The sequence below is a fragment of the Leptolyngbya sp. 7M genome (genome assembly GCF_018128485.1).
In genome coordinates, this window is the sequence record NZ_CP070897.1 from 5,136,397 (window position 1) to 5,191,836 (window position 55,440).

60 protein-coding genes, 6 pseudogenes and 1 riboswitch (2 of these 67 cut by a window edge) are annotated in these 55,440 nt (G+C 50.4%); of the genes and pseudogenes, 31 read left to right on the top strand and 35 right to left on the bottom strand.

Annotation, left to right across the window (positions count from 1 at the left end; translation table 11 throughout):
* Window positions 1-513 carry the 5' portion of a WD40 repeat domain-containing protein gene (locus JVX88_RS26760; RefSeq protein WP_211621636.1) on the bottom strand. The gene continues 1,185 nt to the left of window position 1, outside the view, so only the first 513 of its 1,698 coding nucleotides appear in the window; it begins with the start codon at window positions 511-513; its stop codon lies off the left edge, out of view.
* Between JVX88_RS26760 and JVX88_RS26765 the strand changes: the two genes are divergently transcribed.
* From JVX88_RS26765 to pstA, 4 genes are all read left to right on the top strand, one after another.
* Window positions 500-2,197, top strand: coding sequence for an FAD-dependent oxidoreductase (locus JVX88_RS26765; protein WP_225931186.1), 1,698 nt, complete (start codon window positions 500-502; stop codon window positions 2,195-2,197). The two genes, JVX88_RS26760 and JVX88_RS26765, sit on opposite strands and share 14 nt — an antisense overlap.
* 13 nt (window positions 2,198-2,210) lie before the next feature.
* Window positions 2,211-3,593, top strand: a complete 1,383-nt coding sequence (locus JVX88_RS26770) for an esterase-like activity of phytase family protein (protein ID WP_211621637.1) — start codon at window positions 2,211-2,213, stop codon at window positions 3,591-3,593.
* A 334-nt stretch (window positions 3,594-3,927) separates the two neighbouring features.
* On the top strand, window positions 3,928-4,710 hold the full coding sequence (gene pstC / locus JVX88_RS26775; protein ID WP_211628880.1) for a phosphate ABC transporter permease subunit PstC: 783 nt from the start codon (window positions 3,928-3,930) through the stop codon (window positions 4,708-4,710).
* The gene (pstA, locus tag JVX88_RS26780) at window positions 4,707-5,693 is read left to right on the top strand and encodes a phosphate ABC transporter permease PstA (RefSeq protein ID WP_211621638.1); all 987 of its coding nucleotides are present in this window, start codon (window positions 4,707-4,709) and stop codon (window positions 5,691-5,693) included. Before pstC ends, pstA begins: the two co-directional genes overlap by 4 nt.
* A 160-nt stretch (window positions 5,694-5,853) precedes the next feature.
* Here pstA and JVX88_RS26785 read toward each other — a convergent pair whose 3' ends face one another.
* A complete protein-coding gene (locus JVX88_RS26785; protein ID WP_211621639.1) occupies window positions 5,854-6,789 on the bottom strand; it encodes a threonine/serine dehydratase in 936 nt (311 codons plus the stop codon).
* 68 nt (window positions 6,790-6,857) lie between these two features.
* Here JVX88_RS26785 and JVX88_RS26790 point away from each other — a divergent pair, with 68 nt between their 5' ends.
* Together JVX88_RS26790 and ppk1 are read left to right on the top strand one after the other, a co-directional pair.
* Window positions 6,858-7,346, top strand: coding sequence for an NAD(P)-binding domain-containing protein (locus tag JVX88_RS26790; protein WP_211621640.1), 489 nt, complete (start codon window positions 6,858-6,860; stop codon window positions 7,344-7,346).
* A 41-nt stretch (window positions 7,347-7,387) separates the two neighbouring features.
* Window positions 7,388-9,160, top strand: coding sequence for a polyphosphate kinase 1 (ppk1, locus tag JVX88_RS26795; protein ID WP_211621641.1), 1,773 nt, complete (start codon window positions 7,388-7,390; stop codon window positions 9,158-9,160).
* A gap of 12 nt (window positions 9,161-9,172) precedes the next feature.
* Here the strand turns inward: ppk1 and JVX88_RS39150 are convergent.
* Window positions 9,173-9,796 (bottom strand): annotated as a pseudogene (locus JVX88_RS39150) (hypothetical protein); the annotation flags it as partial.
* A gap of 6 nt (window positions 9,797-9,802) precedes the next feature.
* Window positions 9,803-10,351 carry a hypothetical protein gene (locus tag JVX88_RS26800; RefSeq protein ID WP_211621642.1) on the bottom strand — a complete coding sequence of 183 codons (549 nt, stop codon included), beginning with the start codon at window positions 10,349-10,351 and terminating at the stop codon, window positions 9,803-9,805.
* A gap of 963 nt (window positions 10,352-11,314) precedes the next feature.
* Here JVX88_RS26800 and JVX88_RS26805 point away from each other — a divergent pair.
* Window positions 11,315-11,518 (top strand): hypothetical protein, encoded by a 204-nt coding sequence (locus JVX88_RS26805; protein ID WP_036011314.1) that lies wholly within the window; start codon window positions 11,315-11,317, stop codon window positions 11,516-11,518.
* Between the two features lie 532 nt (window positions 11,519-12,050).
* On the opposite strand, the gene JVX88_RS26810 is transcribed toward JVX88_RS26805, so the two are convergent.
* Window positions 12,051-12,419, bottom strand: a complete 369-nt coding sequence (locus JVX88_RS26810) for a DUF1622 domain-containing protein (RefSeq protein ID WP_211628881.1) — start codon at window positions 12,417-12,419, stop codon at window positions 12,051-12,053.
* A gap of 113 nt (window positions 12,420-12,532) precedes the next feature.
* Between JVX88_RS26810 and JVX88_RS26815 the strand changes: the two genes are divergently transcribed.
* Complete coding sequence (locus JVX88_RS26815; RefSeq protein ID WP_211621643.1) at window positions 12,533-12,946, top strand: helix-turn-helix domain-containing protein; 414 nt, start codon at window positions 12,533-12,535, stop codon at window positions 12,944-12,946.
* On the top strand, window positions 12,943-13,650 hold the full coding sequence (locus JVX88_RS26820) for an ImmA/IrrE family metallo-endopeptidase (protein ID WP_211621644.1): 708 nt from the start codon (window positions 12,943-12,945) through the stop codon (window positions 13,648-13,650). The genes JVX88_RS26815 and JVX88_RS26820 overlap by 4 nt, the downstream gene beginning before the upstream one ends.
* Before the next feature lie 236 nt (window positions 13,651-13,886).
* Here the strand turns inward: JVX88_RS26820 and JVX88_RS26825 are convergent, their stop codons facing one another.
* The 3 genes from JVX88_RS26825 to JVX88_RS26835 form a co-directional block, all read right to left on the bottom strand.
* Window positions 13,887-14,429 (bottom strand): aminotransferase class V-fold PLP-dependent enzyme, encoded by a 543-nt coding sequence (locus JVX88_RS26825; RefSeq protein ID WP_211621645.1) that lies wholly within the window; start codon window positions 14,427-14,429, stop codon window positions 13,887-13,889.
* Window positions 14,430-14,463: 34 nt separating this feature from the next.
* Window positions 14,464-15,618, bottom strand: coding sequence for a glycine cleavage system aminomethyltransferase GcvT (gene gcvT, locus JVX88_RS26830; RefSeq protein ID WP_211621646.1), 1,155 nt, complete (start codon window positions 15,616-15,618; stop codon window positions 14,464-14,466).
* 453 nt (window positions 15,619-16,071) lie between these two features.
* Window positions 16,072-16,293 carry a hypothetical protein gene (locus JVX88_RS26835; protein ID WP_211621647.1) on the bottom strand — a complete coding sequence of 74 codons (222 nt, stop codon included), beginning with the start codon at window positions 16,291-16,293 and terminating at the stop codon, window positions 16,072-16,074.
* Between the two features lie 147 nt (window positions 16,294-16,440).
* Between JVX88_RS26835 and JVX88_RS26840 the strand changes: the two genes are divergently transcribed.
* Together JVX88_RS26840 and JVX88_RS26845 are read left to right on the top strand one after the other, a co-directional pair.
* Window positions 16,441-17,427 carry a DEAD/DEAH box helicase family protein gene (locus JVX88_RS26840; RefSeq protein ID WP_211621648.1) on the top strand — a complete coding sequence of 329 codons (987 nt, stop codon included), beginning with the start codon at window positions 16,441-16,443 and terminating at the stop codon, window positions 17,425-17,427.
* Window positions 17,428-17,540: 113 nt separating this feature from the next.
* Entirely contained in the window at window positions 17,541-17,987 is a 447-nt protein-coding gene (locus tag JVX88_RS26845; RefSeq protein WP_211621649.1) for a DUF420 domain-containing protein, read from the top strand.
* A 51-nt stretch (window positions 17,988-18,038) separates the two neighbouring features.
* A riboswitch (cyclic di-AMP (ydaO/yuaA leader) is annotated at window positions 18,039-18,199 on the top strand.
* Window positions 18,200-18,347: 148 nt separating this feature from the next.
* Here JVX88_RS26845 and JVX88_RS41135 read toward each other — a convergent pair.
* The 3 genes and pseudogenes from JVX88_RS41135 to JVX88_RS26855 form a co-directional block, all read right to left on the bottom strand.
* Window positions 18,348-19,043 (bottom strand): annotated as a pseudogene (locus JVX88_RS41135) (M1 family metallopeptidase); the annotation flags it as partial.
* A gap of 12 nt (window positions 19,044-19,055) precedes the next feature.
* Window positions 19,056-19,277, bottom strand: a pseudogene (locus tag JVX88_RS44435) (hypothetical protein); the annotation flags it as partial.
* Window positions 19,278-20,675: 1,398 nt separating this feature from the next.
* Complete coding sequence (locus tag JVX88_RS26855; protein ID WP_211621651.1) at window positions 20,676-21,329, bottom strand: AAA-like domain-containing protein; 654 nt, start codon at window positions 21,327-21,329, stop codon at window positions 20,676-20,678.
* Window positions 21,330-21,773: 444 nt separating this feature from the next.
* Here JVX88_RS26855 and JVX88_RS26860 point away from each other — a divergent pair, with 444 nt between their 5' ends.
* Window positions 21,774-21,992, top strand: a complete 219-nt coding sequence (locus JVX88_RS26860; RefSeq protein ID WP_211621652.1) for a DUF4278 domain-containing protein — start codon at window positions 21,774-21,776, stop codon at window positions 21,990-21,992.
* A gap of 358 nt (window positions 21,993-22,350) precedes the next feature.
* On the opposite strand, the gene JVX88_RS26865 is transcribed toward JVX88_RS26860, so the two are convergent.
* The 3 genes from JVX88_RS26865 to JVX88_RS26875 all read right to left on the bottom strand — a co-directional run bounded on the left by JVX88_RS26865 (window position 22,351) and on the right by JVX88_RS26875 (window position 24,098).
* On the bottom strand, window positions 22,351-22,599 hold the full coding sequence (locus JVX88_RS26865) for a glycosyltransferase family 2 protein (RefSeq protein WP_211621653.1): 249 nt from the start codon (window positions 22,597-22,599) through the stop codon (window positions 22,351-22,353).
* Between the two features lie 96 nt (window positions 22,600-22,695).
* Window positions 22,696-23,235, bottom strand: a complete 540-nt coding sequence (gene rfbC / locus JVX88_RS26870; protein WP_211621654.1) for a dTDP-4-dehydrorhamnose 3,5-epimerase — start codon at window positions 23,233-23,235, stop codon at window positions 22,696-22,698.
* Window positions 23,235-24,098: an SDR family oxidoreductase gene (locus tag JVX88_RS26875; RefSeq protein WP_211621655.1), complete on the bottom strand. Its 864-nt coding sequence runs from the start codon at window positions 24,096-24,098 to the stop codon at window positions 23,235-23,237. The genes rfbC and JVX88_RS26875 overlap by 1 nt, the downstream gene beginning before the upstream one ends.
* A gap of 1,371 nt (window positions 24,099-25,469) precedes the next feature.
* Here JVX88_RS26875 and JVX88_RS26880 point away from each other — a divergent pair.
* Entirely contained in the window at window positions 25,470-25,769 is a 300-nt protein-coding gene (locus tag JVX88_RS26880) for a hypothetical protein (protein ID WP_211621656.1), read from the top strand.
* Here the strand turns inward: JVX88_RS26880 and JVX88_RS26885 are convergent.
* Window positions 25,723-26,424, bottom strand: a complete 702-nt coding sequence (locus JVX88_RS26885) for a circadian clock KaiB family protein (protein ID WP_211621657.1) — start codon at window positions 26,422-26,424, stop codon at window positions 25,723-25,725. The genes JVX88_RS26880 and JVX88_RS26885 overlap by 47 nt on opposite strands.
* A gap of 421 nt (window positions 26,425-26,845) precedes the next feature.
* Here JVX88_RS26885 and JVX88_RS26890 point away from each other — a divergent pair, with 421 nt between their 5' ends.
* Complete coding sequence (locus JVX88_RS26890) at window positions 26,846-27,457, top strand: glycosyltransferase family 4 protein (RefSeq protein ID WP_211628882.1); 612 nt, start codon at window positions 26,846-26,848, stop codon at window positions 27,455-27,457.
* Between the two features lie 3 nt (window positions 27,458-27,460).
* On the opposite strand, the pseudogene JVX88_RS26895 reads toward JVX88_RS26890, so the two are convergent.
* Window positions 27,461-27,856: pseudogene (locus JVX88_RS26895) on the bottom strand (response regulator); the annotation flags it as partial.
* A 154-nt stretch (window positions 27,857-28,010) separates the two neighbouring features.
* Here JVX88_RS26895 and JVX88_RS26900 point away from each other — a divergent pair.
* Window positions 28,011-28,748 (top strand): M15 family metallopeptidase, encoded by a 738-nt coding sequence (locus JVX88_RS26900; RefSeq protein ID WP_211621658.1) that lies wholly within the window; start codon window positions 28,011-28,013, stop codon window positions 28,746-28,748.
* Window positions 28,749-28,759: 11 nt separating this feature from the next.
* Here JVX88_RS26900 and JVX88_RS26905 read toward each other — a convergent pair whose 3' ends face one another.
* The 5 genes from JVX88_RS26905 to JVX88_RS26925 all read right to left on the bottom strand — a co-directional run bounded on the left by JVX88_RS26905 (window position 28,760) and on the right by JVX88_RS26925 (window position 33,174).
* The gene (locus JVX88_RS26905) at window positions 28,760-29,083 is read right to left on the bottom strand and encodes a hypothetical protein (RefSeq protein WP_211621659.1); all 324 of its coding nucleotides are present in this window, start codon (window positions 29,081-29,083) and stop codon (window positions 28,760-28,762) included.
* Window positions 29,080-30,786: an amylo-alpha-1,6-glucosidase gene (locus JVX88_RS26910; RefSeq protein WP_211621660.1), complete on the bottom strand. Its 1,707-nt coding sequence runs from the start codon at window positions 30,784-30,786 to the stop codon at window positions 29,080-29,082. Before JVX88_RS26910 ends, JVX88_RS26905 begins: the two co-directional genes overlap by 4 nt.
* A gap of 69 nt (window positions 30,787-30,855) precedes the next feature.
* Window positions 30,856-31,071: a hypothetical protein gene (locus JVX88_RS26915; RefSeq protein ID WP_081914685.1), complete on the bottom strand. Its 216-nt coding sequence runs from the start codon at window positions 31,069-31,071 to the stop codon at window positions 30,856-30,858.
* A gap of 121 nt (window positions 31,072-31,192) precedes the next feature.
* On the bottom strand, window positions 31,193-32,284 hold the full coding sequence (locus JVX88_RS26920) for a PEP-utilizing enzyme (protein WP_211621661.1): 1,092 nt from the start codon (window positions 32,282-32,284) through the stop codon (window positions 31,193-31,195).
* 71 nt (window positions 32,285-32,355) lie between these two features.
* Window positions 32,356-33,174, bottom strand: coding sequence for a hypothetical protein (locus tag JVX88_RS26925; protein WP_211621662.1), 819 nt, complete (start codon window positions 33,172-33,174; stop codon window positions 32,356-32,358).
* A gap of 175 nt (window positions 33,175-33,349) precedes the next feature.
* On the opposite strand from JVX88_RS26925, the gene cobU reads away from it, so the two are divergent.
* Together cobU and JVX88_RS26935 are read left to right on the top strand one after the other, a co-directional pair.
* Window positions 33,350-33,943 (top strand): bifunctional adenosylcobinamide kinase/adenosylcobinamide-phosphate guanylyltransferase, encoded by a 594-nt coding sequence (cobU, locus tag JVX88_RS26930; RefSeq protein WP_211621663.1) that lies wholly within the window; start codon window positions 33,350-33,352, stop codon window positions 33,941-33,943.
* Between the two features lie 123 nt (window positions 33,944-34,066).
* On the top strand, window positions 34,067-34,912 hold the full coding sequence (locus tag JVX88_RS26935; RefSeq protein WP_211621664.1) for an MOSC domain-containing protein: 846 nt from the start codon (window positions 34,067-34,069) through the stop codon (window positions 34,910-34,912).
* Here the strand turns inward: JVX88_RS26935 and JVX88_RS26940 are convergent.
* The 8 genes from JVX88_RS26940 to JVX88_RS26975 form a co-directional block, all read right to left on the bottom strand.
* On the bottom strand, window positions 34,893-35,390 hold the full coding sequence (locus JVX88_RS26940) for a carboxypeptidase regulatory-like domain-containing protein (RefSeq protein ID WP_211621665.1): 498 nt from the start codon (window positions 35,388-35,390) through the stop codon (window positions 34,893-34,895). The genes JVX88_RS26935 and JVX88_RS26940 overlap by 20 nt on opposite strands.
* 60 nt (window positions 35,391-35,450) lie before the next feature.
* Entirely contained in the window at window positions 35,451-36,326 is an 876-nt protein-coding gene (locus tag JVX88_RS39155; RefSeq protein ID WP_225931188.1) for a hypothetical protein, read from the bottom strand.
* A gap of 421 nt (window positions 36,327-36,747) precedes the next feature.
* Window positions 36,748-37,353, bottom strand: coding sequence for an alpha/beta fold hydrolase (locus JVX88_RS26950; RefSeq protein ID WP_211621666.1), 606 nt, complete (start codon window positions 37,351-37,353; stop codon window positions 36,748-36,750).
* Window positions 37,354-37,489: 136 nt separating this feature from the next.
* The gene (locus tag JVX88_RS26955) at window positions 37,490-38,017 is read right to left on the bottom strand and encodes a DinB family protein (RefSeq protein ID WP_263975263.1); all 528 of its coding nucleotides are present in this window, start codon (window positions 38,015-38,017) and stop codon (window positions 37,490-37,492) included.
* Window positions 38,018-38,073: 56 nt separating this feature from the next.
* Window positions 38,074-38,604, bottom strand: a complete 531-nt coding sequence (locus JVX88_RS26960; RefSeq protein WP_211621668.1) for a GNAT family N-acetyltransferase — start codon at window positions 38,602-38,604, stop codon at window positions 38,074-38,076.
* Window positions 38,605-38,817: 213 nt separating this feature from the next.
* Window positions 38,818-38,958 (bottom strand): hypothetical protein, encoded by a 141-nt coding sequence (locus JVX88_RS26965; protein WP_211621669.1) that lies wholly within the window; start codon window positions 38,956-38,958, stop codon window positions 38,818-38,820.
* A gap of 134 nt (window positions 38,959-39,092) precedes the next feature.
* Window positions 39,093-39,485, bottom strand: coding sequence for a hypothetical protein (locus tag JVX88_RS26970; RefSeq protein WP_211621670.1), 393 nt, complete (start codon window positions 39,483-39,485; stop codon window positions 39,093-39,095).
* Between the two features lie 92 nt (window positions 39,486-39,577).
* A complete protein-coding gene (locus JVX88_RS26975; RefSeq protein WP_211621671.1) occupies window positions 39,578-39,784 on the bottom strand; it encodes a hypothetical protein in 207 nt (68 codons plus the stop codon).
* A gap of 499 nt (window positions 39,785-40,283) precedes the next feature.
* Here JVX88_RS26975 and JVX88_RS26980 point away from each other — a divergent pair, with 499 nt between their 5' ends.
* Both JVX88_RS26980 and JVX88_RS26985 read left to right on the top strand, forming a co-directional pair.
* The gene (locus JVX88_RS26980; RefSeq protein ID WP_211621672.1) at window positions 40,284-40,781 is read left to right on the top strand and encodes an aldo/keto reductase; all 498 of its coding nucleotides are present in this window, start codon (window positions 40,284-40,286) and stop codon (window positions 40,779-40,781) included.
* The gene (locus JVX88_RS26985; protein WP_211621673.1) at window positions 40,781-41,131 is read left to right on the top strand and encodes a hypothetical protein; all 351 of its coding nucleotides are present in this window, start codon (window positions 40,781-40,783) and stop codon (window positions 41,129-41,131) included. Before JVX88_RS26980 ends, JVX88_RS26985 begins: the two co-directional genes overlap by 1 nt.
* A 50-nt stretch (window positions 41,132-41,181) precedes the next feature.
* Here the strand turns inward: JVX88_RS26985 and JVX88_RS26990 are convergent, their stop codons facing one another.
* Window positions 41,182-42,426 carry an FAD-dependent oxidoreductase gene (locus tag JVX88_RS26990; protein WP_410503733.1) on the bottom strand — a complete coding sequence of 415 codons (1,245 nt, stop codon included), beginning with the start codon at window positions 42,424-42,426 and terminating at the stop codon, window positions 41,182-41,184.
* Between the two features lie 207 nt (window positions 42,427-42,633).
* Between JVX88_RS26990 and JVX88_RS26995 the strand changes: the two genes are divergently transcribed.
* The 7 genes and pseudogenes from JVX88_RS26995 (at window position 42,634) to JVX88_RS27020 (ending at window position 48,393) form a co-directional block, all read left to right on the top strand.
* Window positions 42,634-43,515: an SRPBCC family protein gene (locus tag JVX88_RS26995; protein ID WP_211621674.1), complete on the top strand. Its 882-nt coding sequence runs from the start codon at window positions 42,634-42,636 to the stop codon at window positions 43,513-43,515.
* Between the two features lie 205 nt (window positions 43,516-43,720).
* A pseudogene (locus JVX88_RS44440) lies at window positions 43,721-44,116 on the top strand (PCRF domain-containing protein); the annotation flags it as partial.
* A gap of 31 nt (window positions 44,117-44,147) precedes the next feature.
* Complete coding sequence (locus JVX88_RS39160) at window positions 44,148-44,444, top strand: hypothetical protein (protein ID WP_263975265.1); 297 nt, start codon at window positions 44,148-44,150, stop codon at window positions 44,442-44,444.
* A complete protein-coding gene (locus JVX88_RS27005) occupies window positions 44,383-44,916 on the top strand; it encodes a methylated-DNA--[protein]-cysteine S-methyltransferase (protein ID WP_211621675.1) in 534 nt (177 codons plus the stop codon). The genes JVX88_RS39160 and JVX88_RS27005 overlap by 62 nt, the downstream gene beginning before the upstream one ends.
* Before the next feature lie 139 nt (window positions 44,917-45,055).
* On the top strand, window positions 45,056-45,847 hold the full coding sequence (locus JVX88_RS27010) for a DMT family transporter (protein WP_211621676.1): 792 nt from the start codon (window positions 45,056-45,058) through the stop codon (window positions 45,845-45,847).
* Between the two features lie 114 nt (window positions 45,848-45,961).
* A complete protein-coding gene (locus JVX88_RS27015; protein WP_211621677.1) occupies window positions 45,962-47,497 on the top strand; it encodes a S8 family serine peptidase in 1,536 nt (511 codons plus the stop codon).
* Between the two features lie 317 nt (window positions 47,498-47,814).
* Window positions 47,815-48,393: a DedA family protein gene (locus JVX88_RS27020; protein WP_211621678.1), complete on the top strand. Its 579-nt coding sequence runs from the start codon at window positions 47,815-47,817 to the stop codon at window positions 48,391-48,393.
* Window positions 48,394-48,454: 61 nt separating this feature from the next.
* Here the strand turns inward: JVX88_RS27020 and JVX88_RS44445 are convergent.
* Window positions 48,455-48,568: pseudogene (locus JVX88_RS44445) on the bottom strand (IS982 family transposase); the annotation flags it as partial.
* Between the two features lie 85 nt (window positions 48,569-48,653).
* Between JVX88_RS44445 and JVX88_RS27025 the strand changes: the two are divergent.
* Window positions 48,654-48,851 (top strand): hypothetical protein, encoded by a 198-nt coding sequence (locus JVX88_RS27025; RefSeq protein ID WP_211621679.1) that lies wholly within the window; start codon window positions 48,654-48,656, stop codon window positions 48,849-48,851.
* Between the two features lie 374 nt (window positions 48,852-49,225).
* On the opposite strand, the gene JVX88_RS27030 is transcribed toward JVX88_RS27025, so the two are convergent.
* Both JVX88_RS27030 and JVX88_RS41145 read right to left on the bottom strand, forming a co-directional pair.
* The gene (locus JVX88_RS27030; RefSeq protein ID WP_211621680.1) at window positions 49,226-50,257 is read right to left on the bottom strand and encodes a tetratricopeptide repeat protein; all 1,032 of its coding nucleotides are present in this window, start codon (window positions 50,255-50,257) and stop codon (window positions 49,226-49,228) included.
* A gap of 395 nt (window positions 50,258-50,652) precedes the next feature.
* Window positions 50,653-50,787: a hypothetical protein gene (locus JVX88_RS41145; RefSeq protein WP_263975266.1), complete on the bottom strand. Its 135-nt coding sequence runs from the start codon at window positions 50,785-50,787 to the stop codon at window positions 50,653-50,655.
* A gap of 25 nt (window positions 50,788-50,812) precedes the next feature.
* On the opposite strand from JVX88_RS41145, the gene JVX88_RS27035 reads away from it, so the two are divergent.
* The 4 genes from JVX88_RS27035 (at window position 50,813) to JVX88_RS27050 (ending at window position 54,093) form a co-directional block, all read left to right on the top strand.
* Window positions 50,813-51,277 (top strand): PPC domain-containing protein, encoded by a 465-nt coding sequence (locus JVX88_RS27035; protein ID WP_211621681.1) that lies wholly within the window; start codon window positions 50,813-50,815, stop codon window positions 51,275-51,277.
* A 991-nt stretch (window positions 51,278-52,268) separates the two neighbouring features.
* Window positions 52,269-52,469: a hypothetical protein gene (locus JVX88_RS27040; protein ID WP_211621682.1), complete on the top strand. Its 201-nt coding sequence runs from the start codon at window positions 52,269-52,271 to the stop codon at window positions 52,467-52,469.
* Window positions 52,466-53,629 (top strand): CRISPR-associated RAMP protein Csx10, encoded by a 1,164-nt coding sequence (csx10, locus tag JVX88_RS27045; protein ID WP_211621683.1) that lies wholly within the window; start codon window positions 52,466-52,468, stop codon window positions 53,627-53,629. Before JVX88_RS27040 ends, csx10 begins: the two co-directional genes overlap by 4 nt.
* On the top strand, window positions 53,626-54,093 hold the full coding sequence (locus JVX88_RS27050; protein WP_211621684.1) for a hypothetical protein: 468 nt from the start codon (window positions 53,626-53,628) through the stop codon (window positions 54,091-54,093). The genes csx10 and JVX88_RS27050 overlap by 4 nt, the downstream gene beginning before the upstream one ends.
* Here the strand turns inward: JVX88_RS27050 and JVX88_RS27055 are convergent.
* Both JVX88_RS27055 and JVX88_RS27060 read right to left on the bottom strand, forming a co-directional pair.
* The gene (locus JVX88_RS27055) at window positions 54,082-54,750 is read right to left on the bottom strand and encodes a peptidylprolyl isomerase (protein ID WP_211621685.1); all 669 of its coding nucleotides are present in this window, start codon (window positions 54,748-54,750) and stop codon (window positions 54,082-54,084) included. The genes JVX88_RS27050 and JVX88_RS27055 overlap by 12 nt on opposite strands.
* A 148-nt stretch (window positions 54,751-54,898) precedes the next feature.
* Window positions 54,899-55,440, bottom strand: partial view of a calcium-binding protein gene (locus JVX88_RS27060; RefSeq protein ID WP_211621686.1) — the 3' portion only. The gene runs 337 nt beyond the window's last position; the window shows 542 of its 879 coding nt (coding positions 338-879); its start codon lies off the right edge, out of view — the gene reads right to left on this strand; it ends in the stop codon at window positions 54,899-54,901.

Consider the following 55,440-nt stretch of genomic DNA (forward strand, 5'->3'; position numbering starts at 1 on the left):
CCGGATCGTTTGGTCATCGCTACAGGTTGCCAGCCACTTGCCGTTTGGACTAAAGGCCAAGGAACGAACCGTATCCGTGTGGTCTTCTAGTATTTGCTGACAGAGGCCGGTTTGAGTTTGCCAGAGGCGCACGGTTTGGTCGCTGCTGCCACTCGCCAGCCATTTCCCATCGGGACTAAAGGCAATCGTCCGCACGCCGCCCCGATGGCCGGTCAAGGTGGCTAAACAGTCGCCGCTGGCACTATCCCAGAGTTTGATGGTTTGGTCTTCGCTGCTGCTGGCAATCAGGTAGGAGTCTACGCTATCAATTTGGGGCGAAAAAGCAACAGCAAACACCCAGTTGGTATGTCCGGCTAATTCCTGCAAACATTCACCCGTGTTAACATCCCAGAGTCGAATCAGTTTGTCTTCGCTGCTGCTGGCAAGCAGGCGACTATCGGGACTAAAGGCCACCGACCAAACCCAATGATTTTGTTCTTCTTTGCAGGTGAACAACTGTTTGCCATCGGCCACCTGCCAGAGGCAAATCTCGCCGTCCGCATCGCTAGACGCTAAAAGCTGCCCGCAAACTTGTTTAATTGAACTGGCTCCTTGGTTGGGGGGACAGATCAGCTCCCAAGGCGTGTCGGCAATTGATGAATCTGCGGCGATGCAGGCGGCACAAAACTTTGGCCAGACTTGGAAAGACTTTAAACAATTAATTCGAGATCAGAAGGTCACCCTACCCGCTTGGACCGGCATCCAGAGTTCGCAATCGGTAAGTAGCCTGAATAGCTGCTGGGTGGGTGCGCTCTGTTTTTTGCCGGAAGCAGGTGCAACCGCATCGGAGCAGCTTCTAGAAATGTCTGCCCAGCGTTCTCCCAACAGCCGTTGGCAGGCTTCTACCGCCTTCAAGGGAGCCGAATTTGACCCAACCGGACGACAGATTACCGCTGTTTATGCCGTGCAGCGTATTCCCAAGCAGACTGATTATGTGCCGCTGGGGCGACCTTCTCAAGAATTTCCCAGCTGGTATTCCTGGTCAAGCGATGATCAGTTTGAGAAAGTACCGATTCGCCTACAAGCGCCGCCGGGTAAATCGATGCTAGTGATTGATGCCACCGATACTGGCGAATTAATTGGTTGGGCTGGGATTCCCTATCGGCTCGGTTCTGAAGCGCGCACTACCACCAGCGAGTCGTTTGCCTCCAAGCAGGATAATCCAGACTGTACGCAGGCTTTCACCTATCCGTTTGCGATGGCCATTCTGGATGACCAGGGCAGCAGCTTGGCCGACTTAAAACAACTCCAGCCGGACTACTCACGGGCCGAGCATCGCCAGGATTATGACCTGCAAGGATTCCCGATGTTTAAGGGAGCGAGCGTTTTCAACTACCGTCGCATTGTTAGCACCAAATCTAGCGATCCCCGCGAAGATACCCCCGCCTTTGGCGACATCACCATGATCAACTGGAATCGCGGCAACGACTGGACAGTAATGAACCCACCGCTGGTGCTGAACGAAAAGCAAATTACCGCCTCCGGTCAGCACGCCAACTGGATGGGTGGATTATCGCTGAGTGCATTGCGCCATGCCGAAGAACATGCCCTGCTGTTTGCCGAATGGCTGATGGAAACCCAGTCCAGTCCGCAGTTACCCCTAGCCTACCTGTCGGGCAAATATATGCCAATGGCCACCAATTCTGGTCTTAGCATGATGCCCTACATTCGGGAGGGACGGCGAATCATCGGACGTAGTGCCTATGGACAGCACGAGTTTATGATGCGGGAAGCTGATTTGCGGCGTGATATGCGGGGTAGTCGCGACTTTACTCCTACAGTCGTTGCCCTAACCCACTACAGCATTGACATGCATGGTTGCCGCTACCGCAACTGGGAAGAATCCTGGGAAGCCAGCAGTGCGCCAGTGCGGGACGAAAGTTTGATTAAACCGATCTACATTCCGCTGGAAGCGTTGATTCCTCAAGGGGTGGACAATTTGCTAATTGGCGGTAAAAGTATTGCGGCTAGCCACATCGTCAATGGCTCTACTCGTGTCCACTATGGCGAGTGGGTAATTGGCGGAGCAGCCGGAGCAACGGCAGGATGGTTGGTGAGTCAACAGCCCGGACGCTTACCAATAGACATTAAACAACAGCAACTCGTTCCCCAACTCCAAAGCCACCTGCGTCAACAGGGGTTGCGTTTGGAATGGTAGTTTTGCGGAACCTTTGGCAGGAATTCTCGGTCATAAGTTCAAGCTGGGTTCCGGCATTTATCCCGAAACTAAGCATCCCACCTATCATGACTCCATCGGTCTGTCGTTGGAAGAACCGCTGGTGGAAATTCTCAAGCAGAATGGCCTAGACAAAGAAGATTCTCCGGTTTTTATTCAGTCGTTTGAAGTCGCTAACCTGAAGGAACTGAACCAAAAAATTGATGTGCCCTTGGTTCAGCTTTTTGATGCGGCTGACATTGCCCTCGACGGTACGCTGATCGAAAACCAGCCCTATGATTTTGTGGTCAGTGGCGATAAGCGCACCTATGGCGATCTACGCACACCCGAAGGACTCAAAGAAGTTGCCACCTATGCCGACGGAATTGGCCCTTGGAAGCGGATGATTGTGTCTGTCAAAGGCACGGATGCTGATGGCGATGGGAAAGCCGATGATGTGAATGGGGATGGGGCAGTGAATGATGCTGACAAAACCACAACTGCGCCTACCATGCTGGTTCAAGATGCTCATGATGCTGGGTTGCTGGTTCACCCCTACACGTTTCGCAACGAGGGTTTGTATTTGGCGAGGGACTACAATGGTGATCCAGAGCTGGAATATCGGCAGTTTATCCAGTTGGGTGTTGATGGCTACTTCACGGATTTTCCTGCCACAGGTGATAAAGTACGCGATCAGGCGGCGCAGGGCGAGGTGAAATCCCCGGATCATCCTGATGTTTTGGCAGGCACAGCCCTGGCTAATCTGGGACGCTCCAGGGGTTTGGAGGGAATGGCCATCAACCCAGACGGCACAAAGATCTATCCGTTGTTAGAAGGAGCTGTAATTGGCGATCCTAGCAATGCGCTTCGCATCTACGAGTATGATTTGCAAACGCAAACCTATGCTGATGAACTGATTGGCTACTATCGTTTGGAAAATCCTAGTCACGCGATTGGGGACTTTACCGTTGTTAATAACAATGAGTATCTGGTGATTGAACGGGATAACAACCAAGGTAGTGCTGCTAAATTCAAAAAGATCTACAAAGTAGATTTCTCTCAGAAAGATGAGAGTGGATATGTCGCCAAACAGGAAGTGGCCGATCTGCTGAATATTCAAGACCCAGACGATCTCAACCAAGATGGCAGCACCACCTACACAATGCCGTTCCAAACCATCGAAGACGTACTGGTCATCGACCCAAACACCATCCTGGTTGCCAACGACAACAACTATCCCTTTTCCGTTGGGCGTCCGCCTGCAATTGACAACAATGAAATCGTGGTGTTGCAGTTAAGCCAACCGCTCAACCTCGATCCAAACGTCGGATTGGCAGGGCTGGGCGGTGGTTCAATGGCTGGACTGTCAACCGACCTCGGAATGGGTTCTCTCGCCTAACTCTCTTAAACATTGAGTTAACCCAGACTGGTTAACTTCACTGAGGCTGGAGGATCACAGTATTCTCCAGTTTTTTGTTGGTCGAGCTGAATTTGTTGGTCAAGCTGAATCAGATCTTGGCAGCAGCCGGTTGCAGAACTGAACAAATGTTTGCCCTCAGAAACAGTTGCCAAAGCTAGGATTGTAACGAGGATATTCTTCAGGCTTGCATGACCAGCAATTCTCTACCCTTGATCCAAACGATTACACCAGAGCGCTGGGCCGGATTCAGCATGAGCTTCATCGGTGCAGGGTACGTGGGGCTATTGGTTAAAAACGGTCAGCTTGTGCGGAAATTGGAACCGTTCCCATCTGGCAATTCCTGACCGACACCGAATGGACACCGCTGTTCGCCAATCCGCAGTACGGCATTTTGGTCCTGATTAGTGCCACGCTGCTAACTGCCGCGATCGCTCTCTCGGTCGCCATTCCGCTAGGATTGATGGCTGCCATTTATTTGAGTGAATATGCACCGACCCGTTTACGTCGTTGGCTAAAGCCCGCCCTGGAAATTCTGGCTGGTGTTCCCACTGTCGTATATGGTTATTTTGCGCTCTTATTCATCACGCCTATATTGCAAACTTTCATTCCAGGCTTGGAAACCTTTAACGCCCTCAGCGCCGGACTGATTATGGGCATTGCCATTTTGCCCACCATTGCTTCCCTGAGTGAAGACGCCATCTATGCCGTGCCCCAGAGTTTGCGACAGGGGTCCTACGCCTTGGGAGCCATGAAGCGAGAAACGGTGCAAAACGTTATCCTTCCGGCTGCTTTGTCAGGCATTGTGGCCTCCTGCATTTTGGCCGTGGCCCGTGCTGTCGGAGAAACCATGATTGTAACGATTGCCGCCGGACAAAACCCCCGCCCAATCACACCCGATCTGAGTTTTCTCGACCCCCGCTTGGCTGTCCAAACCATGACTGCCTTTATTGTGCAAGTCAGTTTGGGAGATGCCCCAGTCAATTCGATTGAGTACCAAACCATCTTTGCTGTGGGAATGACCTTGTTCTTGATCACGCTAGGTTTGAATATTCTCAGTTTCTGGTTCGTCAACCGCTTTCGGGAGAAATACGAATGACGCAGAATCGCCTACCTACTGTGTTGCCCCTCTCATCGGATTCAAACAACTTCCAATCCGATCTATCGGGCCGGTATCGACTGGATCGCCTGTTTGCGACAGCGGCACTGATTGCTACGGTGACAGCCTTGCTGGCGCTGCTACTGCTGCTGGTCGATGTGCTAGTCGATGGTTTACCTCGGCTCGACTGGCAGTTTCTCACCAGCTATCCTTCCCGGCGTCCGGCCCAAGCCGGCATCCTGTCGCCCCTCGTCGGTACGATCTGGTTACTGGTATTAACGGCCCTAATTGCGGTTCCCATCGGCGTCGGTGCAGGCATCTTTCTGGAAGAGTTTGCGGCCGAAACGCGACTCGCCAAGCTAATTGAAATCAACATTGGCAACCTGGCCGCTGTACCGTCAATTATCTACGGCCTGCTGGCGCTGCAAGTGTTTGTGCGACTAATGGAACCGATCACCGGCGGACGCAGTGTTTTGTCTGGTGGTCTAACTCTGTCTCTGCTGGTCTTACCAATTATTATTATCGCCACTCGTGAAGCCCTGCGAGCCGTACCCAGCAGCATTCGAGAAGCAGGTTACGCCTTGGGAACCACCCGCTGGCAGGTCGTGCGCGATCACGTCTTACCAATGGCATTTCCCGGCATTCTCACCGGCACGATTCTGGCCCTCTCCCGCGCCATCGGCGAAACCGCTTCCTTGATCACCATCGGTGCATTCACCTTCATTGCCTTTTTACCACCACTAATCCCAATCACTGAAGGACTCCGCTCCCCCTTCACCGCCCTACCGATTCAGACCTACAACTGGATTTCCCGGCCCCAACCCGAATTTCACCAAAATGCGGCGGCTGCCATTATTGTTCTACTGGTCGTGCTGATGCTGATGAACACCACCGCTGTTTATTTGCGTAGACTGAATATTCAGATGGTGATGACGAGTATGATTGCAAGGCAACAATGCGGCTGGTCGGCAGCTTTCTCGTAGTTAAGGACAATAACCGCTGCGGTGGTGCTAACGTAACATTCTCGGGAGTGTATAGACGCAAGACTAGCAAATGAAGGATATCTCGATAACATCTATAGGCATAAGGAAATATTCGGTTGTCGTGGAAATCGTTACTATGATTAAGACTCCTTAAATTTTATTAGCGAACTTCCGTGTTGAGTAGAGGCTTTATTATCAGTTTGGCGTAAACTTCAGCATCGACATTCCCACCGCTTACCACGACACATATCTTTTTGCCCTCAAATAGCTCTTTGTTTTCGAGAACTGCACCAAGTGAAACCGCGCCGGTTGGCTCACATTTCAGGTTTGCAAGATCATAGTACATCCGCAGCGCCGCGGCGATCGTTTCATCCGGCACCTCCAACATATCCTTTACACCTTTACTAATTATCGGCCAATTCAGGTTTCCGAGCGAGATCGTTCTTGCTCCGTCTGCGATGGTCATTGGTTCAATCTCGTTTGGTATTAGGCGTCCAGCTCGAAAAGACCTTGTCGCATCATTGCCCAAAAGAGGTTCCGCGCCGTAAACCGCTGCATTATCTTTGTTATGGTTAAGTCCGTTAATGATACCGGATATTAATCCGCCGCCGCCCACTGGAACAATGACAACGTCAAATTCCCGTCCCGCTAGCTCATAGCCCAGTGTCGAATTTCCGTCGATCACAAACTGATCATCATATGCGGATGCATGGTAGGCATGGGGCATTTGGGCCGCAAGCTCTGCCACCCTCTCATTGCGTCCAACAGTTTTGGTATCAATGAGATCTACGGTTGCCCCGAATCCGCGCACAGCATTGATCTTGACCTGAGCCGAAGTATCCGGCATCACGACGGTGCATCGTTTGCCAACCAACCGGCAGGCATATGCTAAAGCCTGGCCAAAATTGCCGCTAGAGGCTGTCAATATCTCTTCGTTGGGGACATTTAGTGCCAGATTATACGCGGCCCGGAACTTGAAGCTTCCCGTATGCTGGAAGGTTTCGCTTGCGATCGTAAGGTCCAGTCCGATAACTTCGTTCAATTTCGAAGAAACGATGAGCGTTGTCGGGCGAACTATGTCTTTTAATTTATGCATCGGTGAAAAATTTATCACAACCGGCTTGCCAAAGGCAGACAAGCGACAGGATATGGTAAAAGATAGTTATGACTTCACAATTTGGAATGATCGGCCTCGGGACGATGGGGCGCAATCTTCTCATTAACATTTCTGAAAAAGATTTTAGGGTTGCCGGCTATGACATCGATCCGGCTAAACGCCAATTGCTCATTGCGGGGGCCGAAGGACGTTCGGTTGTTGCGGCTGAAAGCCTTGCTGACCTCGTCGCTGTCCTTCAACGACCTCGTATCATTATGCTCTTGGTTCCGGCTGGGCCGATAGTCGATTCCGTCATTAACGATCTGCTGCCACATCTTCAGCCCGGAGATATTATTATCGACGGAGGAAACTCCCATTTTCGTGATTCTGAGCGACGAGAGACCTTTCTTAACGAACGAGGTCTTGAATTTATTGGAATTGGAGTGTCAGGCGGTGAAGAGGGGGCACGACACGGTGCAAGCATAATGATCGGCGGGAAGCGTGAACTTTTCGCCTGCCTGGTCTGTCCAAGTAACATTGTTGTAACACTAAATTAACATCGGTGATCCGCTCGGTTCGATATACTTTTCTAGCCAGTATGGATCAACCTCTTTTGCCGCCCTTGAAGCGTCCACCAAAGAAAACCGCTGTACGAAAACTCGAACCAGATGTGGTCGAGGATGACACAAGACTCTTCAATAGGGAATTAAGCTGGCTGGAATTCAACCGCCGCGTCCTGGAAGTTTCAATGGGTCCGGGGCTTCCGATTCTTGAACGACTTAAGTTTCTTGCAATATTTGCGACGAATCTTGACGAATTCTTCATGATCCGTGTTTCGGGCATAAAGGAGCAGATAGAGGAGGGGGTAAGCGAGCTATCCCCGGATGGCCTGACCGCCGCAGAGCAACTCCGAGAGATCGGCAAGCGTCTGAAACCGATGCTGCGGAAGCACAGCGCTTTCCTTGAACAAACCGTATTGCCTGAGCTTGCAAAGTCAGGGATAACCATAGAATCGTATCGAACTTTACCGTTAAAAGAGCGAAAGAAGCTAGATAAGTATTTTCTGGATAATCTATTTCCGATACTAACGCCGCAATCCGTTGATTCGAGCCATCCGTTTCCGTACATATCGAACCTGAGTTTGAACCTCGGTCTTTTCATTGAACCCGATCGGCAGCAGACGCAGAAGAATCTGAAATATCTCTTCCGCCAGCGACGTTTTACCCGGATAAAGCTGCCGCCATCGGTCCCGCGACTTATAGCGATAAATGAACGAAAAGGACGGTTCACGCTTCTTGAAGAGGTGATCTCGGCTAATGCCCATCACCTCTTCCCGCACATGAAAACCGGCGAGGCCTTCCTCTTTCGGGTTACTCGCGATGCTGATATCGAGCTTCGTGAAGATGAGGCCGGCGACCTTATGAGAACGCTTGAGCGCGAGCTTCAGCGACGACGTTTTCGTTTTCCGGTCAGGCTTGAGGTCTCGGCCGAAATGCCGGACAAGATGCTGAAAGTCCTCACAGAGGGCATCGGGTTGACCGAGCAGGATGTATATCGCATCGATGGTTTTATCGATGTTCCGGATCTGATGCAGCTTTATTCGCTTGACCGTCCGCGTTTGAAAGAGCGACCGATCCACTTTGTTCATCCGGCGGCATTCCAGGACAAAAAGAGCTACTTTGATGTTCTAAAAAAGCGGGACGTGCTGCTTCATCATCCTTACACCTCATTCTCGGCCGTAACAGACTTCATCACCGAGGCCGCGGAGGATCCGGATGTACAGGCAATAAAAATATGTCTTTATCGTACCGGGAAAGATTCGCCTATCATACGTTCGCTTATCAGGGCAAGTCAGCGCGGGAAACAAGTAACTGCCGTCGTTGAGCTAAAAGCAAGATTCGATGAAGAGATGAATATCGAATGGGCCCGAACATTGGAAAACGAGGGCGTCCACGTTGTTTACGGCATCCATACACTTAAGACTCACTCTAAAGTGCTGCTTGTTGTCCGGCGTGAAAAGGAAAAGCTAAATCGCTACGTACATATCGCGACGGGAAACTATAATCCTGTGACGGGGCGACTTTATACCGATATCGGACTGCTAACGGCAAATAGCGAGATCGGGGCAGACGCGACAAGTCTTTTTAATTTCCTTACCGGTTATTCGCAGCAACATGAATACAAACAAATGCTTGTAATGGTTGACCGATTAGACATAAATCCATCCCTGTGCAGAAGTCCAAATCCAGGACCCAAGCGTGCGCTCTACATCCCGCATATCAACTCCTTCGGTCACAATGCTGTCACCGCCCTGTTCAACCCAAGCGGATTGCAACAGTTCTGCAGTGACATAGGCAGACTCTCCAGTTAATGAGTCGTTGTAAAAGAAACCTTTGATTTCACCCGATTGGGAATCTCGCGCCACACCAGTCGGAACAATCATGTGATCTGTGCCTTCCCATCCGGCATAGCCGTAAAGACTCGCGCTATTTACCGCCAGAGCAACAGCACGTCCATTCTCGATATCGTCTGCCAATGACTCCAAGGTTCCGTTATGGTCGGTATGACATGGAACCCCATAGTCATGCAAAATCCCTACCTGATCGGCCAGACTGACATATCCCTGTCCTGGGATATCACAATACCCTTGAGTGATCGCATAATCGAGTAATTGTGATTCTGTTACATCTACACCAAAGCGTCTAAGAATCTGTTCGCAACTAACCACACCACAGGTGTTGAGGTAGCCCTGACTGTTGTCACCCTGACGGTGAACCACTCCTTCCCAGCTAGCCGGATCACCACTAACCATTGCTTGACTGCCGTCAGAAAGCATCTCTTGTCTAGGGGCAGGCAAATCTAACGTTGCATTGATCATTTCTCCGGTTTCTTTGCTTTGATCCGATGAGTCGAAACGTTCAAATGATTGCATAAAACCTCCATATGAATTGAAATTTGATTGTGGCTGGTATAAACCTGCGATAAGGACATGGTCAATTATGCTCATGCATAACTAACTCTCTAGCCACTGGAAAAAATCTGGAGCCAATGCTTGATATTGGGGCAGAAGTTGATTCGCTGACAGGGTTTGCAGTAACTCCAACATCCAACGCCGTTCCTGCATCTCAGCCATCCGTCCCTCGAAGAAGTCTGAGCTGAGACGATCCATCTGATCTAGCGTTTGCTCACTCAGCCGATAGGCTTCATTTTGCAGTGGGGAGGGAACAATCGTTACCGTATTCCACGTGGAAGTATCTCCAAACGGAAAGACAGTTGTGAGAGCATACACGAGCAGATGGCCTGTAATGGCATCGATTGCAAACCAACGGTCAGGAACCTGTTGCTGGAGCGGTTGTCCAGGATGACGCGAGACGGCGCTAGCGAAAAATGCATAGGCCGGTCGGCCACATCGGTGGGTCGGCAGAGGTAAAGACAAGAGATAGCCGTTTGGAATGTCGGTTCTCCGTAGAGCATCCAGACTATGATGTCGTCCTAGTTCTCGACTCTTGATCCACTGTTTTGCCGGAGTCATATTTGTCGGAGTCATATTTGTTGAATTCATATCAGTTGTTTTCTCCTTGTTGTGATCATTGTGAGTGAATTTTTTTAGGGAACCTTCTAATATCAATTCTCTGAATAGTATCTAGACATCAGACATCATTAACCTAGGCAGTGTCTAGATTTAGCAATTACGATTTTTCTAACTCAGATCACTGACTCACATCAGTATTACGAATTGGAATACTCTCAGTATTACGAATTGGAATATCCCAGACATTCATTGGTTTCCCCTGAGGAAAAACTGTAGGCAAAAGGCTTATTTTCCAGTGCTCTATTTCTTTAGAACCTGTATTGGCAAAATCATTACAAGTTTTCTGTACACCACAACTCGGTTGAAACAACTAGACAGACAAGTCAGAAAATAAATCTCAGAAAATAAATCAAAGAGGCAAACTTAAAGATATAAAAAGTTAAGCTAAGTTTTGAAAGGATTAAAAACTTATAAATTTACAGTAGCTACCTTCAGGCAATCCGTCTTCTACCAACCGATAGATCTCCATCTTATTGACCAAAGGCAGATAGTGTGTTGCTTCACCTTGTAAGCATGCAAACAGTCTCCTGTTGTCTAAGGCGGTGTAATAGACACTATGCAGATTTCGGCTTGGCAACCGTTCCTGAAACACTGCAAGAACATGCAAACGTAATGTCATATGAATTAATGAAAATTGACCTAATGCTATAGGAGTTTTACCAGCTGCAATAATTAGTTTCTGGATTGATTCTGGTTGACTTGGTTTAAATAGATAGGCGCATGCGCTTGACTGAACTTTAGGAAAATACCTCAGCAACGTTGCTCATGGCAACTTAATATATGGCCATAGCCGATTATACTATCAAGATCTGTAGCTCTAGTCAGAGGCTAAAAACAATACCTTCTCACCTGTGATGGAGATGCAGAACTGCGACGACGGCGTATAACTGTACTCAGGCACGAATTATTCGATGTAACAGAGGAGATGTAAGAATGCTTGCTACCTTGGCAGAACCGCGATTCCGACAAGCACAAAAAGTATCTTTCCTAGGTGGAGAGGGAGTGATTCAGAGCTATCGACCGAGTAACGGAACCTGGACTTATCTAGTTGAAATGTTCAAGGGGCCAGAACCAGCCTTCGGTCGTCTAGGCCAAGAAACAATGGTGTTGCTATATGAAACGGAACTGAATGGTTAAGTATAGCGCTAAGTATGGTTTGGGCAGTAGAATTTGGGCAGTATAGCTTGTCCTATATCACTCGCCTGTAACTCGTACATTGGTTTCTGCTCAAGGAGTTCATGCTCGATGGCTTGAGCTAGACGTTTAGGGACAGTGAATATCTAGGGACGGTGAATATGAACGATCTATCAGGCTTAGTTGTTTACACGTTGTTATCTCAGCTCTTGTTGGCGGGTTTAATTGGCTCCCTATTTCAAATTCGCAACGCGATGGAAAACGCAGACATAGCTGATTTTTCCTTCTGGACTCTGGTTGCCAGCATTATTAGCATCATTCCCTTTACTCTTCACAGAACTCTCTATAGTGCGATTCTAATCCATTAGTTGACATGAGTGCTTCACTAGTGCTGTAGCCATTGGAACACTAGTATCTCTTAGGACTTCAATCTATTTGGGGTTAAATTTCCCGACCCTTAGAGTGTTTGTATTCGGTCATGCGAACCGAAATACCCCGTCGCTTGCGGCGGGGTGAGTTTATTTAGCTACATTGCTTAGCTAGATTGATCGGTCATTCGCTTCTGCTGTGCTCGTTCCTGTAACTCCATTTGCTTCTCGAGTTCTTTGTTCAAAAAGTAGTTGAGGAATGTCCGAATCAGAGCAATCGAACCGAGCTGGATCAAGGTGTTTTCGGACGGAGCAATGGTTGTGGCTAGAATGTCTGCTCCGAGCTGAAATTCCAGCGCTAACGCCAACCAAGTCCCGAAACCAGTGCGCAGTTGAATAAACGGAAAGTCAACATAGTGATGACGGTTGAGTTTGATTGCTAGCTGAATGGTTTTAACGACTCCAAGTGGAGAGCGGGGTGGTGGCGACGACCGTGCAGACCACTGCGGGCTCGAGGCCCACCAAGGAGACGCCAGGCTTGATGTCGGTCAGCTTCATGCTTTGTCTACTCGGTGATCGCCACGCTCGTCGGTCCGCACGTGCCACGGGTCCGTCGGGATCGTGACGCGGGCGGTTTGACCCGCCGGTTATGTCCATGTACAGTAAACAGGGAACGAGCGAGCGTCAAACCGTCATGACCGCCCAGAAACCCAAGTTCGGCACCTTCATCCGCGAGCGCCGCACCGCCAAAGGGTACAGCCTGCGCCGCTTCGCCGAGCTGGTCGGCATCAGCCCGACGTACCTGTCGCACGTCGAGCAGGACAAGGTCGTGACGCCGCCCACCGCCGACCGAATCCAGAAGATGGCAGACCTCCTCGGCGAGAGCCCCGACGAGCTCTTCGCGATGGCTGGCCGTGTGCCCGAAGACCTCCCAAAGATCATCCAGAGCCAGCCGGAAGCGATGCCGGCTCTCCTCCGTGCGGTGAAGGGCTTGACGCCCGAGCAGCTCAAGAAGCTGCAGGATCAAGCGTCCAAGATGCGGAGGGAGGGCGATCCGTCGTGAGTGGTCGCGGGGCCATTTCGGATGTGCCGTTCCTGCCGGAAGTCCGTATCGAGCGTGACGCCGATGCGCTCATCGCTGAATATGCACAGCGGTGTGGTGCGCCCGTCGTTGCGCCGGTGCCCGTCGAGGACATCCTCGAGCTGCACCTGGGCCTGACGTTTGCCATCGAGGACCTGGCGGCGCTGTTCGGGACCGACGGCGTGCTCGGGGCGATCTGGTTCAATGAGAAGCTGGTTCGGATCGACACCCGGCTCGATCCTTCCGAGAACCCGTTGCGGCTTGGACGCTACCGGTTCACGCTGGCGCACGAGATCGGGCACTGGTGGCTTCACCGCACGTACTACCGTGAGGACCCGTCGCAGGCGGCGCTCTTCGACGGGCGTGGCCAGCCTGCGGTCGTGTGCCGCGCCGGAGAGAAGAAGATCCCCGTCGAATGGCAGGCCGACACGTTCTCCAGCTACCTGCTCATGCCCAAGTCGCTCGTGGTCGCGGCATGGACCGAATGGCGCGGCAACCTGGACCCAGTGGTTCTCGCTGATCTTGCTCCCGTGTCCGCCGCCGACGGCCGCGACCCGGCCGACACCACGCTCGATCGTTTCTCGAAGCCGCTCGCTGAGCGGTTTGAAGTGTCCGCCGAGGCGATGCGCATCCGCCTCGAGAAGCTCGGCCTCCTACTGCGCGAACGACCCAACACGCTGTTCTGACCCTGCACGCCACGACACCGGCACGGCACTGTCACGTCCCGAGTGTCAACCATTTAGCAAACGACAGACAAGGAACCTCAGTCATGGCCAAGCCGTTTGATCCCCGCAAAGTCCTCAAGCAGATCGCCAACTCGCTGCTCCGCGAGTTCTTCACGCGCCGCGGCGAACTCGCCGACGTCCCGTGGGACCAGCTCAGCGAGCACCGCATCGAACCGGTGTTCGCTGGCTGGCTCGCGCTACCGGACGCCAAGCAGCGCGAAGTGCAGATGATCATCCGCGACGTCAACGAACTCGCCGACCACCGCGGCGTTGCCGTGCTCGCGGAGGGCATCCTCGCTCGCCACCCTGATCGGGCCGAGGACTTCTCCGCGCAGCGCCGCGGCGTTCAGGCATGTCCAGGAGAACGTCGGTCCGAGCTGCTCGCGGAGAGCGTGGAGCGGCCGGAGAATGGAGTTGTGATCGAGTTCGGTGGTGACGACGTGGATGGGCTCGCCCGGTCGGCGGATCGCGGCGTCGATGACCACCCCCTTGATGGCGAGGTTGAGCGCATCGGTGGTGTTGAGGGTGAAGATAACGTGATCGGGCGAGGCCGCACCCACGAAGTCGGCGATGCGCTGGCGGCACTGGTTGATGACGCGCGCACCCTCGCGTGCCTCGGCGTAGTTCCCCCGGCCGGCGGTGCCCCCCACCTGCGTCGCGTAGCGGATCATCGCCTGGTGGACGGCCTCGGGCTTGGGGAAGCTGGTGGCGGCGTTGTCGAGATAGATTCGAGCGCTCACGCGAGAGGATAGGGGCCGCCAGGCCCGGCAAGGGTCACTTCGCGGCCTTGTAGAAGGGCAGGGCGGCGATCTGGCCTTCGATCAGCCCGCGGGTGGTGTCGATCTGGACGGCAACGCCGGGCTTGGCGTGATCACGGTCCACGAAGGCCATCGCGATCGGGCAGCCGACGGTCGGCCCCAGGCATCCGGAGGTGACGACGCCCGCGTCGCGATCGCCGATCTTGACGGCCATGCCCTGCCTCGGGGTTCGCTTGCCTTCGCAGCGGATGCCGACGAGCTTTCGGGCTGGTCCGCCCGCGGCGGCGGTGGCGCGGAGCGCTTGCTGGCCCACGAAGGGCTCGCCGCGGTCCTGGGTGTCCTTGTCGAGGGTGATGGCGAAGTCGACCCCGCAGGCAAGGGCGTTGATGTCCTCGCCCAGTTCGTGCCCGTAGAGCGGCATGCCCGCTTCCATGCGGAGGGTGTCGCGGGCGCCCAGGCCGGCGGGCTTGATGAGGGCGGCCTCCGCCTTCATGTTGACATCGCGAAGGAGCAGGCCCATTGCCATGGTGACCATGTTGGCCGGGAGGATGACCTCAACGCCATCCTCACCGGTGTAGCCCGTGCGGCTGACGATCAGCTTCATGATCATCAGGTTCTTGACGGCGAAGCGGTACTTCTTGAGCGTGGGGATCTCTGAGGAGAACTTGCTGATCAGCTCGATGACCTTGGGGCCCTGCACCGCGACCATCGCGGTTTTCTCGGTCTGGTCCTCGATCTTGACGGCCAGATCCTCGGCCGCGGCGCCGGCGGGGCAGATCGCGCCGGAGCGGACGGCCTCGAAGTGCGGCAGGAGTTTCTGGCGGTTCGAGGCGTTGACCACGAGCAGGTACTCGTCCTCCTCGAACCTGTAGACGATGATGTCGTCCTTCACGCCGCCCTGCTCGTTGCACACCAGCGAGTAGCGGCACTGGCGGTCCTGCATGTCGCTGATGCGACGCGTGCAGAGGCGCTCGAGGAATCGGCGGGCGTGTCGGCCCGTGACCTTCACCCGACCCATGTGCGAGACGTCGAACAGTCCGCCCGAAGTTCGGACCTGGTTGTGCTCCTCGATGATGCCGGCGTAGCGGATGGGCATGTCCCAACCGGCAAAGTCGACCATCTGGCCGCCGTTGTCGATGTGCCACTGGTACAGAGGGGTGCGCAGGCCCATTCTGGAGGTGCTCCCGAGAGGATGTGGCGGAGGGTAGACGCGTGCCCGCGCCCCGGGAGCCCCGGCGACTACGCACCGAGCATGGCGTTTCCTAACTTTGCTCCATTGTTAGATAAATTTTGTATCTGTTTAGAACAGATGTCCTGAACGATCTTCCGCTAACGCATCTTTTCCTGATCACTTACCCGATTTTCCACAGATGCGGAAATTTTTCCGGTCTGTCATGCCCGTGTGTTAAACACCTTACGCTTTTTCTGCCGATCCCTTACGACTTCATCATCAATAAGCCCTTCAGCCGTGCGATGCTATTCGCGGATCATATCGCTTTCGCGATCCACCCCGCGTCAAACCGTCTGTGGAGACCTATCGCAGGGCTTCACCCTACGCTATTTTCTCCGTCTCCTTCGGAAACAAAACCGACAGCCCACTGTAAACAGTCGCTGCTAGCTTCAGCTAGTTGATATGGATCGAAAAAATGATCCCGGAATTGCTACCAGCTTTAGTTAGTAGATAAGGCATCAAAGACCAACCGGGCTTCAGCCCAAGATCACGCCCTTCAGCAATGCCCGCATCGCCCGCAACGATGCGCTCTACGCCGAAGGCACAGGCCTGGTGGACCTCGCCCTCCTCGTCAAAAAATACGTCAAATCCCTCTACGGCACCGACTCGCCCCAATACAAACAGATCTCCGCGGCCTCCAATTCACCCGCTACAAGATCTAAGAGCGGCATTTCCGCAGCTCCCCTCTTTTTTGAGGGGAGCTGCTATCGATTGCAAGCGTCTCAAAATTACAGATTCTTTATCTCGTGTTATTATTCCGAAATGTCCCAAAACGAAGCTTCCGCAAGGTTAAAAATTAACAGCCTTCTTCAAGAGTCTGCTTGGCGTCTTACCGACACCGATTTGGGACGGGCAAATGTCGCCGTCGAAACCTATGTTTCGATCTCGGAACGCCTAGGTGAGACTTTTGCTCGACTCAAGGGCGGCTTTGCGGACTATATTCTACACGATGACCAGCAGTTCCCGCTTTGCGTTATCGAGGCCAAAGCCGAGAACATCAATCCGTTGGTTGGCAAGGAACAGGCACGCTCCTACGCAACCAGTCAACATTGCCGGTTTGTGATCCTCAGCAACGGAAATCAGCATTTTCTTTGGGACCTGGATCTTGGCAATCCTCGCATTATTCAGACATTCCCGACGCTTGCGGAATTGAAGGCTTTCGATGAATTCAAGCCGACATCGTCCAACTTAGTCAATGAACTGATCGGTGATGATTACATTGTTCGAACGCAGATGCCGAATTATGCGAGCGACCCGCGTTGGCAAGACGAATCTCAGCGGCCGGGTTTCATTGAGGAAAACAAGCTTCGATTTTTGCGCAAATATCAGATCCGGGCACTCGAGAGAATTCAAGAAGAAATAAAGAAACACGGCAGCGACAGATTTCTTTTTGAAATGGCGACTGGAACAGGAAAGACATTGACAGCGGCGGCCGTGATCAAGATGTTTCTTCGTTGCGGAAACGCTCGCCGCGTTCTCTTTCTCGTTGACCGCATCGAATTAGAGGAACAGGCCGACAAAGCTTTCCGCGAATATCTGAAAAACGATTATCAGTGCGTTGTTTACAAGAAAACCCGAGGCGATTGGAACAAAGCCGAAATCGTTGTTTCGACGATTCAGACTTTCCTGGCAAATAACCGCTACAAACGCAGCTTTCGCCCAAACGATTTCCAGCTTGTCATTTCGGACGAAGCGCACCGCTGGTCGCGCTTGGGGCGATCCTGCTCCGAGTCTGGTTGCCGACGATAAACGAAGCGGAACTAACCTACAGACGTAATCTTGCCCGCTCAGTCGGTTGGTACTGGCACTTTATGGGATTTCTTTGGCTTGTGATCGTCTTTCTGCTCGGATTTTGGAAATAAATGGAGCTTCTTAATATTTTTCCGCATCTAAATGCTGCATTAAATACACTTAGCTGTATCTTTATAGTTATTGGGTTCTATTTTATCCGGCGAAGGAATATTGCCAATCACCGCTTGTGCATGATCTCCGCTAGTGCTGTCTCAGCACTATTTTTGGTATCGTATCTTACTCATCACTCGTTGCGCACCTATTATTTCGGGCTTGGGCCGACCCGTTTTACCGGCGAAGGGCTTATTCGACCCATATATTTCACCATCTTGACCTCGCACACCATTTTAGCTGCGGTCGTGGCTCCATTTGTACTAAGAACGCTATATCTTGGCATCAAAGGGGTTTACGACAAACATAAGCGCCTGGCTAGACTGGTTTTCCCGGTTTGGCTCTACGTCTCGGTAACTGGTGTTGCGGTTTATTTGATCCTATATCAGTTGTATCCAGCAAAATAAGTATAATTACCTTGAAATAGCCTTATTTCCGTGATAATCTTCAAACTGTTGAAAAGTTGATCACCGAGGCCGGGGCACGTGAACCGGCGCGGGGGAACCATCGTCAGACACATTGTGAATGACAGGGGCGAAGCGTAAATATAAGAAAACGCAGGGATAATCTTTCGTTCCTAGCCCGTCAGCTAACCTCGTAGGTGTGGCAAAGAAGTTACTGCGATCAGTTTGACCTCAAGTCGCGATCTTAGGTGTGCTTCGCGCTCTGCTTTTTCAACACTCAAGCAGACATCCGGTCTTCTCAAAGGGGAAAGTCCCGCGGCAAAGGTCGCGGGATTTTTCTTTGTTTTTTCGTTTTTACAATTTTTATTTTGCTTTGATGTCGATAAGCGGGATCTTCTGATCCGGATCGAACGTAACGCTAGCGGGCTTTTGTTCGACCGGAATGCGAATGGACTGTTTTCGCTGAGTTATGTCTAATGTCGCCACCTTAAATGCGGTGGCTTTTGGGTCTGGCGAGCCATTGGCTTCAGAGCCCGCCGGTGGCGTTGTGTTGAACGCAACTTCCAAAGGCAAGCGAAAAGCTGCCGGCACTGATCGGCCGCTTTGAGTTTGTGTGACCTCGAACACCATCTCTTTTTTCGCATCGTCGTAGCGCTGTTTGATAGTCAGCCGCGGATATGAAATACCGTAAACCCATTGATCAAAGAACCATCCTAGTTTCTGACCGGAAACTTCTTCCATTGCTCGGATCAGGTCCGGGGTTTCTACATTGCCGAGTCTGTGCCGAGTCAGGTACAGGTTTATCGCTTTCCAGAAATTTGCATCGCCAACCTGTTCCCTGAGCATGTGCACGACTACACCGCCTTTGCTGTAGGTGATGGCAGGCCGCTCGAAAAGTTTATTGACGTTTCCGGCCGTTTGATTGAATAGACCGAACGGGAGGCCCTTCGCGGCTTCATCAGCCATTGCTTCGTTAGCATTAACGCCGATCTTTCGTAGATAATCAGCCCGGCCATAAAGCTGTTCGCGGACGGCCGCTTCCATAAATGTTGCAAAGCTTTCGTTAAGCCAATTGCCGCGATAGGTCTGATCGGGATAGCCTACGATACAGCCATAGCGTTCTACCAAGGATTGCAATGCCTGGTAAGCCCAGTCAGTTGGCTGCACATCGGATAACTGGTCTACTGATGTGACCTGGCCGATACTGGAGGAGATTGATAAACTATTATCCCCAGCTCCTGTAGTTTGTGTAGCAGTCCCTGTAGCAGTCCCTGTAGCAGTCCCTGTGACAATTTCTGTAGTAACACTAGCTGTTGATTGCGCTAATTGTACGGATTCTCCTAGTTGCGCTACCGGCAGCCTGGTTTCTGTAGGGACAGGTTCAGGCAAGGGAGATTCTGACAGAGATTCCCCCAATGAAGCTGATAGGAAATCCGCGTGTTGCGAGGCAGCTACCGGGCTAACTGATTTACTAGACGCTTTAGCAGAGGACTTTAGATCTACGGGAGTAGGCGCGTCTAAAATAGCGTTAGCCGGAGCAAGGGCTGCTGGAGAATTTGCCGCATCCAACTCAATTGTTGCAGCGAAACAGGGTAGTCCACCGATTAAGGCAAGCGAAGCACTCAGTAAGCATGAGTACTGTAACTTTGGAACTATCTTCATTTTTTGATTTAGCGATTTGATGTAATTAGTGATTTAGCAGAAACGCATGAGTTGGAAGCCAATGAGGATTAGAATTAAGTGGATTAAAGCAATGATCCAGCATTAGAGCGCCTGCTCTCACTTAGCTAATACTTACTCATACCTGACTCATATCTGTACATTAATTTGTTCATCAAACTGTTGATAAAAAATTAGTACAGCGCCAATAAGATATCAACCTAAACGCTCTAACTTAACTCAAAATACTATTGAGCATTGTGACACTCAACCGTTCACAAGTGGTCTGTGCACGATCCACGAGCGGCTGCAATTGAGGCAAGATTGGCAATTAGTTGATGAACCAAGAACCTATAGAAAAACTTGTCTGATCAAGTGGCACGGTCCACCCAATCAAACCGCCTAGAATAGGCTCAGAATCCTCGCTTAGGTTCTCAGGTATGTAAAAGTTGATAAGAATCAGAGAGCAGACGTAACGCTTTTTCTTTGCGTCTAATGCAACTTATACTGCAATCTATACTGACCCTATATTGAATTTTTTTATTATTTCTCTATCTCAAGAGTGAATTAAATCTAAAGAAATCTTGCTAAATATGCTACAACCGGGCCAGAAACAAGTCATATTTCTTAACTTTTAGTCTATGTCTATTGATAGAAGTAATTGGAAAATTAATCATCGTAACTTATAGATTGTAGGGGCTTGTATCCATAGATATAAAACAGTAACGATGAAAAATTGTTAACACTTACAAACAATTTTTCTAAGTTTCGTATATTGTGTTTGATCTTGTCAAGTTCGAATCAAGTTCAAATCTCAATTTCTCTACCACTAAGTAGGTGAGCATAATTAAACATAAAACCCAAAACGCTGTGCCGCCCGCTGCGCAGGGTTTTGAATCTGGTTTTTAATTATGCCGAGGTACTTATCATAGATTTGATGTTTGGTAGAGCAGTAATATCTTTGATATAAACTCCATCTTGTGTTACACGACTGCATTTACCTGTTTGAAAAGTAGAGTAAATGCTAGCGGTTCATAGATTAACAAAATTGCCTTTGCTCCATTCTAGTTTCAGAATGGTGAAATTTCGCCCCAGCGTGACGTTAATGCAGAGCCAGCGCAACAACTGGTCTAAATCCTGGAACACTTCCTTGTGGGCCAGCTGAAAGCTTAGAGAGAGGGTGCGGTAGCCCAAGGTTTCCGCGTGCTGCAAAATTCTGGCAATCAGTGAGGTTTTGCCCATCTGCCGGGGTGCTCGAATTCGGACCAGCGCACCTGGTTGGGCAATCAATTTGTAACAGTTTGTTTCAATGGGTGGGCGCTCGATGTAGGAAATTGACCCTAGCGAGACTTGCCCTCCTGGCAGTTCTGGTTCTACAATCTGAGGCGAACTGGCTTCTTCCTCAGGCACCTGGGGTCGGGCGTAGTCTTCTGACTCCAAGGTGAGTTGAAACGCCCGGAAGCAGGATTTTAACGTTTCACGATCTACACCCAACTCGCACTTCAGCACTCTCACCAGCGTATCAACCGACAACCCTGTGCGCTCACTCAAGTTTTCCAATGTGTAGCGACTGCCCGCGTTTTCGGCAATTTCTGCCGACAGTTTAGCCGCTAGCAGCCTCTCTAACCCTTGAGATGTCAGGACAACACCACGTCGGCGTCTGTGGAGCGGTCGATTTACTTGCATTGGCCCATTGTCAGACTCAGAAACTCAGCCAGAGAACGAACCGAAAAACTCATCCAAACAGCGAACTCAACCAAGGCACCCAAGTTTAGCTTGACACCCTTTTGATCCACTTCAACTGTTGTTTAAGCCTAACTTCAGAAAAAATCCGAAGTTAAGGGAGGCTAATTCGGAGATAAGAGGACGTCTTCTGATTTTAGATTGATTTTGGACAAACTGGTCACTGATCCGATGATTTGATCAATAAGCTTGTAACGCCCAGTTAATATCCAGTTAATACCCGGTTAATGCCCAACCAGCACCCAACCAGCACCCAACCAGCAGCAAGTTTGGCCCTGTAGCCCTGCAATTTCTAAAGTTTGGACTTAACTCCCTAAACTGCGATTGTTCTAATCGGGCAGGTAAGGGAAACTACCAGTAGTTCTTTAGCCCCCCTACTAGATCAACATGAAACTCACTTATCGCGGTATCAGCTATTCTCCAGCTTCGACTGTTTTGCCTGAAATCACTGCTGTGACTGTAGGCACTTACCGGGGAACCACTTCGAAAATTCAGCACTACCGGATGCCGTTATCGTCTCGAAAGACGGTGAACTTAAGATATCGTGGTGCCTACTACCAGCCTGTGGCTCATGGTCCAGCCGAGCTAATTTCGGCTCTAGCGTAAGCAGCAGCTATCGGTAATCGGTAATTAGAGGCTTTCAGGGTTTACGCCAAGGAATTCCTCTCTAAGCCCCCCCGGTCGAGGAAGCCGAGTTCTCGTAGCTCTCTGGCACAACGCTTAAGAACCACCTAGTTAATTTTCGAGTTCTATTGAGAGGTTCAGTTCACTCAAACAGAACTAGCAAATTGCTCAGGCCATTCTTAGCTAGTGTTTTAGCTGCTCTGGAGAACTATGCGTAAGCTCTGATTTCCTAAAACTAGTTCTTAAACGGCAAATCGAAGTTATTTAGTTATTGAAGTTGCCAACCTATGAATCGGCTTTGTTGCACCTTAGTGATTGGAGTGACAAACCATGTCCTTAGTTAACCCTGATTGCGAGCTTGTTGTGCTCCTTTACGAAGATTTACCCCGCTGGATCGGGCTTCAACAATGCGCAACCCAGGCAGACGATCGCGATACTGCTCTACGATTGCCATCGAACCATCGGTTGAACCGTTGTTGACTACCACAACTTCCCAACCCTCTAGCCAATGTTGCTTGGTCAATGCCTCAAGTTGAACAGCAATTGTTTTGGCACCGTTAAAGCAAGGCAGCACAACACTTAGCTTCATTCTTAACCTCTGCAAATTTAACTTTAGGGCTTCGAGGCAGAGCACTTGATTGAGAGAGGAGGATTGGTCCTCTCCCAGCGAACCACACTGTTTTGCTTAAACCGGAACTGCTGCAAAGGGTGCCCAGGCTGCATCTTTATCAGAGATCACAGTTACCGGTATGGGCCACTCGATTCCAAAAGCCGGATCATCATACCGGATGCCCCGCTCGTAACCAGGCGTGTAGAATTCGCCCACCTGATACACCACCTCAGCTCCATCGGTTAGAGCCTGGTAGCCATGTGCAAACATTTCTGGAACATAGAGCGCTCGCCGATTATCGGCAGTGAGTTCAACTCCGATATGCTGCATGTAGGTAGGGGAATCGGGGCGCAAATCGATGATCACATCATAAATTGCACCTTTAGTGCAGCGCACTAGCTTGGTTTCAGCCGCGGGTGGAACTTGATAGTGCATTCCCCGCAATGTTCCTGCTTTGTAATTGAAGGAAAGATTGCACTGAGCCACCGTCGGCTTTAAGCCATGCTGCTCAAATTCCTTCATGCAGAAGGTGCGAGCAAAGGCTCCCCGATCATCGGCTCTCAATTCCAGATCAATAATGAATGCGCCTTTCAGTTTCGTTTCAGTAAAAATCATTACTTGCTCCAGAAGAAATCTTTGTCAATTTGTTGTGTGCGAATCAGGTACTCCAATTGTTTGAGACGGGTAAAGCCACGGGACTCAAAGTCTTCTTTGGTCATGTCAATTTGCTTAAACACGTTGTACAACTGTTGTGCACCGCGACGAGCATCCCATTCACACTTAAATCCAGGCAGTTGAGTGTTGATCTTCTCAAAGGAAACGCGGTAGCTGCGGTTGTCTGCGCCTTGGCTGCCAAAGCTCAATGCACAGCCAGGGAACGTCTCAGCGACAATCTCAGCAACTTCCTTGACGCGATAGTTGTTGGCTGTGTCTCCTACGTTGAAGATTTGATTGTGGACCACATCTCGAGGAGCCTCCAGCACACAGATCAAAGCTTTGGCAATATCTAAAGCGTGCACTAGCGGACGCCAAGGCGTACCATCGCTCGTCATTTTGATCTCTTTAGTGGTCCAAGCCAGCCCTGCGAGATTGTTCAGCACGATGTCAAAGCGCATCCGAGGGGAAGCCCCAAAAGCCGTAGCGTTGCGCATGAACGTAGGAGAGAAATCATCATCGGCCATCGGCTTTACATCTCGCTCCACCAGTGCCTTACACTCAGCATAGGCAGTTTGGGGATTGATCGGCGATTCTTCGGTTACGTCTCCTTCGGTGGCCACGCCGTAGACACTGCAAGAGGACATGTATACGAACCGCCGCACTCCTGCCTGCTTCGCAAGTTCGGCCAAACGCACAGAGCCTTTGTGATTGATTTCGTAGGTGATGTGAGGCGCTAACTGCCCGGTCGGATCGTTGGAGAGTTCTGCCATGTGAACCACGGCGTCCATACCTTGCAAATCGTCACCTCTATGCTCTAGCATAAGCCACTGATTGGCTGAGAAAACTCTGGATGCTGGTGGCTAGAAGTCACGTCTACACGGGCAAAACTCGCCCGGCGGGTTCCTCCTCCTACCAGAGTCGGCGCAGGTTGACTTGATATGTGTAGCAGCAGTTACTCTGTAAGAAGCCGCTATGCCTAACGGCAGGCTATCGCCACCGCATTTAGACCGCCACAAGCAAACGATTTGTCAGTCAAACAAGGCTTCATACAAACAAGGCTTCATCCAAACCGGACTTTAGAAAAGCTGCAATCAGGGCAGGTTTTGCCAGATCTCGCAGGCTAGCCTAAATTGGGTTAACCTGCCCTAACAAAAATTTGGTCTGTCATCTTTCTATTGCATTGAGATGGAATTGGGCAACTTGAACCTATGAGACATTACTAAAACTCGACCGCCATTTTCCAATTTTGCTCGTTTGATGGATGTATAACTAAAATATTTAGTCGCAAGGTGATGTAGAACACGTGGCTAGGTGTTTTACAACTAGTAAAATTGACTCAACCTAATTTTTAGTTTCTCTTATTTCCTTTCCAAGACCTCAGCCGATTCATCTCCCGTTCTTAATAGTTATAGCCGTCGCCACGACAGTTAGGGCAGAGATTATTGTTGTGGGCGCGAAGTGTGCCCACAACAATGTCCTATCTCTTCTGGCAAACACTATAAATTAATATCCTTATTCCTTGGTCTTCTACTTTTAGAGAGATGTTAGCCCAAATCAGCTCTGATAGGTTTGAGGTAACTTAGAACCAACCTGCGTTTGATTGTTATCTATGCAACTCAGATAGGGCGGTAATGCCTACTCTAGGAGAGATACCGGCAGGTTCTAAATGGGGTTGCTTTAAAGGTTTCACCAGCCCAATCCATCATTAGGTTTAGCAATGTTGGGAATTCAATCGATCAGGCAGTTGCACAATTCTGGTTTGCAAATCAATCAAGGTTGCAACCTTAAATGGAAACTTGGCGACAAACAATCGCCGCTAACTCATCCTGCGAGTTTAATGTATCAGGTGGCTACAGACGACAGTGAACGGTAGCTACACCCAAAAGTAAACCGTTTAGCAAATCAGGTTTGCTTTTAGCTCAGGCAGCTCACTTTCTTGGCTGCTCAAAACTTTGATGGCCAAATTTATAAATTTGGCTGAATACACTGCTGGCAAATTACCGGTCAAAGCAGGCGAACGACCATTTCGGTATCGCAGTTCTGGCAGGCTGATGGGGAGAAGGCTACATGGCTGCCCTGTCTGGCTTGGCAAATGCGAATGTTCAATCAGTTCGATCATTTGCTGACCTGATACAAAAATTGGGTTTCAGTTTATTTGACCCATTTAACCCTACGCTCTAGGAAACATATCCATGACCATTGCTCACACTCAACTGTCTGCTACAGACAAAGCTTTTCGCGTTGAAGGTTATGAGAAAATTGACTACAGTCTGCTTTGCGTGGATGGCGTATTTGATTTGCACAATCCCCAGCTAGCAGAAAGCTATCGGTCCTTTGGGCGCTGTTTGGCAGTTATAGATGCAAATGTTGAACGGCTTTACGGCAGTTTACTCCGTAATTATTTCAAGTATTACGAGCTTGATCTGACGGTTTTTCCGATTACCATCACCGAACCGAACAAATCGATTGATACTTCTGCAAAATGTCTGTAATCAGCCGATCCAGCGACCGGGCTTGGGTGCGGGCTTGCTGGACCATTTGGCCTAACAGTTCTGGCGTCAGGCGGGGATGTTTTACCTCGCGGCAAAGTCCCATTTCTAGCGTTTCTAGGGCAATCGATAGGGTCGTGAGCGGGTTGCGCAAGTCGTGGGCCAGAATCGCAATAATTTGATCCTTAAACTGCAACTGGGCCTGTAGCTCTTCTTTTTCTCGTCTGAGCTGAAAAATTTCATCAGACAGCTTCAGCAGTTCAGCGGAATGGGCAATTGACTGAATTTGAACTTTATCGCCATTAGAACGGTCAACCGTTGCCAGATTGGTCAAGTAATCTTCAATGGAACGCTGCCACCGCGACCACCAGTTTTCCAACTGGGCCACCAGGTTCGCCCCGGCCAAAACCTGCCGAGGAGCCGGGTGGATCTTGATCAGGGAAGGCGTTGCCACCAGCTTGAAATTTTCGGCCAAATGGGGCTGCTCGCTCACATCCACCACCTGTAACTCGTAGGGATAGGTCGAGTCTGCGGCTAACTCTTTTAAGCGATGGCGGATCTGCCGGATGCGTTCATTGGAGATGGGGCGCTTATCTACAAACAGCACGAGCTGAAGCGATGCGTCGGAATTTGCAGAGGGTTGCAGCGATGCCTCCATGAGAGCCTACTTAATCTTTAAGAACTGTGCTATGAAATCGAATATGGAAAAATGATTATGATAGGTCGATACACCTGTGATTCATGGGCTTGAACTTCTGGTTAGGATGGAACTGGAGAGGTTGAGCTAGATATCTGATGCCTGGTGCAATGCGCTTCATCAGATCTTCTCAACTCTTCACTGATTTAGGTCTAGATCGGGGTTTGTGAGCTGACTGCTAATTAGATCGTGTTTCTTAATTATTTTGACAGATTTATCAGGGATTATTGTGGTCTAGAAATTTCAGAGCGTCAAGGTGGCTGAACCAAGGAGGTGAAGAGCAGTAATTCGAATGTAGTTTAAATGCAAAGGAAGCTTGCCTTAAAACGGCTGAGGCTGTGTTAAATTATTAAGATTTTATTAACTCTAAGGGTTCGTGGGCATGAAGATTCTGGTACTGGCTTGGGAGTTTCCACCTCGGATTGTGGGCGGAATTTCTCGCCATGTGGCAGAGCTTTACCCTGAGCTGGTCAGGTTGGGCCATGAAGTTCATTTGCTGACCGTTGAGTTTGGTCATGCACCCCGCTACGAGGTGGTAGACGGCATTCGGGTGCATCGCGTCTCAGTGAGCGAAAGTCACGACTTTTTCCACTGGGTGGCCAATATGAACGACAGCATGGGCAAACATGGTGGCAAATTGCTGCAAGAAGACGGACCGTTTCACCTGATTCATGCCCATGACTGGTTGGTCGCAGATGCGGCGATTGCCCTCAAGCACCTGTTTAAGATCCCCCTGATTGCCACGATTCACGCAACGGAATTCGGTCGGCACAACGGTCTCCATACCGAAACCCATCGCTATATCAACAGCAAAGAAGCCGCGCTGGTCACCGAAGCTTGGCGGGTGATCGTCTGCACTCAATACATGCGTCAGGAGATGGGCTGGGCCTTTCACTGCCCTGCTGATAAGGTAGATGTGATCTATAACGGCATCTGTCAGGAGAAAAAGCAGCCGCGACGTCTCATAGGTTTCAGCCGCCCGCTGCACCACTAGCTTCAGTTCATTCGGGTCCCAGGGTTTGGTGATGTATTTGTAGACCTGTCCGGAATTGATCGCCTCGACCAGATCTTCCACGTCGGTAAAGCCAGTTAGGATGATCCGCATTGTGTCGGGATATTGGGGCACCGTTTTGCTTAGGAATTCGGTTCCTTTCATCTCAGGCATGCGTTGGTCGGAAATGATCACAGCGACTTCTCCTTCCGCTGCTAAAATTTCCAGGGCCACGATGCCGCTCTCCGCTCGTAGAACATTGAAATCGCGGCGAAAGGTGCGGTATAGCAGATCCAGGTTGTCGGGTTCGTCATCTACAACCAGCATCTTGGGTTTTTTGGGTCGTTCTAAGCTCATAAATTGGCGGCTAATCCTATCAAATTCTGTATTGGCGTCACTCATGGAACCACTCTCCTTCAGCAAATCTAGATTCGGTGCAGACCTGCTTGCGTCTCAACCATGTTTTACCGGCACAATGCTATTCAGCCCTTGATCTTCCTTTTTAGTCTTGACAGTTTTGCTCTAGTTCTAACGTTGCTGCTGAAAAACCGACTGTATGAAACCCTATCAATCTGTGCCAATTTGGGACTGCAATGAACCATTGGTTGAGATTCCCAGCGATTGGTTTGCGCTAGAGTTACCCCATCCCTATGTCAAATTGGGTGCTCCTTATGGAGACAAGTCTCCCTACTTCCTGCGGCAAGGGGTCTTAGAGCGGCTGTTCATGGCTCAAGCCTGGTTACAGCAGCAGCGTCCGCAGTGGCGAATTCAAATTTTTGATGCCTACCGTCCGATTGCTGTTCAGCAATTTATGGTCGATTATACGTTTCAGCAGACCCTAGCTGAAGAGAGTCTAGCAGCCGGATCGCTCAGCGAGGCCCAGCGGCAGGCGATTTGGCAGAAGGTATATCAGTTTTGGGCAGTTCCCAGCCGCGATCCCCTCACGCCTCCTCCCCACAGCACTGGGGCTGCCATTGATGTGACGCTGGTGAACCAGCATGGGCAAGTTGTGGATATGGGATCGCCGATTGATGAGATGTCGCCCCGCTCGTACCCAGACTATTACCAACCCAATCATCAATTGTCCACGGCGGTTGATCCAGCTCTAACTCAAATCGACCGAGTCCGCTTTCACCAAAACCGACTGCTGTTGAGGCAGGCTATGATGGCCGGTGGATTTCTGCAACATCCTCAGGAATGGTGGCACTTTTCCTATGGTGATCAGCTTTGGGCCTGGCTCGCCAGCCAGACTAGCGATTCAGCTCAGCCTATTGCCTATTACGGAGCGATCTAGCGGATAAGAACTCAGGGGGATGGAGATGGGGCCGCAGGGCTGACCGAAGGGCTGAGCGTCTCGGCGGCTGGAGAAGGTTGGGCTTCACAGTAGGCGTTGACTTCATTTACCAAGGGGCCTTCTTGAGCGGTTGCGGTTTGCAGCGCGGTGAATGCTTGCTGGGCTGCTTGGGCATCTTTGGCTTCGGCAGCGGTCACTAGATCACGGGTCGCATTGGTGGTGGCAGTATACATGTCAATGAAGCGGGTTTGGAAGCCCTTAAGCTGCTCATCGGTCAACTGTAACCCTTCCATTTCGGCTTTAGCAGTATTCGCCACATCAGCAATTTTGTTCATCGACTCGATGCTGGGCTACAAGCATCGACCACTCCCCGCTGTTGTACTGCCGTGAGCGGACTGTTGGGCAACGACACGGCAAAAATTTGGTTAGGTCGCAGAGAAGCATCGTCTCCATCTAGGGTGTCAAGCACGTCATAGCAATAGCCCAAGTCAGCATTCCAAAACCGAACAAAGCGGGCCAGCGTGCGGTCAGCAATCGCTTCGTACTCTTGATGGGGCTTGCCCAACAGACGCGCAAATTTGGCCATCGTGCGCAGAGCGTTATACCAGAGGGCATTGACTTCGATAGGCTTGCCAGTGCGTGGCGTTACTACCCAGTCGCCTACTTTGGCATCCATCCAGGTGAGCTGAAGACCGGGACCGCCCGCATAGAGCAGACCATCGGCTGGGTCGAGGTGAATGTTGTAACGGGTGCCGCGACAGTGCCAGTCGATAATCTCAGCCAGAATCGGAAACAGTTCCGCCAGCAGGTCATCATCTTGCGTGGCTTTGTAATATTGCTGGATGGCCTCAAAATACCAGAGTGTGGCGTCAACGGTGTTGTACTCCGGTTCTTCGCCAGCATCGGGAAAGCGATTCGGCAGCATACCCTGACTGACATATTGGGCAAAGGTGCGCAAAATCAGGCGAGCAATTTCCGAGCGTCCGGTGGTTAAGGTTAAACCAGGCAGACTGATCATCGTGTCGCGTCCCCAGTCGCTAAACCAGGGATAGCCGGCCAGGATGGTTTTACCGTTCAGCCCTGTGGCTTCTAACTCACCTTCTGACTCACTTGCCGCTCCACTCACCGATGCGGGCACCGTGCGGTCTACAATGAACTGATCCGCTGCCAACACTAACTGATGCAGCCAACCCGGTGGCTCTTTGGCTCCAATCGGACGGCTAGTGCGCCACAAATTCAGCAATTTTTGCTCGCGGCTCTGATGCTGCTTCAGGGCTTGGGTGCCGTTGAGTTCTGGCTCAGGTGCGGTGCTGGCAACAATGGTGAGCGATTCGCCCGGATTCAGCGTCAGGTGAAAGGTAGCGGCATGCAGGTGGTCTTCGCGGTCGCTTAACCCCCGGTAGCGTTCGATGGCCAAATCAAAGTTGTAGTACCAATCATGCAGGGTTAAAACTTCCGCTTGGCTACTGAGCAGATACAGCGGCACGGCTTCCGCAAATGCTGTGACCTGCACTCCCTGACTGACGCGCTCGACGGCCATCTGCCAACCCCAACTGCGAATGCAGCCATGATGATCGCGGTAGTTGACCAGGGATTTGACAAACAGCGCCATTGGCTGGCTGGCTCGCAGCAACTCGTACTGCACATAGGTGGTATTGGCTCCCGGTCGCATCCAGATTCGTTTTTGCAGCAGCGCATCGGCACAGGCATACCGCCAAGTGGGGACAGTTCCTTCCAGGGCAAAATGCTCGATATAGCGATAACCCTGGGGGTTCACGCTGCCGTCGGCCCAGCGATCCGTACTGAGGCTATAAACCTGCTGGTCATAGTGGACAATTTCTTCTAGCTTGGTCAGCATCAGGGTCCGCCCCAGAGGAGGCTGGAGGGCCGCGACCAGCAGTCCGTGATACCGCCGGGTTAAAACGCCCGCTACAGTACCGCAAGCATAGCCACCCATTCCATTTGTCACCAGCCATTCTCGCGATGCCGCAATGTCGAGATTGCCGCAAATTTCCCGTCCAAGGTTGATATTAAGCATAGCTAATTAAGTTTGATTTTATACCCTTGTGGGTTGATCTCATCTAGCGAATTCGCTGGCTAATCCGGGTTAATCTAGACTGATTACCCTGGACTGGCGCGAGACGAACTTTTCAAAATCTGCTTGGGTTTGGTGCAGAAGCTGCTGCCGACTGTCGGATGTATTGGTCAGAGCAGGCACTAAGTTACGAGCTTGTAACGCCATGTGAAGTTGGAGGTGAGCGACGTACTCGCTTAGATCTTCACGTTCGGAAGCATGAGAGATCACATTAAAATTGCTAACCAAGGTTTCTTCCCTCTCAGGAACGCTGCATAGTTAACACAACGCTATTGAACGTAACATATTCCGGGGGACTTAATTTTTAGCTCGTAATGAAGTGTAACTTTCGGTAGAAAAAATCTTTACTTTAGGTAGGCGACTCCTCGCTCAGCAGCTTGATAGTTCCAGTTTCTCCATCGATGCGGATTGGCTGGCCGTCTTGCAGAATTTGGGTGGCGTTGGCCACATTCATCACGGCTGGGATGCCATACTCGCGGGCCACAATCGCGCCGTGAGAGAGCTGACCACCAACTTCGGCAATTAAACCACCAGCCCTAGCCAGCAGCGCCGCCCAGCCAGAATCGGTATAGGGAACAACCAAAATTGTGTTGCGGTCAATAGCAGCACCATTTTGACTGTCTTGGAAGGATTGCAGCACCCTCACTTGTCCTGCTACCTGACCGGGGCTGGCTGCAATTCCCTGGAGTTGTTTGGCGTTGGCGATTGGGGCTGGATCGAACAGAATTGGTGGGGTATGGCCGTAGACGAGCAGGGGTGGGGTGAGCTGCCGGTCGTGCTCTAGCTGAGAGCGACGTTGGGCAATCTGGTGAGACAGGTTAGGGATTGAGCTGGAGTTGGCAACGAGCTGCTGAATTTCGTCGAATTCCAGAAAAAACAGATCGCCCGCCTGGTTCAGCAAGCCAGACCGCAGCCAATACTGCTCCAGGGCGACGAAACTCCAGCGCAATTCGGCCAGCAGGTGACTGTAACAAGCGGTGACTTGACCTTTTAAGTTCAGCCGCTGTTGGGCTTGGCGCAGTTTCCAGTTGCTCCCATTCTGCTTCGGAGCTATCGCAGCCGCTGGAGAATCGGGGGGATGCTGCACAAACTGAAGCCACAAGTCCTGAACCGGACCGGGATCTTCTCGCCAGGTGGGGACGGCAATATCGGTCCCCACTTCGCTGAGGTAGCCATACTGATCCAGCCATTGCTCGAACTGGCGCAGCACGGCTTGGCCTTCTGGGGTTGCCGCTAACTGAGCCGATAGCTCAGACCAGGTCTGACGGGATTGATCTGAATTGTTGGGTAGGAGATTGAGCGCAGCCAAACTCGATCGGCAATCTACCGCAAGAGCTTGCAGTGAGCGAATGGCAGCAACTTCGGGCATCTGACTGTTGTCGAGTTGGGTTTGCTGAACCCGAAAAATAGCCTGCCGCAGGGCCGCGCTCAGAGGAGCCATGATGCTGTAGTAGGTGGCACGTTTCAGCAGAGCCAGAATTTGATCGATTCGACTCAGCAGAGCATCAGGCGCTAGGGTTGCGACGGGATGAGACTGGAGGGCCGCAAAGCCGGGAGCAAAAAGTTGCTTTGTATCTCGCTCAAACTCCTGCGGCCGTGGCGCAGGGTGGCCATGCCAGGAGCTGGCGTTACGGGAGGTAGATCATAAGCGTGGGACTCTAGCCAGCCTTCGACAATCGGCCCTTCCAGATAAAGGGCTTGAATTTCCAAAATAGTTTGCTCCAGATCAAGCTGCCATTGCATCACCACAGTTTCGACTTCTTTGATCAAACCCAGGGCCAAATTAGGGTTTACCGCATGGCGATGACTGCTGAAACTCGGTGGCTTAGATTTGGGTAGCGTCGGTGCATCAGGACAGTTCTGCTCGGCAGGAAAGGGCTGGACGGTTTCGGCAACGGGGGGAGGTACCGCAACTTTCTTAGCTTTAGCACCCGCCTTGTTGCCATGACCTGATTTGCTGCCACCACCACCCGATTTACTGCCACCTGACTTGCTGCTACTTGATCTACTACCACTGGGTGCTGATTTAGGTTGGGCTGGCGGCACCGCAACAGCATTTTCACCTCGTGATTCTACTGGCCATGGTTCTACTGGCCGTGGTTCTACTGGCCGTTGAGGTTCTTGAGGAAAGGGAAACGGCTGAATCGCAGTTTTGGCCTTCTTGCCGGAATGGGTAGAGTGGAGGGAATTTGCATCAGAGACAAGAAAAGACCTGGAGCGATCGACTAGCTCACATTGTTCTAACTGATCCGATTCTAGGTGGCCCTGGGGGGCAACTTGGGCATTCAACTGACCTAATGTTGCTTCAATTCGTTTTAGTCCGGGTTTCATAGCAGTCTCATTTCCCTAGCAAGCTTAGCGAGTCTATAACACGACAAGTGAAAAGATCGGGTAGAACCTGATGTGATGCACCCAGATGCGGGTATTCTATCTGGTTCCCCCTGGCTTGGCGTTGTTAGATTATGACTTTTCATGACGAACTTGGATCCGATCAATGCTGGAAAAAATGACTAATAATGATGCCAACCCCACTCAGTCGGCGCTGATTTTGGTGACAGGCGCAGCTCGCTCTGGGAAAAGTGCATGGGCCGAATACATTGCTGCTCAATCGGGCAAAGCCGTTGTTTACATTGCAACCGCCCAGTTGGATCCGAACGACCCAGAATGGCAAGCTCGGATTGCTCGGCATCAGCAGCGCCGTCCTGCCGATTGGCAAACTCTGCATGTCCCCTTCAGATTGGCCGCCACTCTGCGTCAAGCTGCAGTCTCTGAGTGCCTGCTAATTGACTCGCTCGGTACTTGGTTAGCGAATTGGCTGGAGCAAGACGAATCGACTTGGGAACAGACCGCACAAGAGCTACTAAACAGTCTGTCTCAAACGGCGGCACAAGTCATCTTCGTGGCTGAAGAAACGGGTTGGGGTGTGGTGCCTGCCTATCCGATTGGCCGCACTTTCCGCGATCGCTTGGGCAAGTTGACTCGACAGATCGGGGCGTTAGCAAATCCGGTTTACCTGGTTGCAGGTGGACATGTGCTTAACCTCAGCCAGTTGGGAACACCGCTGCCGCAGTCAGACAAAAGTGGGACCAAGCTGGATTAACCTCAGCCGCAAACCCGAATCCAGCAGACATGAACTTTTATTCACCTTTCCTTACTAACCTTAAGATTTGCTCAAGATTTTAAACCTGGGGATGGAGGCAGAACTCGGTAGCATGAAGATAACTTGAGTAATAACTTCGCGCCCAAAACGAATTTCTTTACAATTTATATCTATCCGATCAAGTCCTGTCGCGGTTTTGCGGTCAATTCAGCCGAATTAGATAACTGGGGATTCCGGTTTGACCGCAACTGGATGCTGGTCACGCCAAACGGACAGTTTATCACTCAGCGAGATGTGCCTCAGATGGCGCTGATCGAAACAGCAATTGAGGCAGAAGCTCTGCACCTGAAGGCACCCGGTCAATCAGGGCTGGAATTACCACTTTCACCGGTTGCCGGGACTATGATGGAGGTTGAGGTTTGGAGAGATCGCTGTCTGGCCATCGATCAAGGTGATGTGGTGGCAACCTGGTTCAGTCAGTTTTTGGGCATCGAGTGCCGATTGGTGCGGTTAGGGGAGGCATACAACCGTCCAGTCAAGCGGATAACCACGGCTCAGGTCAGTTTCGCCGATGGTTATCCCCTGCTGTTGATCTCAGAAGCCTCGCTGGCCGATCTGAATCAGCGGTTGCCAGAGCCAATTCCGATGAATCGCTTTCGGCCCAATTTAGTCGTTTCGGGCTGCGACGCCTATGCAGAAGATACTTGGCAGCAGATTCGCATCGGGCCGGTGACGTTTGATCTAGTGAAGCCTTGCGAACGTTGTGTGATTACCACCACCGATCAGGCGACTGGCCGACGCGAGAGCAAAGAGCCGTTGAAGACCTTGGCAACCTATCGGCGCAACAAGGGCGGCGTGATTTTTGGGCAGAACGTGACCCACCGCCAGCAGGGGGAAGTGCAGATAGGCAGGAGAGTAGAGGTATTAGCAATCGCCCCAACTTCAAGCATTAGCGTCTCCAGCGTCTGAAGCCAGCCACACCCAAACCACTGAGCAGCACACCAGCCACCACCATCTGTTTAACAAACGGGTTAGCAGCTACGTGAGGTGCATCGTAGGGCGATTGGCTAATTGCATCCAGATCTACGCCCTGCTCGCTTACGGGCACAGACAAAATATCGCCGTGGTCGCCTGTGCCAATCTTGACGGACCATGCACCTGCTAGCCTGCGGTCGGGCTGGAACAGGAAGGTGCCGTTTTGATCAGTTTTGCCCTGAAGCCAGGGTTGGGTCGAATCGTTGGGGGCATAGATTACTACTTCAGCACCTTCAAAAACTTCGCCGGTGGAAAAGCTGGACTGGATTTCTAGCGCATCCTCTACGAGCCGATAATCGGTCAAAACGCTGTGGGCGAAGGCGGGCAGCGGACCAAGGGTTAGACTCAAGGTTAGGCTGAAACTGACTAGCAGCACCAGTAATCCGTTTACCGTCTTTTTCATTCTGAGCATGAACATTCCTCCAGTTCATTAAGCTGATTTTACCGAGTCTATGGTTGTTCAGATTGGCTTTTAGGCAGATTCGGCTCGTGTTGCTATTGCGGCTAATTCTTGCCAACTGCTGATTTGAATCAAGCCACCGCGTTTATAGGTGACGACAGGCTGCAACAGTTTGAACAGCCGCACACATTCTTCGTAGGTGATGCCAACGCTGCGAGCAATCTGATAGTAGGAAAGCTTCACGTTTAGCTGCTCCACCTGATTCAAGGGAGTAGTGCCAAACTGCGTAGCGTAGTAGCGAATCAAGCGAATTAGCCGCACTAAGGCTCGTTCAGACACCAGATCATGCACCGTATTGTGCAATTGCTGCAATCGCTGATTGTAAATCTCCAGAATTCGCCCGCCTAACCCACTAATTTGATCGCGGCCTCCTAAACCGTCAATCACATCATTGCCGCCGCTGCCCCTCAGCCGGTCGTTTCCTGGAGTACCCAAAATCGTGCCAGTCGGGCTAGGGGATGGACTCGGAGAGGGACTGGGAGAAGGGCTAGGAGTGGGAACTTGGCTAGGATTATCCGCAAATTGAATCGTGGTAGAACGGGCACTCGGATCAACGGTGTAACCAGAACCGGGCTGAAGCGTATAGGTGACGGTTTGCAGTCCTTCTGCTTGATTATCTTGAAAAATGGGAACGCGAATCGTGGCAACCCGTTCTTTGATTGTGAAGTCAAACCCAGAAAAGTCTAAATCGCCTACCGGCGTATCACCACCGGCAACGTTGATGGCAAACAGATCGAGCTGAGTCAGGGATTGGGGTACATTGCCCTTGACGGTCACTCTAACGCCGCCAGCAGACGGTGCCTGATCAAGCTCAAACCGAAAGGTAAGTACCGTGCCCTGAGATTCGATCAGGGTCGTAGGAGCGGCAGAAAATTTAACAGTGGTCATAATTTCAGATCAACTAAAACAAATGAGCAAAGCATTCGTAAATACAAGTCGATGGTTGCTAGCTGCCAAGCTGAGGTTCAGCTAAAAGTGGCAACGAAGCAGACCCAATCGGAAGTGACGCTCATTTTTTGCAACTACTCAGGCGATCGAAAATGAATTTGTTTGGATCACTAGCCTTGGGTTTGTTCGCACAGCGTCTACATAGCACAATCCCCCTAAGCCCCAGCGGGGATGTGCCTTCGGCGTAGAAGAAGGGGGACTTCAAACTACGGTTGGCTTAGTCCTCCTTATTGTAAGGGTACGCGCACCGTTACCTACTTTGAACCAACTTCCAACCTCTGCCAAAGTGGACCGCTTGTCAAGCCAAGTACAAAAATTTTACGAATGGATTTTTACGGTGAATTCAGTCTCAGCATCAGCCCTATAAGACCATTGCAGCAGTTAAATTCGGATCATTTGGATTAACCGTGCCGGTGACGGGAGCACAGGTATGCTGCCAGAAATCGAGCATTTGTTCGGCCAACAAGGAGGCTTGAAAAAAGTGAAAAAAGTGTCCACCTTCTGGGCACGACCACAGCCGATCGCCATGCTTCAGCAATGATTGCCAGCTCTGTAACGCCTGAGTGTCTACAACAATGTCATCCTGGCTACCACAAATCAATAGCGGCACAGTCACTCTACAGGGCAGCAAATGTACCTGACGAAACAATGAATGCAGAGAAAGAGAGCTAGTTAAATCTTGTTCTAATAGCTGAATCAAACAGTCGAGATGATGCTGAGCTTGATAGCCGAATAGGTTATAAACCATTGCTAGCAAAAGCTTGTCATGGCTCACCTGACGTCGATGCTTGTAGTAGTGAAACTGCCAGTCCACAGCAATATCAACTCCAACCGCCAATAAGGTTAGAGACTTGATCCGCTCAGGGTATTGGCGCGTGTAGAGCAGCCCTAACAATCCACTGGTGCTATGCCCAATCAAATGAACAGGCTGAGAAAAAGCGCTCAGATCTTGATGCAGCAAAAGCATTGCCTTCTCTAAAGAGCACTCTTCATCGAGCTGTTGCTGATACTGCCACGGTATTATCTTAGCTTGCTGGCCTAACTGCTGAAGTAGAGGCTGAAAACGTCTGTCCGTAGAGGCATTTCGCGAAACGTCTGTTAAATTAGGGCGTTTCGTCGGATGTGGTACAAGATGATTGGATCAGAGTGGGCAGCCAGGGTAAGTCCGTTATGCCTGGATCGTATCCCAACTGACTCAGCAGTGTCGTGAGCTGGCCGCGATGGTGAGTCTGATGATTGAACATATGCGTTACTAAAAGCCAGTGGGGCAAGGTGCGGCTTTTGCTGTCCACACCGCTGGTGTAGGTCAAGGATTGATTCAGCCATTCGGGAGAGAGCTGCTGCGCCCAGTCCAGAATTTGCCGATCGGTGATTTGGCGCTGTTGATGCAGTTCAGCAAAATCGCTGTAAAGTTCTTCCCCAAGCCGAGCCGAAAACGGAGTTCGAGTCAATCGTCCCATCCAGATCCGATCGCCAAACAGCAGGTGATTCAAGGTGCCATGAATCGATTTGAAGAACGCTCCTCGGTCCTGCTTCCGCACATCATCGGGAATATCAGCACAGATGGCATATAGTTTTTCGTTCATCCATTGGTTATACTCTGCCATTGTTTGGTAATAAGTGCGTTCCATCACGAGTGCCTCAGAATCTTTCTCGAAATAATATCAAATTTGAATCACCGCAGTTGTTATCTCACAATTTGATTAGCTAATTTTGCCTGTACTGCACCAATTGAACAATTGATTGGTAGATTCAATTGAAAATACAGTATGCTTCCCTGTTGGTCAACGATTTCAGCTCCCATGTTTTGATAGAACCGCAAGCCCCGCTGATTATCTTCATGAGCGTTCCAAGCCATATGGCTACAGCGGTGAGACTGCCCTAACTGAACTAAATGCTGAAACAGTCGAGTGCCAATTCCCTGTCCCCGCTTAGATGTATCGATATATAAATCATCCAGCCACAGGCTGGGACGACCTTGAAACGAAGAATAGCGAAAGTAGTAGAGTGCAAACCCAACCGGCTGCCGATCCACTTCTGCAAATACAGCCCTGGCAAATGGAGCAGCATTAAACAACGTTTCTCGCAACGCCTGCTGACTCGTTTGCAGTTGACCTGAAAATGCGCCCAAGCTTCTATCAAATTCAGCTTTCTTTTGAATAAACGCGAACAATAGCGGCACATCAGCCAACTCAACTGAACGGATGGTGAGGTTCATAGTGAGCAATATTTTTGGTAATCAAAGCGGTGAAGGAGTGGATAAGATGTAGAGTAATGATCTGTGTAAGCTGTCCTGGCTAGTCAGCGAGAAGTGTAAATCCTGGGAAGGGAGAGTTAACCACGGTGCAGAGTTGGTGAAATCATCTGTGAATCACCGTGGCAGGTAATTGGATAGAATCTCAGAGAAATACTCATTTGGCAATCTCAAGTTCTACCAATTGCGCGAGGTTTCATAGAAGCGTCGGTCGAGCCAGATGCGCGTTTCCTCTTCTGAACCGAAGGTTTTGGAATTGCCAGTCACCGGATCGTACACCTGATAGTATTCATTGCCATTTGGCTCGCGCTTCTGCACAATTTTCGGCTCGGTTTTGGGCATCAGCAGTTGGAATAAACCATCCCAGAACCGAGTCCAAATTGAACCAGAAGAAGTGGTGGAAGAGCGGCACGACGAACGAAATGGAACAATATTAGACTGAAGATTGGAGTCTAGATTTGATTGAGAATTGGCTGTGGCATTTCCATGGGCTGCATGGGCTGCATGGGTGGCATCGAGGCCAGTTCTGGCATCTCGACTTGTTGCATTACTAATGGTTGAGACGGCTCAACTGTGCCTGCGTTCACCCAATGAATGCGATTGCCCTGGATTTGGATGAATCGATCGCCGTCTGCCAAGGGAATTTTGATCACAATCCCGCTCGCCGTTTGAAACGCTTGGGGAGATCCAGTCCAACGCCCGGTCTGGAAACCAGTACTCGCCTGCTGCTGCTGTCCTGGACTGCTAGAAGCAAGGGTAATCACGGTTTGGCTACCCTGATTATCTAAATAAACTCGTTGACTACCGCCGAGATCACATCCATAGGCCATGAGAAGCACCTGCACTCTACTCTTCCATTGTGAAAGGTGGGCGGAATTACTCCAGGGTTCTTAATGATTCTTTCTGAAACTGTCTTAATAAGGCCCGCTGGCTCAACTCACGCAATCGCTTGTTCGAGATTACGCCATAATTGGGCCATCTCTTGCCAGATATCATTAAAACTAATACCAAAGAGAAACTGCAACACGAGGAGAACTAGTCCGAGGGTAATCAGCGTGCCGAGTGCTGCCCTCACCACCCGTACCAGCAGTGAGAAAATCAACCCGGCCACGATTACCGTAGCAACAATCAACACTAGGTCCATAGCTTCTTCCGTAGAGTTACAGCAAAGCAATATAAAGCAATATTCAGTATATCGAGACTCGAATCCGCAGCGAAAGACAATCTGAATACAGTTTCATGGATCGCGTCGAGCGATTATCACAGGAGCCATCAACAGCTGATCGACAACACTCTGGAGTAAGCCGCGCCTACACAGGCCAAACTCGCCTACGCGGCTTACTCAGCTAATCAGGATAGTCGGTGCAGGGCGCTTGACGAAGCTCAGCCGAGGCACCAACTTAGTATTGCAAGCACAAGGTATCGATCCGGATGCGATTGATTGAACCCTTAGCTCCACAAATCCACCATTCCTAACTCATACTGAGTCTATCTATAAATTGATTCACTTTATCTTGTCATGGCGCAGGATCTCAGTTAATCAATGAAGATAGATTGAAACTAGATTGAGTGACAGGTAAAGTTACTTCTGATGACACAAACTTAGCAAACCACCCGGGAATTTATCATGCAGACAAAACAACTTGGCAGCTCAGTCTACAGATTACTCCGATTGGCTATGGTGCTGGGCAATTGGCGGTGGTAACTGGCAGTTTGGCTGGAGGTCACAAGATGATCAGGATTCGATTGCGGCAATTCAGCGGGCGCTAGACTTGGAGCGAAATATTGGCGTGATTGTTTACTCGCCAATGCAATCGGGATTACTAACTGGGGCAATGACCAAAGAACGGATTGCCAATTTACCAGACAACGACTGGCGCAAAACCAGCACGGAATTTCAGGAACCGCGCCTATCGCGTAATTTGAATCTAGTTGAATTGCTGCGACAAATTGGCCAGCGCCACGGACGCTCACCCGCTGAAGTCGCCATTGCCTGGACATTGCGGCATCCAGCTGTGACGGCAGCAATTATGGGTGGACGCAACGCCAAACAGGTGGACGGAATCATTGGGGCCGCAGAGTTTCGTCTGCGTGAGGCGGAACTAGACGAGATCAACACATTCCTGCATCAAAATCCTTAATGGGAGAAACAGTCCACCATTACCTGACAAACACACTGCTGGCTCCTGGCCCTTGGCATAGCTTCGGAGAAACACCTCCACGGGCGACGTTTCGCTTGAGTTATACCCTGAAGCAGGCGCAGCTCAATTTAGACATCGCGGAGGTCAACTGGCAGACCTCTGAACAAGAGGAACAACCGGCTATCCTGTTTGCCGCCAATTTCGACCATCTGCTCCAAAGCAGCACCTCAAGCGGGCGATTGCAAGAGTTGAACCGAGCGATTGACCGTTGGCCAACTTACCTTGAAACCTACCACAATCTAGTCAACTCAAGGTTTCTCCAGCCCGAACAAGCGGTTAGTCCCGTTTAAGCCCCAGTTGTTTAAGCCCCAGTCGTTTAAGCCCCAGTTGCAGACCCAGCTCAAGATACAGCGATTGATTCCGCTTCAAACCAGGTGCGGTCGAATTTACAGCCCAAGTGCTGCTGAATCCGCAAAATATCCTGTTCAGCATTGCCCAAGCAGGTAGTTGCTCCGGGTGAAGGCGTAATATTGAAGCGAATGCCATTACCGGGATCGATCTCGGCCTGCCCTAAAATCAATTTGCGTTGCGTCCGATCAATCAACTGAGGGCGCACACCGCCTACACCTTGGGCAAATTCCAGATCTTCTAGCTGCAATGACGGCACAATTTTGCGAGCATCGTTTAGGAACAAACGCCGATTCACGACCGGCATCTCGAAAGCGATATTTTTGAAAATATAATTGCGAATATCGCGTACCTTAAACAAATCCCACAGAACACCCGTCACGGTCTGGTCAAGCTTCAGCACTTCCAGATAATCAATCAGCGTTTGTAGATTATGACGCTCTAGTAGCGGTAAGGGCAGTGCTGTCGGACCAAAGCGAGTTTTGTTGGGCATGGTGATGTCTGGATCACCGTGAATTGCCGCAAAGGGGAGTTTATCGTTCTGTACCGTGTAGACCTTGCCGTTGAGCACTTGGGGCGTGAAGTAGAAATTGCCCGCAATGGGCAGACAGGCATACTCCAAGCCGATGCCCATGCGATGAGCAAACAGCAGACTGTGGCCTCCTGCCGATACCACCACGAATCGAGCCAGCATTGTTTCTGCAGCGGTTGTAACTCGGTAGTTCTCGCCCACTGGCTCAATCGTCTGTACCGGATAGCCCAATTTCAAATCCACAGTTTTGTCGCTAGTTCGCGCCTGTTCAATAAACGATTGGGCTAATGTACCATAGTTAATCGCCGTATACTCATCCAGCACTGCAAGGGCAACTAATTCTTCCGGTCGGTCTTGTCCATTTACCTTGACTACACTGGGTTCTATAGCGGCAATTTCGGCCTTGTCTAAAAGCTGCATGCCGGCAAAATGGGGCTTAAAGGTTTCGTAGCGCTGCCGTAGGAACTCACATTCCTGAGCACCAACACCCAGCACCATTTTGGGAAAGCGGTAGATAATCTGGTCTCGCTGAGCTGGAGGCAACTGTTCGGCATAGCGTACTAACATCTGAGCCGAGCGACGCACCTTCAGTGCCTTCTCAAGGCTGTAGTTGGTTTCAATGTCACCACAGTGAATCGTTTGGCTATTGTTCGTGGCTTTAGAATTAACTGACGCAACTTGGGAATACTTTTCTACTAGCGCCACTCGCTGCAAATCGGTGAAGGTTGCTAGGGGGGGGCCGAGTTTGTAAATTCTTACAAACTTTTAGAGATCCATCCGCCGAAAGGATTTGTGTTGGGTGAGGGGGTGTTGTTAACCGAGGATAGCGAGTTTCCTCAGCCAATGGGGACACGTACAGAATTTATTATTGAAGATATACCCGATGGGTGTATGCTTCGTATAATCCATATATTGGAAGATGAAGATATGGTGGATGAAGATGATTTTGAGTCCACCGCTAGCGCGTGGAAAAACACTTTTGAGGGACTGCGCCGATACTTCCACTACAACTCGGTGGAAACCTCCTCGAATAGTTCGGAATCCACCCCGCCTTCGGGTTTTGATAGCCGATCGAGCGAGCCCACTCCATCTCAGCCCTCATCAAATGGGGTTGACGGGGGATTTAAGGAGACAGAGTCAAGCCTTGATTCTTCAGCGCAAAACACTCTCACAAAAAAAGAGACCGAATCGCAAGCAACAACTTCATTACCGACCAATGAAACAACACACGGTCAGGCCGCGGATCCGAAAATTAAAAAAACCGATAACCCAAAACTTCATCGCTCCGTCGGAGAAAGCAAAGTCGCATCATCACCGGTTAATGCAATGGCGGAAGGCGATATTACTCGTTATCGTGCACAGATACGGGAAGAATCGTTCGGAATATCGCCCGAGGAAATGTTCGACATCCTGCTCAAACCATCAGCGGTCAAAACCTGGTGGGGTGCAACTTCGGTGACCATAGTCCCGGAGGTCGGTGGCATTTTGTCAGCGGTGTGGGGAAATGAGGATGAGCCTGATCGTCATCTTCAGGCAAATATAATCGAACTGGAAAGGCCGGAAAGACTTGTCTTGAAGTGCTTGAAACATAGCTCATACGGAAAAGATCTACCTTTTAATTTTGCTGATGATGCGGTGACCATCTTTCAAGTAAAACAAAATGGAGGTGAATGTACGCTCAGAGTGGAGCAGACGGGTTTCCCGTGCGTGGGAGAGGCAGATCAGCTCTTTTCGGAATGCGGAGACGAATGGAAAACAATCTTTGAGAGTATTCGGAAATTCACCGCTCATTAGAAAAGAGATCTGTGATGGCATCTCAAGTAGATTTCCCAATGTTGCGCTCCCGTATTTGCTCTTGGCGTGCAACGAATCAGCCCTTTGCTTTATTAAATCGAAATTATGGAATTAAGTGATATTCACGAAAAACACGAAGCGATCAAAGAGAAGGTAAGCCAGCTCGGGAGGTTTCTTTGACCGCCCGACGAAAGAGAAAGAACTCGCGCGGCTGGAACAGCAGATATCCGATCCTAACTTTTGGAATGATCAGGCAAATGCGCAAAAGATCGTTCAGGAGCGTAGTAGGGTAGAAAAAGCTCTTGAAAAACATAAAGGTTTTGAGATAGGGATCTCTGATGCAGAGGTCCTCTTTGAATTCGCCGCAGAAGATGCAGATTCCGCAAAAGAACTTGAATCTCTGATCCTTCGTTTGGAAAAAGAGGTTAAAGATGCTGAGGTGGAATCTCTGCTTTCCGGTGAAACTGATGCCAACAATGCGATCTGCTCCTTGCAGGCGGGTGCGGGCGGAACTGATGCTCAGGACTTTTGTCAGATGCTTTTGCGGATGTACCTGAGATGGGCAGAGAAACGCGGGTTCAGGGTTGAACTTTTAGACGAACATAGACAGCTACGCAGATATGGAAGCCACCGTGGCTCAGTTAAAAACCCTTCCCGGAATTGGCGACTGGACCGCTCAGTATATTGCGATGCGGGTGTTGGCCTATCCCGATGCCTTTCCCCACACCGATCTGGGCCTACGACGCGCCCTAGGCGTTGGGCGACCTGAGCAAGTATTACAAATCGCCGAAACCTGGCGACCCTGGCGAGCCTATGCCGCCATGTACCTTTGGAAATCCCTAGAGAAGCAAGCAGAGGAGCAAGCAAATGCCCTTAACGTACTACCGCTGGTTAGAGAGTCCTGTAGGCTCGTTGCTGCTGACATCTAACGGTCAATCTCTCACCGGCCTATACTTACAGGGGCAGCGGTATTTTCCGCAGATCACCGCCGACTGGCACGAAGCCGAACGAGTCGCTCCCTTTGCCCAAGCTGAAGACCAGTTGGCCGATTATTTTGCCCACCAGCGCCAACAGTTTGACCTGCCTCTTGCTCCTCAAGGTACTGCGTTTCAAAAACAGGTCTGGCAATATTTACGCCAAATTCCCTATGGGCAAACCATTTCCTACGGTAGGCTGGCACAACAATTAGGGCAACCTACCGCATCCCGTGCAGTCGGAGCCGCCAATGGCCGCAATCCCATTTCAATTATCGTGCCTTGCCATCGGGTGATTGCCAGCAACGGTAAGTTAACCGGCTATGCCGGTGGATTAGATCGCAAGCAATGGTTACTACAACACGAACAGGTAGCGCTTGCAGCTCATCCTCCTGAACCGGTTCAGACGTCTCTGACGTTGTTTTAAGTGCGGTTAATCTGCGGCTTAAGGTAATTTCAACATCCATTCAAGCATCCACATCGGCAGCGATCACCGAAGCCTAGACTATTCGGCTGAGTTTGGTAGGCATCACAGCCGGCAACCAGAATCTAGAACAGGATTGATTATGAAAATCTCAGATATTGCTGAACTTTTGTTGCTGGCAGCCCTGTGGGGTGGTTCATTTCTGTTTATGCGGATTGCTGCCCCTGTGTTGGGTCCAGTTTGGCTGATCGAATTCCGCGTCCTATTAGCTGGTCTTGTATTATTACCGCTGCTGCTGCGATTAAATTATTTACACCAACTTCGTCAAAACTTAGTTCCACTTTTTGTGGTAGGCAGCATCAATTCAGCAATTCCGTTTTTACTGCTAGCCTTTGCATCAGTATCGCTTCCTGCCGGATTTACTTCGATTTTGAATGCTACGGCCCCTTTGTTTGGTACAATTGTCGCCGCAGTTTGGCTCAAGGAAAGATTAACCCCGACTCGCATGGTTGGCTTTGGTTTGGGATTTGCCGGTGTGGTGATCTTGATTGGAGTGCCACCCATTGCTGCGACACCGACGTTTCTCGTGGCGGTACTAGCTGGATTGTTGGCAGCTCTAATGTATGCGATTGCAGCCCCTTACATCAAACAAAATCTAGCAGATGTTCCCTCACTTGTTGTCACCACTGGAAGCCAACTCGCTGCAGCAGTATTACTTTTACCGGCACTGCCGTTTACCATTCCTCAACAAACACCGTCTTTTACAGTTGTGATAGCGGTGATTGCCCTGGCTCTACTATCAACTGTTCTTGCCTATATTCTCTATTTTCGCCTGATTCAAAATGTTGGCTCCACTAAAGCCCTAACAGTCGTCAAATTGGCTTGGCAAATCAATAGTCTTTCAGACCAAGATGTCCCTATTGTCTCACTCTGACTTCAGGCAGAAACAGAGAGTGATTTTGCCCAAACGGCTGCCGATGCCGGAGATTGGACTAAAGCGCAACAAGCCGCCGAGCAAGCCGAGCAAGCCGCAGATGTTTTAGAGCAAATGGCACCCGGTTCTCCTGAAGCACTCTTGGCCCGCCAAAACACAGATGAAGCCCTAGAGGCTGCTTGTTTTGTGGCAGGCACCCTGGTATTGACTCCCAGCGGTTACCGAGCGATTTCCAGCTATGGTGCTGGACTGGATATTGTCGCACCGGGTGGTACATCCGCACAGCCGATTGTTTCTACGGTTGGCGCTGGTGTGGGTACGATGGCCGGTAGCTCGATTGCGGCAGCCCAAGTGACCGGAGCGATTTCTCACGTCTGGGCGGCGAATCCTGACCTCAATTATCGTCAAGTCATCGAGATTCTCAAACGAACGGCGATTGATATCGGGGAATTGGGTTGGGATGCTGAAACTGGAGCCGGATTATTAAACCTGACTGGGGCCGTCAGCTTGGCCAAACTGGTTGAGCCAGAATCCTACACTCCGGTTGCATGGGTCGCTCCCTCGACTTGGAGTGGCGCAGGCTATGTGACGGCAAGTGAGCGAGCAACCGATGGTGAAAACGGCTTCAGGTCTCGTGTGACGGATCAGGATGGCTCGTATGCCGACATTTTCTACGACCATTCGGGTCAGCCAGTTGGGCAAGATGCCTACAATGCAGCAGGACAACTCATTTATTCAGAACGGGGCCATCGCGGCACCTACTTCCATTACATGCCCGATGGCAAACTCGTGGTTTTACATGTTGAGAGTTTCTACTACGATGAAGAACGCCTGGTGATCCAACCAGTTGAGGTAGTCTTTGTTGACAATACACCCGATGATCTGTCAGATAACCCAAGATTTCGGATTGTCTATACCGATAATCCAACCGCCCAACCCGAGCAAGTGAATCTGCCGACGAATATTGGCACTTGGGATGGCGTCTCGTTCGATTTCATCTCGAAACAGTTGTCCTTCTATTTCAAAGATGAACAAGCGAATCGTCATAAAGTTACGATCTGGTACGATCAGCGCAAAGCCGCTTGGTACAATCCTGTAACCGCTCAATGGCGAGATGTGACGCCACCTGCTCCGACATCCACACCAGAGCTACCCAGTGCGCCCGAACCTGGTCAAGGCAAGGTTCCCGAAACCGCAGGAGCCTTTGACAAAACGGTGGTGAGCAATGAAGTCACCACGCATTATTACACAAACGGCTATTTAACGGTCCAACCGAATGGCCAAAGTACCTGGTATACCGTGGGCACTGGGGTACCCGTCATCATTCCTCCCAGCAATATCCCCGCGCCAATCGATGGCGATGGTGGTGGTGGGGCTGGAGGCAGCGCTGGTGGGGGTTCGAGTGGCAATCCTGGCAACCCTGATAGCCCGACTGGAAATGATGGCTCAGGCGGTGGCAGTGCAGACGACGGGACTGAAACCACCACAGTGACAGAGAGTCGCACCACAACCGGCACTCCAGTCGCCGGATCAGTTCGCTTCTTCTTCTCCTCAAACCGCACCAAAACCACCCCGACTGTCACCGAGCGCGAGTTGATTCAAAAGCAACGAGTTTTAGATCAGCGTTTTATTGGCGTTCGTCAAGTTTAATCTGTGAACATGCGGGTGGGTCTAGGCTCACCCTTTTCCTATGGAATATTGCTGAGCGTAAGTCCTACTAAGTAGGTGAGCATAATTAAACATAAAACCCAAAACCCTGCGCCGCCCGCGCAGGGTTTTGAATCTGGTTTTTAATTATGCCGAGGTACTTAATGTCAATTCTTCGGTTTCAGCCCGTGAGATATAGTCACAAGTTGAGCTAGTTCCTTCCTAGGGTCAGCCGCCGAACTGCCCACCGGCGGACCTATTGAAGACCATTGTTCGTCACAATAGCATGGTTACCCCCTCTAGGAAGGATACGGCCCTACATGCAGCTTGGTTACCTTGGAATCATTGCCCTGATGGTGTTTTCGCCGTTTCCACCTGAGCTATTTATACCTCTGGCTGGCTTTTGGGTAGCCCAAGGGCACCTCAATCCCATTGGGGTAGTGGCAGCCGCTCTGTGCGGGTTCTTGCTAAGCATCTTGCCCTGGTACTGTGCAGGCCGATTCCTAGGTGAGAAGCGACTGCAAAAACTGCTGCAACGCCACCGCTGGTTAGCAGTTCCCAGTCAGGACATTCACAAAGGCAAACATTGGTTCCGTAGGCATGGTGGCAAGGCTGTGTTGATATGCCTCTTCGTTCCAGGTAGCCGTAATTTGATTGCGCTGCCGGCAGGGTTAAGCGGTATGTCCCCTGTTACCTTCTTGGCCTACACCACAGTAGGGGGGATTCTGTGGCTGAGTGGCTTGCTGACGCTGGGTTACTTCCTGGGCGATCGCTATCAGCTTGTTCAGCAGCACTACGATTCCCTATCCAGCCTGATCTTTATTGCTGTGGTTGTGGTGCTTGCGATTTGCGCGATTGGATACTATTGGCAGCGTCGGGGTAGCTTCACCCGTCGATAGATTTTCCGAATTTGAAGCCGTGATCCACTCGCTGGATGACATACTTAGTTAAAGATCAACAGCGTTCCACTCGTTGCCCAATCACGGTTTCTATCAATCGTCGCACTCGTTTGAGTAACACTACCCAGACAGGCTCACGAGTTTCGCGCATGTTGGCGCGCAGGGCAGTCTCTAGCTCAGTAGCATAAGCAATCCCAATCAATACTGGCAATTCTGGCTACCCAGCAGCACACAACAAACTCTAGACCTGATTTCCTCCTATGCCGACTTCTAATAAACTGCCAATTGGAATTTTGCTCAGCCTCAGTACGGCTCCGCTGCTATTGGTGCTCATTGGGAGCCGCGCCCTAGCCAAGATGGTGCAAGACATGGGGCAAACCAGTGAGGAAGTGTTTCGGGGTGAGCGGTTACCCGTGCTAAAAATCTCGCCGTCTCGCTTCGATAATAAGAACGGATAACTAAAGCTCGACGGCCAAGGATCAACGATTAAGAACTAAGGACTAAGGACTAAGGACTAAGGACTAAGGACTTAGAGCCTATCCGAAACCCTCGTAGAGGTTTTGAAATTCAAAAACTCTGATGAGTTTACGGACTTGCAGTCGGAGAAGTTCGGATAGGTAGTTAAGACGGATCACTCAGAACGAAGGATAAACTCATGGGAATGGTTGCCCTTGCTGCGGCTTGGTCTATGGCTAAGTCGGTTGTTGCGGCTGTGTTGGCCTAGGGGCCGAGACGGATTCATTGTGTTTGTACCGTCCGAAGCCAAAATGACAAGCACCTACGAGACGCTACACGCCGCAGGACTGGAGGTGTTAAGTTGAGCAGCTGGGCACTACAAGGCATCGATCATTTGCTGCACTTTCCGCGCTAGCGGTTGATGGTCGATTTGCTCGACTAGTGCTTTTGCCTGGAGGTAGCAGACCCGCGCCTGTTGCTTTTGGGTTAGCTCCAGATAGATGGAGCCAATGTTCAGCAGCACCGTAATTTCGCCGGGACGGTCGCCGGTTGCCTGGTAATGGATCAACGCCTGGGTGTAGAACTGAAGTGCCTGCTCTGAGTTGCCCAGCAGCGCATAGGTAAAGCCGAGATTGTGCAGAGCCGTTGCCTCGCCCTGCCGATCGCCCAGTGCCCGATAGGTGAGCAACACCTGATGGTAGGTCAACAAGGCTTGCTGCGGCTGGCCCAGATCGCTATACACCGAAGCTAGATTGTTGAGCGTGGTAGCTTCGCCCAGGAGATTGCGCGTGGCTCGCTGAATCGATAGGGCCTCTTGGAAATAGTGCAGCGCCTTTTCCGGTTCACCCAGCGCATCGTAGGCAAACCCAATGCCGTTTAGCGTGGTGGCTTCGCCGGAGAAATCACCCAGCATGCGGCGACGCGACAGCACCTGATGGTGAATCAACAGGGCACGTTTCGGTTCACCGAGCCGAGTGTGCAGCAACGCCACCTGATGCAGGGCCGAAATTTCTCCGGGCAGATCGTGAAGCTGCTGGAACAGGGGCAGGGCATGCTGAAATAGCTCCATTGCCTTCGAGAGCTGACCCAAGGTACCATAGGCCGAACCGAGATTAGTCAGAGTGGTGGCAATCGCCTGGATGTGATGGGCCGCTTCCGCTAGATCAAGCGCTTGATGCAGAAACTCCAACGCCTGCTGACACTGATGGCAACTCAAGTAAGCCAAGCCCAAATCGTTGAGCGCATTGCCTTCACGCGCAGAATCCTGCATCTCGCGGGCTAAACGCAAATTTTCTCTAGCTAGATCGAGAAAATCAATATATTTTCCGTTCTTGTAAAAATAAAGCGCTTCGTTGCGCTGCTGATCCCATCTTTGGCCTAAAGTCGATTGGTGCGTCGATTGGTGCATAGAAGAGCTACTGAACTCGCCTAAAAGACAACCCGCTTAGGGTAGAAAGAACTCTTAAAGCAACAGCATACTCTTAAACTGACCTTTAAATTTGCCCGAATCGAACACTTTACATCTTTAGGTAGAAGACAAACCTAAAAAAACTATCAGCTTTCTGGTTAGCTAGTAATACAGGCTCAACTGAAAAGCTGGAAAATTTCCCAAGGCGGTCTGCTAATTCTTGAGGTGATGATAATCGGGGGGATAATAATTCAGAAGGACTGCTGAGATAACAAGCAACCCAAGCATTTATTGATTCTGATTAGAGAGTAAACAGAACTATGCTGTCGTAGGTTCTATCAGTTCTCTTCAATTTTTGACAGCCCATTCCTGAACGAATGCCCTACATCATGTCCCTAACCTGTCAGCACCTGATCAAAACCTATCCAAGCGAGTGGCAGGCCGCCACCGTCCATCCCTTCCTCTCCCAGTGCCGCACGGGCCAGATCCACGCCGACCAGTTCAATACCTGGCTGGTGCAAGATTGCCACTGGTCTGAGTGCAGCCAAATCGACCGTGACGTTTGATGGTGAAATTGCCGAGCACTCGATTGAACTGGCTCCGGAGGAAGAAATCACGATTGATGGGACTGAAGATGTCGATCTCTACAAGGTCGATCTACTCACAGGGCAAAAATTAACCATCGATCTGGATTCGCTCGATCCCGATCCAGAGCAAGCGGGTGCCACCAAGCTGCAATATGCTCAAATCCGTGTGTTTGACGCCAGCGGCAAAGAGCTAGCCAAGACTAGCTTCGATGATTTTCAGGCGGCACCAGATGAGTTATTCAAGGTGTTCAATGATCCGTATCTTCAGTTCACGGCTGAAACCGATGGCGTTTACTATGTCGGCATTAGCCAAATCGGCAACGATTACTACGATCCGACCAAGGCTGGCAGTGGCTCCGGCTGGATCTTCCCCGATTTTGACATCGGAACAGGCGGCAAGTACACGCTGAATTTGAGTGTTACGTCGGCATAACCTGAACCGAGTTTAGATCCTCTCAGCGATGGCGGGAAGTTCCGAATGGGGCTTCCCTTTTTTTGCCGATTTTTAGCTCATTGCCTAAGTTGAGGGATTTTTAGCTCGTTGCCTGAGTTGAGGGATTGTGCAAATTTTGCACAGACTGCTAAATTAGATCAACCCAATTAAGTCAACCCAATCAAACAGTAGATGGAGTGCGGATATCTTGCCCACCCCCAGTGAGATGCTGACACTACGGAGCTTCAAATCACGGAGCTTCAAATCACGGAGCTTCAAATCACGGAGCTTCAAATCACGGAGCTTCAAATCACGGAGCTTCAAATTGATGATGTTGATTTATTTATAAATTGTGCCAATCAATACACCATCCTATAACTTTACAGAAACTTTGTAATCAAGCAATTCTGAGCTAAGCTAGAGATGTTATTTTTATAACTACAGGCACCCAAAACATGCCTAGATTAACTTGTCTGTATAAGCTGCTCTAAACAGAGTCTGTATAAGCTGCTCTAAACAGACCTGTAGTTTCCATCCAGATGGTTACTGTCTAGAATTTACGGCAGGGTGTATGGAATGTGCTTATGCTAGAGCACGAAAGTTAACTTCTCTAGCTGATCAAAAACTGCTCAGCAGTGGTGAAGCGAATTGAGTGTTGAATTACATTAATCAACTCAATCATTGGCAATTTAGTATTGCCCAAATCAACTGGCTAAAGTGTCTGTCCAGAGTATCTTTGCGCAATATAGACTTCGATGAATCAGGCGGGTTGAATTACTTGAAATCAGTAGGTTCAGAGGGTGCATTCAATTATTCTGAGCAGTTTTAAAAGACAAGTCTTGAGGACAGGGCCTAAGAAGTTGTCCTGAAATCATTCTGAAATCATCCTGAAGATTGTCGCATTAATCCACTCAACCGAGCTTTCGCTGCGTAGGCAGTACTTAGGCTTAATTGACACCATCGGACCATTACGACCCAACAACTAGAAATTATGGCAATTAGAATTTCAGCAACTCCGACCATTCTCCGAGAGGAGGAAGGTACCTTTATCACTCTCACTCTCACCTCTAGTGAACCCGTTCCACCGACGGGTTTGGTGATCACCGTCGATAGCGGTGTGCCTAATGCCCTCGGCCAGTTTGATGTATTTGCCACCGAATTCAATAATGAGACTACATCCCTGGAACCGTGATTCGAGGGGCAATTGCTGGTCAAATTCTGCAACAGGCACAAGCAGCAGGACAGATTAATAGCTCAGAAATCGATTTATCTCAGACAGGTGATCACTTCCAAACCTTATTCCTGGATGATCGAGCCGCTGTTTTCCAGAATGCCTATCCTGCCGTTGCTAGAGTAGGGGAAGATGGATACGAATTACGCTCGGCTGAGGTGCGTCTATTGCCAGCCACCGCCCTTAGTTCTAAAACGAATGACGGGTTTAAACCCAAAGCCGGAGTCTTTGATTCCCTGATTGATAGCTTCTGCGCCAGAGAACATGGTCATTTCTATGAACCTCATGATTTGGAAGGCGATCGCGTTGAACCGTTCGGCGGCTTCTACAGTAAAACTGGCAATATCTATCACTCCCACCCGGTCAGCAAGCGACTGCTGACACGAGTTGGCATTAATCGCAGACGTGCTACTGCCCAGGAAGAAATCCTCTACAGCATTGAAGTGTTAAATGAGATCCAGGGGAAAAAGCACCCTCAGCCTATGGTCTACAAAGGTGCAATTCTGATTGAAAATGATGCACTTGCCGAACAACTACACCAGTTCATTGCCCACAACAGTGATCAGTTCCGGCTAGGAGGCTCAACCTCGCGAGGACTTGGCAAAGTAGTCATTGCCACCGCGATCCAAGATCTTGCGAACCCGTCCGGTTTGATAAAACAGCGGATTGATAGTTTTAATCAAAAATTGGCAGAACGCTGGCAATGGTGGCATATCTTCAATGAAGGCATCGCCAACCTTTTGATCAATCGCACCTTTTTTACAATTGACTTACAGTCGGATGCAATCCTGAGTGAGCAGTGGCGACGGACAATGGTGATTTCAGAAGAGATGCTGCGAGAATTCGCAGATATCGAAGACCCGACTCTGGAACTGCATTCTGCCTATAGCAGCTATGATTACCGCTCTGGCTGGAATGCCGCTTGGGGACTACAGAGGGATGTTGAGCTAGTCACTAAGATGGGTGGAGTCTATTTGTTTAGCACTCAACAGCCTACAGTTTGGTATGAAAAATTGGCGGACCTAGAGCTTCGGGGAGTTGGTGATCAAATCTCCGAAGGCTTCGGTCAGGTCCGAATTTGTGACGAATTTCACCAGATAGTTCGGGAGAACCCTGTATGAGTCAAACCCAAGCGCAACAAAAAGAACTTGCGGTTCAGAAAGGCATTCGCCAATCTGAAGACAAGTTAGTGCAATGGATTGAGACTGCTTTGGAAAATGGGGAGTATACAAAATCAGGCGATAAAAAATTAGAAGAGTCACAGTTTCGCAATCTGCTACGGGTTGCAGAAACCACTGAAAGTCCAGAAGTGATCAAAAACTTTTTGCGCTATCAAGTTGGACGGGAAGACAAATGGGGACGGGGAAAAGGTTCCTTAGCTGAAAAAATTATTCACGACATCGATCATAATCTGCGCAACCAGGCTGATGAAATCCAAAAGGCAACAAGCTATGAAAACCTAAATGAAATATGGATACAACTCATACGCCTCTACTTAGGCTATGGCTCACGACGCCTTAAATATCTCAATTACTTGGCAGAATATTCAGGATCTGATCGTAAAAACCAGCAATTAAAGAAATAGTCGAGGAAGTAAGGGATGGACAATAAACTCTTCGACCAAGACTAGATCAAACCCCTGTTCACCCCGCAAGGGACCCAAAACCTGCCCCAACTGAGCGCCAAAAATCGTTGCGGCCAACTCAGGTCTCAATCCCCAGCGGTAAAGTCTGCCTTCAAAGCCACACTTTAGCCGGCGAGATTCATCGATGTCGTAGAGATGGGCAGCTTCGTAGAAGCTGATTTCGCGTTCTTCAATTTGGTAGAACAATTCTTGGGCGAGCTGCTGGTAGGGAACCACAATCCTGTAGAGGGTCACTTGCTCAAAATCTAAGCGGTGTTCGGCAAAATAGGGGTCAACATCCTGAGCGAACAAACGTTCGGCTAACTTGGTGGACAAGAGGCGCTTACGAATTCCAGCCTCCCAATCGGTTGGCGTAATCAACTGGTCTGCCAGCCAAGCAAATGTGGCTGAGGCACTTTCAAGTCGATTTTGATAGCGTTGCCGGTTGGCTTCTGCTTGAATTTCTTCTGGTGTCACCGTGATTTGGCGTTCCTGTGCAGCTTGTTCAATAATTTGATAGCACAGGATCTTTTCACAGATGCTTCTTAGCTGAACTTCCTGCTTCAGAAAGTCAACAATTGCTTCAGGTTGTATCGGGATACCAGAAAAGTTGACCATTACCTCAACACAACATTCTCCTTGCATGGTTAAAACTGCCAGAGTAATATTCTAAACGTCTAGGTGCAATCTATTAAAGATTGAATGAAACACGATCTAATAACCGAATTAAGCAACAAGAAACAACGGCAGTGAGCAAATGCAGTGATCAAATAAAGTCTGTTGCTGCAAGCGTGGTTTTTCCTGCCGCATTAACTGTGTCTAAAACGAGGGCACAGACAGTGCCATTACTGCGAGTGCGAATCAAGGTTGCATCCGCAATGCCATCCTGGTTCGAATCGAATGTGATTAAGACTAGCGATCGAAATGATAAATTCCCCTTGAGCTGTAGCTTATCTCCCTGATCCGTCTTAAAGTCAATCACAATATCCGCCAACCAAGGCGTTGAGGTTTCCGCAGTCAAACCAAAGGTATCAGCACCCAAACCACCCGTCAACCGATCTTGACCAAACCCACCGACTAGGATATCGTCCTTTGCGCCTCCGTTTAAGGCATCGTCTCCCGCTCCCCCATATAGACGATCCTTGCCGCTACTGCCTTCTAGCCAGTCATTGCCCGTCTCACCCAACAACCAGTCGTTGCCACTCAATCCAAAAACCTGATCATCGCCAGCACCAGCTCGAACTCGATCATCGCCAGCCTGACACTGAATTAGGTCATGCTGCTGACTTCCTTGCAATCGGTCACGGC

Excerpts from the sequence above, each read along its gene's own strand:
- JVX88_RS26910 (WP_211621660.1), bottom strand. The coding sequence starts at position 30,786 with ATGCTTAATATCAACCTTGGACGGGAAATTTGCGGCAATCTCGACATT.
- JVX88_RS27055 (WP_211621685.1), bottom strand. The coding sequence starts at position 54,750 with ATGGTCAACTTTTCTGGTATCCCGATACAACCTGAAGCAATTGTTGAC.
- rfbC (WP_211621654.1), bottom strand. The coding sequence starts at position 23,235 with ATGATTTTTACTGAAACGAAACTGAAAGGCGCATTCATTATTGATCTG.
- JVX88_RS26815 (WP_211621643.1), top strand. The coding sequence starts at position 12,533 with ATGTCCATGTACAGTAAACAGGGAACGAGCGAGCGTCAAACCGTCATG.
- JVX88_RS26800 (WP_211621642.1), bottom strand. The coding sequence starts at position 10,351 with ATGAATTCAACAAATATGACTCCGACAAATATGACTCCGGCAAAACAG.
- JVX88_RS26790 (WP_211621640.1), top strand. The coding sequence starts at position 6,858 with ATGACTTCACAATTTGGAATGATCGGCCTCGGGACGATGGGGCGCAAT.
- JVX88_RS26805 (WP_036011314.1), top strand. The coding sequence starts at position 11,315 with ATGCTTGCTACCTTGGCAGAACCGCGATTCCGACAAGCACAAAAAGTA.
- JVX88_RS26940 (WP_211621665.1), bottom strand. The coding sequence starts at position 35,390 with ATGCTCAGAATGAAAAAGACGGTAAACGGATTACTGGTGCTGCTAGTC.
- JVX88_RS27015 (WP_211621677.1), top strand. The coding sequence starts at position 45,962 with ATGGCACCCGGTTCTCCTGAAGCACTCTTGGCCCGCCAAAACACAGAT.
- JVX88_RS26955 (WP_263975263.1), bottom strand. The coding sequence starts at position 38,017 with ATGGAACGCACTTATTACCAAACAATGGCAGAGTATAACCAATGGATG.
- cobU (WP_211621663.1), top strand. The coding sequence starts at position 33,350 with ATGACTAATAATGATGCCAACCCCACTCAGTCGGCGCTGATTTTGGTG.
- JVX88_RS27020 (WP_211621678.1), top strand. The coding sequence starts at position 47,815 with ATGCAGCTTGGTTACCTTGGAATCATTGCCCTGATGGTGTTTTCGCCG.
- JVX88_RS26860 (WP_211621652.1), top strand. The coding sequence starts at position 21,774 with ATGAAACTCACTTATCGCGGTATCAGCTATTCTCCAGCTTCGACTGTT.
- JVX88_RS27050 (WP_211621684.1), top strand. The coding sequence starts at position 53,626 with ATGAGTCAAACCCAAGCGCAACAAAAAGAACTTGCGGTTCAGAAAGGC.
- JVX88_RS26865 (WP_211621653.1), bottom strand. The coding sequence starts at position 22,599 with ATGAAGCTAAGTGTTGTGCTGCCTTGCTTTAACGGTGCCAAAACAATT.
- JVX88_RS26985 (WP_211621673.1), top strand. The coding sequence starts at position 40,781 with ATGGGAGAAACAGTCCACCATTACCTGACAAACACACTGCTGGCTCCT.
- ppk1 (WP_211621641.1), top strand. The coding sequence starts at position 7,388 with ATGGATCAACCTCTTTTGCCGCCCTTGAAGCGTCCACCAAAGAAAACC.
- JVX88_RS27005 (WP_211621675.1), top strand. The coding sequence starts at position 44,383 with ATGCCCTTAACGTACTACCGCTGGTTAGAGAGTCCTGTAGGCTCGTTG.
- JVX88_RS26905 (WP_211621659.1), bottom strand. The coding sequence starts at position 29,083 with ATGAACAAAATTGCTGATGTGGCGAATACTGCTAAAGCCGAAATGGAA.
- JVX88_RS26925 (WP_211621662.1), bottom strand. The coding sequence starts at position 33,174 with ATGAAACCCGGACTAAAACGAATTGAAGCAACATTAGGTCAGTTGAAT.
- JVX88_RS27025 (WP_211621679.1), top strand. The coding sequence starts at position 48,654 with ATGCCGACTTCTAATAAACTGCCAATTGGAATTTTGCTCAGCCTCAGT.
- JVX88_RS26890 (WP_211628882.1), top strand. The coding sequence starts at position 26,846 with ATGAAGATTCTGGTACTGGCTTGGGAGTTTCCACCTCGGATTGTGGGC.
- JVX88_RS26855 (WP_211621651.1), bottom strand. The coding sequence starts at position 21,329 with ATGCAAGTAAATCGACCGCTCCACAGACGCCGACGTGGTGTTGTCCTG.
- JVX88_RS26975 (WP_211621671.1), bottom strand. The coding sequence starts at position 39,784 with ATGGACCTAGTGTTGATTGTTGCTACGGTAATCGTGGCCGGGTTGATT.
- JVX88_RS26920 (WP_211621661.1), bottom strand. The coding sequence starts at position 32,284 with ATGGCTCCTCTGAGCGCGGCCCTGCGGCAGGCTATTTTTCGGGTTCAG.
- JVX88_RS26900 (WP_211621658.1), top strand. The coding sequence starts at position 28,011 with ATGAAACCCTATCAATCTGTGCCAATTTGGGACTGCAATGAACCATTG.
- JVX88_RS26875 (WP_211621655.1), bottom strand. The coding sequence starts at position 24,098 with ATGCTAGAGCATAGAGGTGACGATTTGCAAGGTATGGACGCCGTGGTT.
- JVX88_RS26785 (WP_211621639.1), bottom strand. The coding sequence starts at position 6,789 with ATGCATAAATTAAAAGACATAGTTCGCCCGACAACGCTCATCGTTTCT.
- JVX88_RS26960 (WP_211621668.1), bottom strand. The coding sequence starts at position 38,604 with ATGAACCTCACCATCCGTTCAGTTGAGTTGGCTGATGTGCCGCTATTG.
- JVX88_RS26845 (WP_211621649.1), top strand. The coding sequence starts at position 17,541 with ATGGAGCTTCTTAATATTTTTCCGCATCTAAATGCTGCATTAAATACA.
- JVX88_RS26840 (WP_211621648.1), top strand. The coding sequence starts at position 16,441 with ATGTCCCAAAACGAAGCTTCCGCAAGGTTAAAAATTAACAGCCTTCTT.
- pstA (WP_211621638.1), top strand. The coding sequence starts at position 4,707 with ATGACGCAGAATCGCCTACCTACTGTGTTGCCCCTCTCATCGGATTCA.
- JVX88_RS26885 (WP_211621657.1), bottom strand. The coding sequence starts at position 26,424 with ATGGAGGCATCGCTGCAACCCTCTGCAAATTCCGACGCATCGCTTCAG.
- JVX88_RS39155 (WP_225931188.1), bottom strand. The coding sequence starts at position 36,326 with ATGACCACTGTTAAATTTTCTGCCGCTCCTACGACCCTGATCGAATCT.
- JVX88_RS27040 (WP_211621682.1), top strand. The coding sequence starts at position 52,269 with ATGGCAATTAGAATTTCAGCAACTCCGACCATTCTCCGAGAGGAGGAA.
- JVX88_RS26880 (WP_211621656.1), top strand. The coding sequence starts at position 25,470 with ATGACCATTGCTCACACTCAACTGTCTGCTACAGACAAAGCTTTTCGC.
- gcvT (WP_211621646.1), bottom strand. The coding sequence starts at position 15,618 with ATGGGCCTGCGCACCCCTCTGTACCAGTGGCACATCGACAACGGCGGC.
- JVX88_RS27030 (WP_211621680.1), bottom strand. The coding sequence starts at position 50,257 with ATGCACCAATCGACGCACCAATCGACTTTAGGCCAAAGATGGGATCAG.
- JVX88_RS26950 (WP_211621666.1), bottom strand. The coding sequence starts at position 37,353 with ATGCTTTTGCTGCATCAAGATCTGAGCGCTTTTTCTCAGCCTGTTCAT.
- JVX88_RS27010 (WP_211621676.1), top strand. The coding sequence starts at position 45,056 with ATGAAAATCTCAGATATTGCTGAACTTTTGTTGCTGGCAGCCCTGTGG.